The organism is Enterococcus sp. AZ191 (assembly GCF_051713845.1).
Taxonomy (GTDB): domain Bacteria; phylum Bacillota; class Bacilli; order Lactobacillales; family Enterococcaceae; genus Enterococcus_B; species Enterococcus_B durans.
Map to the genome: position 1 here is coordinate 565172 of NZ_JBIOQS010000001.1, position 57671 is coordinate 622842.

A 57671-nucleotide genomic window follows, 5' to 3' on the forward strand; every position below is an offset into this window, starting at 1 on the left:
AAATCTGGAATTTAGATCCCAAGCTGTTCAGGTATTGATGGCTAGCTATATTCAAACCGTTCTTTCCTATTTTGTCATTTCAGGAGGAATCGTTGCTAGCCTTGGTGTGATCCTTGGGCTATACAGTTTTGCACGATATAAGAAAAAAGAACGAGTTCCAAAGTAACTGAGAGAATAAATGTATTTTGTTCCAACAATAGAGCAATTATAGATAGTAGAACAAATCAACAAAATGAAAGAAGCGAGCATATTCTGGAGAGAATAGGTTCGCTTCTTTGCATAACAGTCCATAGAAATCAGGGGCTAAAAGTACGCTACTAGTTAAAAGATTCAAAAATGGGGGAGTTGAATCACTAGTTTTTCACGATTTAGAGAAACATCTTTCCTTGACCCAAATAGACGGTGTTCAAAGAGCACCCCCTCGGCCCCAGCTCAAAAAAATGCAAAATATGAGGAGCAATTTTTCATTTTTTCTTACTAGTGCTCGGGGCAAGACGCTCTTTTCACAACCTTAGTCAAACATTTTCTTTGCCGCACGCATAAGCGTTGGAATGTCTTTATCGTAACGTGGGGTTTTGACTAAACGGGACATTGGGATTCCGGCAAAGTGGAAGGCTGCTATTTCTCCGGAACGGACAGCGCTTTGTTCCGTAAAGATCATTTGATAAGGTTGTTCAACGAATTCACCAGTGAATGCTAAGTTTGTTGAATGTTGTGGAATGACTTTTGGACGGTCGCTTTTTGCTCGATTGTTGAATAAAGCAGACGCGTATGGCATATATACTGGGATATTGTTGACGACACTAGCAAAGATTTCTTTTTCTTTTGTGCGGATATTTTCTGGACCAGGATCGACTTTGGATAGTTGGCCGATCAATTCTTCCAACATTTCTTTCCCATTCATCTTGATATATTGTTTATCCACAAATTCTCCACGGCGTCTTGGGCATAAGAAGTATCCCCAAATGACAGTTTCATTTGGTTTTTGTGAAGTGAAATGTGGTTGATGATGCACAACGATCGACATATTGACGTCTTTTTGACCTAATGGTGTGATCGGTGTGGTAGAGATAAAGGAATTCAACGCATTTCCTGGAACTTGCGTAGTGATTCGAGTGATTTCGTTCAATAATAAATGATCTTTTGTTGTCAAAGTGAAGCTGACCCATTCACTTGCATCACGATCTGCGAAAAATTTATCGGGATTGCCTACATTATAAAAACGTTCGCTTGCTTTTTTCCATAAGCTAGAAGCTGCACCGTAATCCATATTTTCAACAGCGGGGGTTTCATAGTCCCCTAGTGTTGCGGAGTCAGTGATTGAACCGTTTGTGAAAAGAACAGCTGTATCACTATCAACTGCTACATATTCCTCTTCATCAGTAAGGGTATTGATCATTTTCAATCCTGTAACGGTAATTTCAACTTGCATAGGTGTTTCTTTGAATTCCCAATCGATTACGCGACGATTTAAAATGATTTGACATCCTTGAGCTTTTAAATAATTGATGAGTGGCAACATGATGCTTTCATATTGGTTATAACGAGTCCGGTTTACGCCGACCAGATGCTCGATTTGAGTAAATTCATAGATCATTTGGTGCATGTAGCGACGGAGTTCTTGAGCAGAGCTACAAGTACGGAAAGCAAATGTTGTTTCCCACATGAACCAGAAGTTTGTTTCAAAGAAATGGGGGTCATCTTTGAAATATTCTTCGATTGTCACATTGTCCAATTTTTCTTCTTCTGAATCAGGCATAGCGATCAATTTTGTTAATAACAAACGGTCTTTGTTATTGAAACCAAGTTTTCCGCCATCAATGATTCCTTTTCCCCCTTCCATCAAACGTGCTTTGTCAAATGTCCGATGTTTTGCATCAAAATCTCTAGTATCTTCTGCCGCAGTCATGCCTGGTTCCGTTGCAGAAGGAATGCGACTTAATAGATCCATCAGATCCACATAAGTTCGATAATTCAACATTCGTCCACCACGAGCGACATAACCTTTTTGATTTTCTAAGGGATGATTTTTATTCCAGTATTCATCTGTGACAGTATCTGTTGGAGCACCATCATTTGAACCATGATCATCTAAAGAATAAAATGTAATCTGATCACCATTCCATTTGCCTTCTTGAATCAAATAAACCGCAGCTGCCATATTGGCGATACCTGCGCCAATCATAATTGCTTTACTTTTTCTCATTGTGATTCCTCCAGTATTTTACAAGTGAATGGACTAACGACTTTCTTCGATTTGTTAGATTGATTCGTATTCATCGTATAGATGGCTGTCGTCTTCGAGCAATCCAGTTTTCTTTCCTAGATATACAGCACCTAATGCCAATAAACCTAATCCAACACCGATTTTGATCAATTTTTTGCTCATAAGAAAATCCTCCTTTAAATTTTTGTCACGTCTATCTAACTAAAAGGATAGTTTCTTTTGGAGAAATTGCCAAATGATAGGGTAAGAGAAATTAGGTGATTTTGACAGATTGTTCATTGTGTCTGAATTTAATAAAAAAGTGTGTAGAAGGAAAATCATTTTTTATGGGAAGAAAATCTATCAGGATAGGAGAGAGGATCAGTAAAGGAGAAGAGGTATATCGAAAGCATCAATTCGTTATTTATCTCAGGTGTTTTTTAAAATAAAAAGAAAGAGGGAAAAGAGATTAAAAAAACATAAGTTGTTTAATTCCAGTAAAGGTACGTGGTCTTTGATATTTCATCTAGTGAATGCAAAAAAACAAATATTATAAAATTTGTTTGTGTTATAGTATAAATATAAAATTATCTGAAAAGTCATGATTGGTGAACAAAATAAAAAAGCACCGAGAACAGTGCTTGCTTTCAAAGCTGGATACGGACAATGCCTTATTTTAACTTGCTATGTTGATTTGAATGCTACCAACAATTTTATTATACCAAAATTTAGAGCGGTTACAAGTGGTAGAACACAAAAGTTTACATAGAAATAAAAATATAGGAGCGGATTCTTCCAAGAATGGACAATCAGAATTTTTGCAGTTTTGATCAGAAATGAGAGGGTGAAGAGTGAATGGCAAAGGATTATACGATAGGATTAGACATTGGAACGAATTCAGTAGGTTGGGCGGTCATCACAGATGAGTATCGCTTGATGGCAAAGAAAATGTCTATCCATGGAAATACCGAGAAGAAAAAGGTGAAAAAGAATTTTTGGGGTGCACGTTTGTTTGACGAAGGGCAAACAGCTGAAGCTAGAAGAAGTAAACGGACAACACGCCGAAGATTGATGCGCAGAAGATACCGTATATTGGAATTGCAAAAAATCTTTGCAGAAGATATCTTGAAAATAGATACCAATTTTTTTGTACGATTGGACGAAAGCTTTTTGAATCCAGAGGACAAACAGTATACTCGTTTTCCGATCTTCCCCACAATGGCAGAAGAAAAATCGTATTATCAAACATACCCAACAATTTATCACTTGCGTCAGAAATTAGCTGATTCAACGGAAAAAGCAGACATCCGATTGGTGTATCTTGCTTTAGCACATATCATCAAATACCGTGGCCATTTTTTATTTGAAGGAGAATTGGATACAGAAAATACTTCTGTGGAAGAAACATTTAAAGACTTTCTTGAGATCTATAATGAAAAATTTGAACAAGCCAGTGCTTTCTACGAAGGTATTGCTGCGATTCTGACGGAAAAACTTTCTAAAACTAAAAAAGTAGAGAAAATTCTTCAGTACTATCCTACGGAAAAGACTAATGGATGCTTTGCTCAATTCTTAAAATTGATCGTGGGGAATCAAGGGAATTTCAAACAAGTTTTTGACTTGGATGAAGAGGCTAAAATCCAACTATCGAAAGAAAGTTATGAAGAAGAGATTGAAAGTCTCTTAGAAAAAAGTGACGAAGAATTTCGTGATGTATTTCTTCAGGCAAAAAAGGTATATGACGCTATTTTACTTTCAGACATCCTCTCAACGAAAAAACAGAACTCAAAAGCAAAATTATCATTGGGAATGATCGAGCGGTATGACAGCCATAAAAAAGACTTAGAAGAACTAAAACAGTTCGTGAAGGCCAACCTTCCTGAAAAAACAGCAATTTTTTTCAAAGACAGTTCAAAAAACGGTTACGCTGGCTATATTGATGGAAAAACAACGCAAGAGGACTTTTATAAATTTCTCAAAAAAGAATTGAATGGTGTCGCAGGTAGCGAGCGTTTCATGGAAAAAGTCGATCAGGAAAATTTTTTATTGAAACAACGAACGACCGCGAATGGTGTCATTCCTCATCAAGTACACTTAACCGAACTCAAGGCAATCATTGAACGACAAAAGCCATACTACCCGTTTTTAGAAGAAGCACGTGATAAAATGATCCATTTGCTGACTTTCCGCATTCCTTACTATGTAGGTCCTTTGGCACAAGGTGAAGAAACCAGTTCATTTGCGTGGTTGGAAAGAAAAACACCTGAGAAAGTAACGCCATGGAATGCAACAGAAGTGATTGATTACAGTGCTTCAGCAATGAAATTCATCCAACGAATGATCAATTATGATACGTACCTTCCAACAGAAAAAGTGTTGCCTAAACATAGTATACTTTACCAAAAATACACTATATTCAATGAGCTAACCAAGATAGCCTATAAGGATGAACGAGGGATAAAACACCAATTTTCAAGTAAAGAAAAACGTGAAATATTCAAAGAACTTTTTCAAAAACAACGAAAAGTAACGGTGAAGAAACTACAACAGTTTCTTTCTGCTAACTACAATATCGAAGATGCAGAAATTTTAGGGGTTGATAAAGCATTCAATTCCTCCTATGCGACATACCATGATTTTTTGGATCTAGCAAAACCCAATACAGAAAGAGTAGTAGAGTTGCTAGAACAGCCTGAAATGAACGCAATGTTCGAAGATATCGTGAAGATACTCACTATTTTTGAAGATCGTGAAATGATCCGAACACAACTGAAAAAATATCAGAGTGTCTTGGGGGACGGATTCTTTAAAAAATTAGTAAAGAAACATTACACTGGTTGGGGACGTTTGTCTGAACGATTGATCAATGGGATCAGAGACAAGAAAACGAATAAAACGATCCTTGATTATCTGATCGATGATGATGATTTTCCTTACAATCGTAATCGCAACTTTATGCAATTGATCAATGATGACAGTCTATCGTTCAAAGAAGAATTAGCAAACGAACTGGCTTTGGTAGGTAATCAGTCATTACTAGAAGTGGTCGAGGCGCTCCCAGGCAGCCCAGCAATCAAAAAAGGTATCTGGCAAACACTTAAGATCGTTGAAGAATTGATTGAAATCATTGGCTACACCCCCCAAAATATCGTAGTTGAGATGGCTCGAGAGAATCAAACAACGACTGGTGGAAGAAACCGATCAAAACCACGGTTGAGATCATTGGAAGAAGCATTAAAAAACTTTGATAGCCCTCTATTAAAAGAGCAACCCGTAGACAATCAGGCACTTCAAAAAGACCGTTTATATCTTTACTATTTGCAAAACGGTAAAGATATGTATACAGGAGAAGCCTTAGATATTGATCGACTTTCGGAATACGATATTGATCACATCGTTCCAAGAAGCTTTATCGTGGATAACTCGATCGATAATAAAGTATTGGTATCCTCTAAAGAAAATCGTCTGAAAATCGATAATGTTCCAGACGAAAAAGTTGTTATTCGCATGAGAAACTACTGGGAAAAACTATTTAGAGCCAACTTGATCAGCGAAAAAAAACTCACTTATTTGACTAAAATGGAGTTGACACTTGAAGACAAGGCACGATTTATTCAACGGCAATTAGTGGAAACGAGACAGATCACTAAGCATGTTGCTGCTATTTTGGATCAATACTTCAATCAATCAGAAGAAAGCAAGGATAAAGGTATTCGGATCATCACCTTAAAATCATCCTTAGTCAGTCAGTTTCGAAAAACTTTTGGCATCCATAAAGTGCGAGAAATCAACAACCATCACCATGCACATGATGCATATTTGAATGGGGTAGTAGCAATTGCGTTACTCAAAAAATATCCAAAACTTGAACCTGAATTTGTGTATGGAAATTATACTAAATTCAATTTGGCAACAGAAAATAAAGCAACGGCGAAAAAAGAATTTTATTCGAATATTCTAAGATTTTTTGAAAAAGAAGAATACTCTTATGATGAAAATGGCGAGATTTTCTGGGATAAAGCAAGACATATTCCGCAGATCAAAAAGGTCATCAGCTCACATCAAGTCAATATCGTCAAAAAAGTCGAAGTACAAACAGGTGGTTTTTACAAAGAAACGGTAAATCCGAAAGGAAAACCAGATAAACTGATCCAAAGGAAAAATGGCTGGGATGTTTCGAGATATGGTGGATTTGGCAGTCCAGTGGTGGCTTATGCAGTTGCGTTTATTTACGAAAAAGGAAAGGCACGCAAAAAAGCTAAAGCAATCGAAGGAATCACTATTATGGAGCAGTCCTTATTTGAACAAGACCCAATTGGCTTTTTAAGTAATAAAGGATACTCAAATGTTACCAAGTTTATCAAACTGCCCAAGTATACATTGTATGAATTAGAAAATGGACGGCGAAGAATGGTTGCTAGCCACAAGGAAACACAAAAAGCCAATTCATTTATTTTACCAGAAAAATTGGTGACATTGCTTTACCATGCCCAACACTACGATGAAATCGCCCATAAAGAAAGTTTTGACTATGTAAACGATCATCTCTCTGAATTTCGTGAGATCCTAGATCAGGTAATCGATTTTTCGAACAGATATACGATAGCTGCTAAAAATACAGAAAAAATCGTTGAATTATTTGAGCAAAACCAAGGGTCAACTGTTCAAAGTCTAGCGCAATATTTTGTCAATCTAATGCAGTTAAATGCGATGGGGGCTCCTGCAGATTTCAAGTTTTTTGATGTGATCATTCCGAGAAAACGTTATACGAGTTTAACAGAAATATGGGAATCAACGATTATCTATCAATCAATTACTGGACTACGAGAAACTAGGACAAGGATGGCGACTCTATGGGATGGCGAACAGTAATCATCAATACGCATTCGAAGTTGACCTATACGAACAATCATTTGATTTTTAAAACTGCGCAAAAGATTGAGAAGATCCATCTTTCGGAAATCGATATTTTAGTGTTAGAAACAACCGATATCACATTGACGACGATGTTGGTGAAACGCCTGATGGATGAAAAAATCTTAGTGATCTTCTGTGATGATAAACGACTACCAACGGCGAAACTACTGCCATTTTATGGAAGACATGACAGCAGTTTGCAATTGCCAAAGCAAATTCAATGGACGCCAGAGTTAAAAGGAACTGTTTGGACAGACATCATTGCGCAAAAAATCCAAAACCAGTATAACCTTTTGCAAGCAAATGGCTTTCATGAAAAAGCGGAAGCTTTATCAACTTTAAAAAATGGATTAGAAATATTTGATCCCACAAATCGAGAAGGCCATTCAGCGAGAATCTATTTTCAAACATTGTTTGGTACTAAGTTTTCGCGGGAGTCCGCTACTGAACTAACTGCTAGCTTAAACTATGGCTATACTCTACTAATGAGCCTATTTGCAAGGGAAATCGTTAAGAATGGTTGTATGACACAATTTGGCTTGAAGCATGCCAATCAGTTCAATGATTTTAATCTCGCAAGTGATTTGATGGAACCGTTTCGTCCTTTAGTGGATCAAATCGTATTTGCGTATCGAGAAAAAGAATTTCCGATTATCAAAAGAAGATTGTTTGATTTGTTCTCGGAAAAGTATCTGTATGGTAAGAAAGAAATGTTTTTGACCAACATCGTGGCTGATTATACTAACAAGGTAGTCAAGGTGTTAAACAATGATCTGAAAGGAGTTCCTCAATTTAGGATATGAGCTATCGCTATATGAGAATGATATTGATGTTTGACATGCCCACTGATACCAGTGACGACCGTAAAGCTTATCGAAGATTTAGAAAATTTTTATTAAGTGAAGGGTTTATTATGCACCAGTTCTCTGTATACAGTAAGTTGTTGCTGAATGATACTGCGAACAAAGCAATGTTGGGACGATTAAGAACCAATAATCCTAAAAAGGGATTGATCACGTTATTGACGGTTACGGAAAAACAATTTGCACGAATGGTTTATTTGAATGGTGTGAGGGAGGTTAGTACAGCTAATTCTGATCAGCGTGTGGTGTTTCTTGGGGAGGATGCAGATGATGAATCTTAATTTTCCAATACTGGATCAACCAGTAAAAATTGAAAAAGGCACATTCTTCGTTATTGAAGATGTAGCAGTATTTGCCAATCTCACTAAATGTCTTTATAGATATGAAGAAGGAGAGTTGAAATTATTCAACGACCAGTATCAAAAATTGAAAGCAACAGAAATAATGGTCGTGACGGATATTTTAGGATTTGATGTAAATTCAGTACCAGTTTTAAAATTGATCTATGCAGATCTGGAGCAACAGTTGAATGAAAAAGTTGAAGTAAAATCCATGATCGACAAATTGACCACTACGCTCAGCGAATTGATCGACTACGAGTTATTAGATCATGAATTGGATTTGGAAAGTGATGAAATCAGGGTATTGGAACTGTTTAAAGCGCTTGGTGTAAAAATTGAAACGCACAGTGATACCATCTTTGAGAAAATGTTGGAGATATTGCAAGTGTACAAATATCTCTCTAAAAAGAAATTACTAGTTTTCGTCAATACATGCGCTTATTTTACTTTAAAGGAGCTATTGGAGATACAAAATTACATCTCTTTGTACAACATGGATGTTTTATTTCTTGAACCACGTAAAATTGAGGGAGTCCCTCAAAGAGTTTTAGATAAAGACTATTTTTTGACATAAAAACTATGCTAAAATGAACTTAAGAACAAATGACTTAAAGCAGTCATTCAGTATTTAAGACGAAAGTTTTGCTATGGACGAGTAGTTCGGTGATAAATCACGTAGAAAAAATTTTCTGCGAGGTTTTAGAGCTATGTTGTTTTGAATGCTTCCAAAACGTCAAATATTGTTCAAGAATTGAGAGATATGTTTTAGAGCTATGTTGTTTTGAATGTCTAGAGGATGAAGAATAGATGACCGAGGGGTTGTTTATTCTTTTTTCATATAATTGGACGGCGATGCTTTCTGTTAGTAACATAAAGGAGAAGGGTGGTTGGGGATATGTTTGATTCAACGTTGATGGTTTGCTTGGATTGGCTGATGACGATTTTAAATCTTGCTTCGATCATTATTTTAGTGGTCGGTGTTTTTTTAGTATTAAAAACGTTGTTTGATTGGCGGACTTTGAAGAAAGATTATGGACAGCGAAATAGTCGAAATGCAGAGATTCGCAAATTGTTGGCTAGTTATATTTTATTAAGTTTAGAAGTTTTAGTGGTGGCAGATATCATTGAATCTGTCATCAAACCAACTTGGACAGATATTTTAAAACTTGCTTTGATTATTTTGATCCGTACGATTATTTCGTATTTCTTGAATTTAGAGATTGAGGAACAACAACGAGCGAAGGCGGGGATGAAAGATGAAAGCTGAGATGATCGATGGATTGGCTCCTTATTTGGAGTGGTTAGTACTACTGATCGATCTATTTGCGATCGGGCTTCTTTTATGGGGGGCGTGGTTGGCATTGAAAGATTTTATCTTTTTCTCATTGGATAAAAAAATGGCGAAAGATGAACGAATCTTTCAAAATAATGCGATCAAGAAGATGTTGGGTGGCTATATTCTTTTAAGTCTGGAAATCCTGATTTCAGCTGGGATCATTGAGTCGATCATCAAACCGACATTGCAGGATATCTTTCAATTGGCGGCATTGGTGGTTATCCGAACAGTCATTTCGTATTTCTTGAATAAAGAAATCGGTTCAGTAGAAACACAATAAGTAAGGGAAAAACTGTTCTCAATGACTCTAAATCCAATGGAGCAGTTGAAGTAAATACTTCGAAAAATAGACCAAACTTCACAAAAATCGATTGATTTTTGTGAAGTTCTTTTTTATGACTTGAGATATTGGGCAAGACTTGTTATTGAAATAAATAGGCAATAGCGGACATCTTAAACTAAGACTTGAAATTATCACTTTACAGCTAAGACGATCGCTTTTTCAATGGTTTCAACAGAAACAGGAATGATACCGGAAAAAGGGATAGCATCTGGTGTATAAAGTGTACGTTCACACAAGATCTTGGTATTTTCTTGTGTTGCGAGTGTTTTCAACTCTTCGGTAAGTTGATTATAGATCGTAGGTTCGACATGGAGGATACAGGTAGTTACTTTTTCCAAAGCTTCGCGATAAATCAAATAGCGAACATCTGAGTTAGTGACGATATAGATATGAAAGTGAGATTTATCGAGACGCAAAATACCACTCAACTCAATAATAAATGCATCCAAACTATTATTATTGATTCTTAGATCATAAGGTAATTGTACTTGCCATTGTTGAAATAAAGGGCGTACCTCTACCGATAACCGCTGTTGTTCCTTCGATAAAAGATAAAATTTTTCTGGCATAAATAGTTGATAGTTGTCCCAAGTAGAGCGCATCAAGCGGATCAATGCACGTTCGAATGCTTTATTCCCAAGAAATGGGTAATCGAAATGGGTTTCAAATCGGTGGATCAATTCTTTGATTTCCTGACTATCTTCAATAAAGACTTGATGTAATTGGCGGAAATCTTCTTCGATTGCTTCATAAGAATCAAAACCATAATCACATAAGTTGAATAACACTAAGACAAAATAGAATTCATCTGGTGCATAATGATTTTTGAGATTCGTTTTTTCCCATATCTCTTTTACATAGGCATAGATCGGGCGTTTTTGGATTTCTTCGATGAAATGAGCATTTGCTGATAAGGTACTAGTTTGCTGACTGATATAGCTAACTACTAACCCCGTACGTAGAATTTCCCGATTTTCTTTATCATAGATTCGGCCGCTTTTCGCTGTTATAGAGTTGATAAAGTTCTCGACTTCGTCCCAATAATCTGGTGGTAAAGCAGGTACTTTTAGGATGCCTGTTCGATAAGCGACATTCAGGATCAGTAATCTGCGTTCGATTTCTGTGAATTTAGGCGAATAATGTTCGATCTTGATTCCGCAATCGGAAAAATAGTCAAGAACTTGCTTTTTTAATGAATAGGCTTTGCTGACAGAAACAAATTCTACTTCTGTTAATTGGATATAGTCTGGCTCTTCTTCTAAATACAACTGGACTGTTTTTAGAAATAAAGAAGGGCGAGCTAGTTGCTGCATCAAATGGAATCGTGGAACATCTGGTGTGAAATATAAAGAATAATGATCTTTATCTCTTGTTGCATAGATCACATCTGGTGCTAATTCTTTTTTCAATGCTTTGATATCGTTCAATAAAGTTGTTTTGCAGACTCGTAATAATTTTGAGGTCGTATCCAAGTCGATTTCTTTCGTTGTGTAGAATTGGCCGCAAAGAAACAATTGACGTAAAATGTTTTTTTCTAAATAGGCTTCAATCATTAAGACTCCTCCACATTGTAAATAATTGAGCAAATGCATATTAATTATGCCATATTTCGAAGGTGAAAACATGAATATTTTTCTGAAATGTCTTTTTATTCGCTTTTTAACGGATTTTTTTGTTATAAAAAATGAAATAATAAAAAAATATAGAGGGAAAATGAATGTGAAAATCAAACAAATGCATAATAGGATAGATGGAGATGCGAATAAAATGATAAGAATGTCTTTTATTGTTCATTTTTAAAATGATTTGATTTTATTGTAGAAGTAATTGGTAACGTTTATAGGATTGGAACGTTCGGTTTTGCGAAAATAAAATTCAGAAAAATCTAACTTTATTTCTTTTTTTTGAAATCAGGCTGTTTTTTTACTTGTTATAAAAAAAATTATCTCATTTTTTGGGTCTATAGTCAGTTGTGTGATACAGATGCACGAAACATCTGCAGTTGCAACACGTTGGCCAACGAAAAAAATGGAGGTAATGAAACATGAAAGATATGGATATCAAAGCCGTCTTTATTGGCGACAAAGCAGAAAATGGTGCAGTTTACAAAATGTTATTGAACAAGATGGTCGATGAACATCTTGGATGGAGAGAAAACTACCTTCCTGGTGATCTTCCTGCAATCAGCGAGGAAGATAAATTGGCTCCACGATACATCGCCACCCGAGAACGAATGATGACAGTGTTGGATGAAGTTAGTGAACGGATGCGCGCTGGTTCGATTCCTTGGCATTCTGCCGGTCGTTATTGGGGGCAAATGAATGCAGAAACGTTGATGCCTTCGTTACTAGCTTATAATTATGCCATGCTTTGGAATCCTAATAACGTTGCCTTAGAATCCTCAATGGCTACCTCACAGATGGAAGCAGAGGTTGGTCAAGACTTTGCCGAATTATTCAATATGACAGATGGTTGGGGCCATATTACAGCGGATGGATCGATTGCCAATTTAGAAGGTCTTTGGTACGCACGTTGTATCAAATCAATTCCATTAGCCGTGAAAGAAGTCTTCCCAGAAAAAGTTAAGAATAAGACAGAATGGGAATTATTGAACCTTTCTGTTGAAGAAATACTCGAAATGATCGAAACATTTACAGATGAAGAGTTGGATGCAGTGAAAGCTGCGTCTTCTCGTAGCGGAAAACATATCCAAGAATTAGGTAAATGGCTAGTGCCACAAACCAAACATTATTCATGGATGAAGGCTCTAGATATTTGTGGAGTAGGACTAGATCAAATGATCGCTATCCCAGTACAAGAAGATTATCGCATGGATGTGGCGGTATTAGAAAAAACGATCCGCGAGTTAGCAGAACAAAAAATCCCTATTCTTGGTGTCGTAGCTGTTGTTGGAACGACAGAAGAAGGGCAAGTTGACAGCGTTGATAAAATCGTAGAATTACGTGAAAAATTACGAGGAGAAGGGATTTATTTCTATCTCCATGTCGATGCAGCGTATGGTGGTTATGCTCGTTCCTTATTCTTGAATGAAGCAGGTGAATTTGTTCCTTATGAATCATTGACTGAGTTCTTCGAGGAACATCAAGTATTTCATCATCAAGTGAAAATCGATAAAAGTGTTTATGATGGCTTTAAGGCAATTACTGAAGCGGACTCTGTGACGATCGATCCTCATAAAATGGGGTATGTTCCTTATGCAGCTGGCGGTATCGTCATCAAACATAAAAACATGCGGAACATCATTTCTTATTTTGCTCCTTATGTTTTTGAAAAATCAGTCAAAGCGCCCGATATGTTAGGCGCATATATTCTAGAAGGATCAAAAGCTGGAGCAACAGCCGCCGCAGTTTGGACAGCTCATCGGATCTTACCGTTGAATGTGACTGGATATGGGCAATTGATTGGTGCATCGATCGAAGCTGCGCAACGTTTCAGAGAATTCTTAGGTCAATTAAGCTTTACAGTCAAAGGGAAAACAATCGAAGTTCATCCATTGAATCATCCTGATTTCAACATGGTCGACTGGGTATTCAAAGTCCAAGATTGCACAGATTTGAAGAAAATCAACGGCTTGAATGAAAAAATGTTTGATGTCTCTTCTTATATGGATGGAGATGTGTATGATGAACGCTTTATTACTTCACATACGACCTTTACAAAAGCGGATTATGGTGATTCGCCAGTTAGATTTATTGAAAGCCTAGGACTCTCAAAAGAGGAATGGCAAAAAGAACAACAAGTGACTTTGTTGAGAGCCGCAATCATGACGCCGTATTTGAATGATGATAAGATTTTTAAATTTTATACAGATGCGATCACAAAAGCCATTGAAAAGAAATTGAACGAATTACTATAAAAAATCGAATCGTGAACAGTCTAGCAATGAATGAAAGACACTTCCCCAGCTTGTCCACAGGAGATCATAAAAGTAAGTATGCATAAGAAAAAACGTCAATATTTATTTTTCAAAATTGCACGTGTATTTTGACTGATGTAAAAAGCGTTCTTGTTGCTATGATCTCATTCCCCCTGTGGCATTCAGAAAGCTAGATGGTTTATTTATCTGTGATAGAAAGAAGGAAAAATAAAATGGCGGATTCAAAATCCAAACAAATTACCACGCTGACCTTTATTGGGATGACTTGTGCGCTTGTTGCTAGTGTCCGAAATATCCCAGATGTGGCTGCAACTGGCTGGACGATGTTGTTTTACATGCTTGTGGCGGTATTATTCTATGCGTTTCCGATTTCATTGATCTCTGGAGAGTTTGCCGGGATGTTTCCACAAAATGGTGGGCCAGAATTGTGGGTATCTAATTCCTTAGGAAGAAAATGGGGCTTTGTTGTTTCTTGGCTTCTATGGGTCCAAATGTTTCCTGGAATGGTGATGGTTGCTTCTGCTCTTGCGCCATTATTTGGAAATATCATCGACAACGTGCCACTTGGGTTGAATAGCAAGTTTACGTTAGTTGTGATCTTAGTTGTTTATTGGATCGTTACCTTATTGAATTTGAAATTCGATATGGCAAAGATCGGTGGAAAGATTGGTGTCTGGTTAGGACTATATATTCCTTTAGCGATGATGCTTCTATTAGGCATCATTACTTGGATCAAAGTGGGGATTTTACCACATGGCACATTAGGAAGTTTCTCATGGGAAAAATTGATTCCTGATGCGAAAACAGCTAGCTCATTTGTTTATTTTGCACCAATCATGTTTATTTTTACTGGGATCGAAATGTCTTCTGTTTATATTACTCGTCTTAAAAATCCAGTGAAAACTTATATTCGCGGGATTTTTGTTGCTTTGATTTTCTTGTTTTTGGTGAATACGCTAAATGCGCTAGTTGTAGCAAATGTGGTACCAAAAGGACAAATGGAATTAAACAATATTGCTCAATCTATCTCCATCTATTGTCAAATCTTGGGGTTACCACATATCATCGTGAATATTTTCAGTCTGCTTGTTTTTGTCGGAGTTGCTGTACAGTTGTCTGCTTGGGCTTCGGGACCTGCGAAAACAGTTACCGCAAGTGCCAGAAAAGGAGCTTACCCACCAAAATTCAACTTTTGGAAAACGAATCAATTTGATGTTTCAAAATCAGTGATTTTAACTCAATCAACAATTATTTCGATTTTTGCATTGTTTTATCTATTGATTCCTGGAGTCAATCAAGCTTTCTTGATGTTAGTCAATTCAACCACAGTTATCTATTGTATCGTCTATGTGATCATGGGGATCGCTATCTTGAAATTAAGACAGGCTCATCCTGAATACAAACGACCATTTAGAATTGGCAAAAAAGGAAGCAATAGCAATCTAGGAGCTTGGATCGTTGTCCTTATCTTGTTTGCAGCGATTGTATTTTCTGTGGGATTGACGATGAAAGTAGGCACATTGATCAACTTGATTGCAGTGACTGTGATCAGCCTTGTCTTATTTTTTGCACCTTTAGGTATCGAAAAAATCAGAAAACCATCATGGGAGCAAGAAGTAACTGACAAATTGAACAAAGAATAAAGAAAAGGTGAGTAAGATGGAACGAACAACAATGAAGAAAGCTTTAACGAATCGAAATATCCAAATGATTGCGCTAGGAGGTGCGATCGGTACAGGCTTATTTTTAGGTTCTGCTAAAGCAATCCGATTGGCTGGACCGGCTGTCTTACTCACTTATTTTATTTGTGGAATTGCTATTTATAGTTTGATGCACGCAATGGGTGATCTATTTTTAACAAATAGCGACTTTCAATCGATCGGGGATTTCATTCATTACTATCTGGGTGACCGTTGGGCTTTTTTAGTCAATTGGACGTATTGGTTATGTTGGATGGCAGCAGGGTTAACGGAATTAACGGCGATAGGATTGTATATTCGCTTTTGGTTTCCTGACAGTTCGCCATTGCTTAGCGGAATCCTTGTTCTTAGTGTGTTGGTCGTAGTCAATATTGTTGCTGTTCGCTGGTTTGGCGAATTAGAATCATTTTTTTCTACGATCAAGATTTTTGGGATCTTCCTATTTATTTTGTTGGGTATCGGCATCAGTATCTGGCATTTTCAGACACCTCATATTGGAGTCAAGGAGAATTTCGGGACGATTCATTCCTTTTTCCCATTTGGGCTGACAGGAATCGCTACTTCTTTTCCGATGGTATTATTTAGCTTTGCCGGTGTGGAGATGATTGGATTGACAGTAGGGGAAACAAGTGACCCACAAGAAAATTTGAAAAAAGCAATCAAATGTTTACCTGCACGCATTCTTTTTTTCTATATTGGAACGATCGTAGCGATTTTATTGGTTGTCCCTTGGCAAAATCTTGATTTAAAAGAAAGTCCATTGGTCACGATGCTTCAAATGGTCCATTGGAGTAAAGGCGCGGGAATGATCAATTTTATCATCTTGGTGGCTTCCTTATCCTCCATGAATAGTGCAATCTACAGTACAAGTCGTATCTTATATAATACGGCAAAAGAAAAAAATCTATCCAAATGGTTTTTATTTATTTCTTCCCGTAGTGTACCGCTACATGGCATTTTATTTACAGGTGGTATGTTCTTGCTAGGGTTGTGTCTACACTTTTTTGTTGCAGATAGTCGCATGTTATTTCAATTATTAGCTGGGATGACTACAGTTTGCTTTTTATTTGTTTGGTCTTCGATTCTTTGTGCCCATCTTAAATTGCCAATCAATCTGCTACAAAAAAATCGAGACAAAGTAACGTTTCTTTTCTTCCTTATGGTGGGATTGAGTCTGTTTTTTGAATCAGCTACCCGAATGATTCCATTGATTTCCCTTGGTTGGTTTATTGGCTTGAATCTGATGTATAGAAGACTCCACGTTAGCCATAAAAAAGAAATGAGCGTGGGACAAAAGTAAGAAACACTTTTGTCTCATTCTTTAAAAACGAATAAACGGTGGGAGCAGAAGCAACTCCTCTAAAATTATTTATTTCAGGGTTCTCTGAAATAATCGCCGTTCATCCATGGCTCTCCTACATATAATAAAAGTATCAAATCGAAACAGGAGGGATTGCCATGATGTGGTATAAAGAGACAGTTGACCAGGTAATGCAGACACTTCAGACAACCCAAGATGGATTAGGACAAGAAGAACGGACGAAACGCTTAGCGAAACATGGGTACAATCAAATCGAAGTCAAAAAGAAAGTTCATCCTTTAAGGAAATTTTTCAAGCACTTTACCGATTTGCTGATAATCATACTATTGATTGCGGCTCTTTTGAAATTTTTCACAGGCGATGTGATCGAAGGAAGCATCATTTTAGCTGTAGTCGTCGTGAATAGTTTTGTGGGCTACTGGCAGGAGCGTAAAGCAGAAGAATCACTAAATGGATTAAAAGAGATGATGGGGCAAGAAGCTGTGATCTTTACGGAAGGGATCAAAGAACTGGTTGAGGCCAAAGAGCTGATCATCGGAGACATTATCGCTTTAAAAGCTGGCGATGTCGTTCCTACAGATATTCGACTGATTGAGGTCCATGACTTCATGGTAGAAGAAGCTGCTTTGACAGGGGAATCGGAAGCTATTGAAAAAACGAGCGCAACGATCAAAAAGACGGTTGCTACTGGTGACCAAGTGAACATGGCATTTTCAGGAACATTAGTACAAACGGGGTCAGCAATTGGTGTAGTGGTTGAAACAGCCAACTCAACAGAAATCGGTAAGATCAACCAAGCATTACAAACGGTAGAACAGCAGACCACGCCACTCGTCAGGAAAATCCATCAGTTGAATAAGCAGATTTTTCGCGGAATCATTTTCTTGAGCCTATTCCTGATTTTTTTCACAACATTCCGCTACGGATTGGAATTGAATTTTCTCTTTTCTACGATCATTGCTTTAATCGTGTCAATGATTCCAGAAGGCTTACCAGCTGTGTTGACGATGATCCTTTCATTGGGTGTGAATGAAATGGCGAAAGAGCAAGCAATCATCAAAGGGTTACCATCAGTTGAAACTCTCGGCTCAATGACCGTGATTTGTTCGGATAAAACAGGAACCTTAACAAAGAACGAGATGAGTGTTGTAGAGACTTTGACAGATGAGAAAGAAAAAATGATTGCGATCATGAAAAATTGTCAGGAAGCACAAACAAAAGCAGATCAACGTGTAGCAGAGTTAAACGGGAATCCAACAGAGTTAGCGTTTTTGCGCTATGCTGAAAATGCAGAAGTTTCTTTGGAAAAGTTACACGGAAAACTGCCTTTTAGCTCCAGTTACAAGTACATGGCTACGATGCACGAACACCAAGATGGGAAAGTCATTTATGTAAAAGGAGCGCCAGAAGTATTACTGGCTAAAGCAGACTTAACGACTGAAAAGTTAAAAGAATGGCAAGAAAAAGCAAAGGCTTTAGCACAAAAAGGACAACGTGTACTTGGGTTTGCTTACAAGGTGGTCCCGAATGAGCAACCATTAACACATGAAGCGTTAGAGCAATTAACGTTTGTCGGGATCGCTGGTATCATTGATCCGCCTAAAGAAAGTGCAATCAAGGCTGTCAAGGAATGTCAAACTGCAGAGATTTCTGTCAAAATGATCACAGGTGATCACAAAGACACGGCAAAAACTATTGCAGAGCAGATCGGGTTGAAACATACCACTACTGTATTAGAAGGAATCGACTTGGATCAGTTATCGGCGGAAGAATTAGCAGAGAAAGTCCAAACAGTGGATGTCTTTGCCAGAACGACACCAGAGCATAAACTACGAATCGTTGAGGCGTTACAAAAGAATGAGGAAATCGTTGGGATGACAGGTGATGGAGTCAATGACGCTCCAGCTTTGAAGCGAGCAGATGTCGGGATTGCTATGGGGATAAAGGGTAGTGAAGTCAGTAAACAAGCAGCAGATATGGTTTTGGGAGATGATAATTTCCATACGATTGCCAAAGCAGTCAAAGAAGGACGGAGAATTTTAGATAATCTGCAAAAGACGATCAACTTCTTCTTACCAACAGCGTTAGCACAAGGATTGATCATTATCTGGGCATTGTTGGCTAACCAACCGCTACCGTTGACACCTGTACAAATTCTCTGGGTAAATATGGTCACGACGATCACGTTATCCTACGCATTAGGATTCGAACAGGCAGGGAAAGATACAATGACAAGACCACCTAGAGATCCAAAGCAAGGAATCCTCACGAGGTACAATGTTTTTCGAATCTTTTATGTCTCCTTGCTGATCATGATCCCAGCTTATTTTCTGGCAATGCGCTTTGAGGGACAAGCGTTACAGCAAACCATGCTTTTACAAAATATCGTCGGCGCGCAAGCAGTATATATGATCAATTGCCGAGAATTAGTAGATGCTTCCTTGAATAAAAGAATGCTGAAAAACAAAGCATTGTTCATTTCTTTAGGAATCCTTTTCATCCTACAGGCAGCGGTCGTTTACCTTCCCTTCATGCAACACTTGATTGGGACAACCAGTCTTTCACTACAACAGCAGCTACCAATCTTATTAAATATCATCATGTTATTTATAATCGTTGAGGTAGAGAAGGTAGTTAGTAAGAAAATAATCAAAAGGAGAGAATGAATTATCCACGGAAATGATTTTGTGGAGCATCTACCCTGACAAAGACTAATCCATTCTTATTGTCAGCGGAGCTGAACGGTCTTTTCACAACCTTTATCCGCGGTGTTCAAGAAGCAACTCCTCAGCAATAAGGCCTAGATTTTCAAAATATGAGAAGCTATTTTAAAAATCTAGTTCTTATTTGCTCGGAGCTAGGCGCTTCTTTCACAACCTTTATACATAACTTCTTTTTGTCTTCTTGTAGAGGCGGTCTAGTTCGTTTTTTGTTGGAATGGTTGAGAGGTAGATTACTTCTATTGGTGGTGCTTCTATTGGGATATTTGAGACGAATAAATCATTTTTATTGAATTTTATTTCTGCGAGTTGACTGTATTCTATCGGTTTTACTTGTACTCTTTTTCCAAAGGAGGCATTTAATTCCTGTTGCAAGAATGCTTTCCATGAGGGTTCTCCTTGAAAGAGAAAATAGACAATTATCTGATTTGGTTTGACGGCTAAGAGTGCTTGCTGTGTTAGTAAGGATAATAGATAGAAAAAATAGGTTTCATCATTGATTGGAAGAGCGGGTGTTTTTATTTTTTCAAGCAAACGTACTTTGTAAGGATACAAGTCGGTATAGTTAGTTTCATATTCTTCCACGAAATAATGATATTGTGACTGGAGTTGTTCCATAAGTAACGGTGATTCATGATATTTCAATAACATCAAAATCAAATTATGACTTAATTTTGTGTGCCGTAAAGAAGACAGGGATAAATGATTTGCAAGTTCCTGAACAAAATCTTGGATACTTGTTGAAAAAGGATAACTTGATAAAGTATCAGTGATTTTAGTTGTATAGTTGTTATTGTAATTCCAACTATCTAAAAAACAAGAAAAGGCAAAAACGGATTCTTCATTTTTTAAATAAACTTCTTCGGTTTCGTATAATGCCTGTAGATCAGAGAGATAAAGGAGAAATAATGGGTCGGTCGGTGAGAGGGTATATGTTGTCATTCGATTATTTGCTTTTATACGAATCGTATTGATGAAAAACCAACAGACACCAAAAATCTCTTCTGTTTCTACTGCTAAATCAGTCTGGTCGATCTGCTTTAAAAAACGAAAATAATGCGATTCATGTACAGAAAAATCTTCGAAAAAATAACTATTATGGGTGAATGGCAAAAGTAATCGATGATAAAAAAGACGAATGGTTTGTTCTTTGCCGGTGATTTCCGCCTTGTGACGTGTCAACTTGATCTGCAAATGGTAAGGGCTTAACGATAGGTTCAATTTTTTCACATGCCTTTTTAGCGTTTCATAAGACACCCCATTGTTATGTAGAAAAGAAGGGATTCTTACTTGTTTACTCACTAATAGTTCTTTTAAAAGTTGGACACTGATGGATTGCCGCAAGAAGGTTTCCCATAGATCATTGGCCAATAAATTTGGTTGATGGTTTAAGTGGATCCCAGCTTGATCACTATCGATCACCCAACCATCTGGAAGTTGAGTTCGGATCATTTGCAGATCGGAAAATACGGTTCTTTCTGTCGTGTCTGCTTCATTGGCTAGTTCATTGACTGTGATTTTTGGGTGGTTCAACAGCAATTCGAGTAGGGTGACCTGACGCTGGATGTCTTTTTCAGTAATAATTTTTTTCATCAAAGAATACATAAGGCTCTCCTTTTTCTTGTAAATAAGACATGGATTAATTGATTTTTTGTTTCTTTACTTTATAAAAAATAGCTTTTCTTAAGTATAAGGAAAAAAGAAAGGAAAGTAAAAAAACTAGTGATATCTTTTAACAATAAAGAAAAAAGAAATTTTCATCGCTTACTTTTTTGATTAGGATCTTTGTTATTTTAATAAAAATAAAGTTTCTATTATTTGGGAAAAATAGTTTTCACGGATTCTGGTAAATGATTTATTCTAGGTTAAGGGGGGAGAAAATGAAAAATATACCTATTACGCCAGATTTGCAACAATCTTTCAACTACATAAAAGCAAACAGTCTAATAAAAGAAAGACAAAAGAGTTCTAGCCATATCGAAAGGGTCATGTATGATCGAAAAAAAGGCAAAGTGGCTGATGAAAAAGAGAATGACGTGTGGAATCAGATGTCTAGTTTAAGTGAATGTACGTCTGATGCGGTGGCTAGTTTGGCAGTAGCAGTGGATCAGGCGCAGGAACGCGAATTACTGGCAGCTCAAGCTACTATAGAGATAACAAGGATGTGGAATGCTCTTTATTTTTCTCGTTGCTATCAGTTGGAGTGGTCAACCAAGTCCCAAGAATTAGAAGAAATAGAAAATAAAAGAAAAGCGAGACATGCTAGAAAGATGATTACTCAGAGAAAAGGTGTCTGTTTTTTCATCAATGAGCGATAGTCGGAAATCTACGAGTACGATCGACAAAACAAATCATAAAAACGAAGCGGCAAAGAATTTTTCTTGCTGCTTCGTTTTTTTAATTAATTTAAATAGAATTCCTTCAATGTTTTCGAAATCATTTTAGTCAAAGGATGATCTTTTGTGAAGGTCGTGGAAAGGTAAATCGTTCTACTGAGTGGTAAGTCTTCGATCTCTCTCAAAACAAATGGATCGTTCTCATCATAAGACCAAGAAATTTTGGGAAAGAAACTAATCGCTAATCCTTGTCTAAGAATGGAGCGAAGGGTAGCAGGATCATCAGTCGATGAACTGATCGTTAATTCAATATTTTTTGCTTCGAGAGCGACGTCTAATGTATGGCGAAAGGCATTATTTTTAGACAGCATCAGCATCGGTGTGCGGCGGATATCATCTAACTGCAAAGTTTCTTTTTTAGCTAATGGATGTGTTTTAGGGATCGCTACATAAACAGGTTCTTCCATGATCGGCACGTTTGTCATACCTGGTTTTATTTCCGAAGTGATATATAAAACTGGATCAGTGATATCTTCTGGTAACTGATGTTGCATGATTGTTAATTGGATCGTAGGATGTTTTTCTTGAAAAATTTTTACTAGATTCGGAATCGAGACCGAAGCGACTTCTAAGTAGAGAATAACGGAGGTGATGATCTTTTCATTCACAGAAGAAATCAATTTGATCCCTTCGTCTAAAGTGGCTAATGTCTTGACAGCGTAAGGGTAAAACTCTTCTGCGTAAATCGTTGGTTCGATATTACGCCCGCTGTGATAAAACAAAGGAACGCCTAGCTCACTTTCAAGGTGTTTGATTGCCCTACTTAAAGCTGGTTGGGAAATAAATAAATCTTTTGCTGCTTGTGTGACATTCTGTGTTTCAAAAACCTTTTTAAAATACTGTAAATGAAGTAATTTCATGCCCTACACCCGATTCATACCTTTTTGTTATGGATTTTTCTTTTTTTGGTATTTTTCATTATAGCAGAATTTTACTATGATAACAGAGGAAAAAGTAAGTGCCAAAGGAGGAACATTCATGAGTACAGGATTTTTATTTCCAGGACAGGGAAGTCAAACACTTGGGATGTTAAAAGATGTGCCAACTGAATACATTGACAGTATTGAAAATGTGACTGGATTTCGACTGGTAGATGAAGAAGCATCTTATCAGGATACGGTTTTTATCCAGTTAGCTTTGCTAACAAAAGCGGCTTATTACCTTGATGAAATGAAAGAACGAGGAATCAAGCCAGATCTTGTAGCAGGACATTCAATTGGAGCATTCAGTGCCGCAGTAGCTTGCGGAGCATTAAGCTTTGAAAATGCTGCCGAACTTGTTTATCACCGAGCAAATTTGATGAAAACTTCATACCCAAGCGGTTATGCGATGGGCGTTATCGTTGGATTAACAAGAAGTGAAGCGGAAAAAGTCGTTGCAGAAACATTTGATCCCAATGAACCAGTTTATCTTTCAAATGAGAATTGCCCATTGCAATATACGATTTCTGGCAGTATCACTGGCTTAGAAAAAACATTGGCCGCAGCGAAAGCACAGCAAGCGCGAACAGCGAAGTTATTGAAGGTCCCAGTTCCTTCCCATTGTGTATTGATGAATGATACCGTTGAAAAATTCAAGCCTTACATGGATACCGTTTCTGTTAAAGATGCCGACTGTTTATATTTGAAAAATATCGATGGACGAGCAACGAAAGATGCAGAAGAGATCCGGAAAGATTTACTTGAAAACCTGGCTTTTTCTGTTCAATGGAACCAAATGATGGGGATTGCACATGAGCTAGGAATGGATTTGACGATTGAATTTCCACCCGGTAATACTTTAACAAAGTTGATTCACGCAAGATTTGGTGTAGATCAAGGGATACGAACTCTTAATTTAGATCAACATGGCGTTGATGACACCACGTTTCTATATCAAAAATGGAGATGAATATTATGGAAAAACCAACACGTAATTGGGCTTCAAAGCGTGAAAAAAAAGCGCGACGATTAGCTAGCATCAGTCATTTACTAAAAGGTAAATATGTTGGAACTGATAAGATCGTTGAAGTACTAGAATCATTGATCACACCTGGTGATAAAGTTGTCTTAGAAGGAGACAACCAAAAACAAGCAAGTTTCCTATCAGAAAGTTTAGAAAAAGTAGATGCAGAAAAAGTGAATGACCTTCACTTGATCATGTCTAGTATTTCAAGACCGGAACATTTGAATGTTTTTGAAAAAGGAATCGCAAGTAAAATTGATTTTTCTTATGCAGGCGCACAAAGTCTACGCGTTGCACAAATGATCGAAGATGGCACGATGAAATTAGGAGATATCCATACGTACTTGGAACTTTATGGACGTTTATTCATTGATTTGATTCCAAATGTCGTATTAGTTGCTGCTGACAAAGCAGATAAAGACGGAAATCTATATACAGGTTTCAATACAGAGGAAACACCAACAATCGTTGAAGCTGCGGCTTTTAAAGACGGAATCGTTATCGTTCAAGTAAATGAAGTCGTTGATAAATTGCCACGCGTTGATATTCCTGGTGATTGGATTGATGTTGTTGTTAAAGCAGATCAACCTTATCAATTAGAAGCATTATTTACTCGTGATCCTCAAAATATCACTGAATTACAAATTTTGATGGCAATGATGGCAATCAAAGGAATTTATGCTGAACATGGCGTACAATCATTGAACCATGGGATTGGTTTCAATACAGCAGCAATTGAACTATTGTTGCCAACTTACGGCGAATCTCTTGGATTAAAAGGGAAAATTGCTAAAAACTGGGTATTGAATCCACATCCAACAATTATTCCAGCAATCGAATCTGGTTGGGTTGAAAGTATCCACAGCTTCGGTGGTGAAGTAGGCATGGAAAAATATATCGCTGCTCGTCCAGATGTGTTCTTCGTTGGTAAAGATGGCTCAATGCGTAGTAACCGTACGTTGTCTCAAGCATCTGGTCAATATGCGATCGATATGTTTATTGGATCAACGCTTCAATTAGACTATGATGGAAATTCATCTACTGTTACGAAAGGTCGTTTATCTGGTTTCGGTGGTGCGCCAAACATGGGACATAACCCTGGCGGACGTCGTCACTCTACACCAGCATGGCAATCATTACGCGACAATAATGATCCATTAGGCAAAGGTCAAAAATTGGTTGTTCAAATGGTTGAAACATTTGGCTCAAATAAAAAACCTGTCTTTGTAGAAGAATTAGATGCTTTAGCTGTTCAAAAACAAGCAGGACTAGCAAATGCACCAGTCATGATCTATAGCGAAGATACAACACATATCGTCACTGAAGAAGGTATTGCTTACCTTTATAAAGCAAAAACAAAAGAAGAACGTCAAGCAGCCATTGCAGCTGTCGGCGGCGTTACTCCACTGGGTATGACAAGTACAAAAGAATCATTGGATCGATTACGTACAGCTGGAATCGTTAAATTACCAGAAGATCTAGGGATCAAACGAAGCGATGCAAAACGTTCATTGTTAGCTGCACAAACAGTTGATGATTTGATCGAATGGTCAGATGGCTTGTATGAACCTCCAATGAAATTCAGAACTTGGTCATAGAAAGTACGGGTCGTACTATTTTTGTGACAGTGTTTCAACAACTTTTAATTTTGACTTGTCTTATAGTTGAAAAAATATGCTAGTACATTCATAAAAGAGTATTGCTACGCGTTTCGCTTCCGAAAGAAAGTGCAAAAAGAAATGTTTGATTTTTGTACTTTCTTCTATAGAAGCAATAGAAAGAATCAAATAAAATACGGATGAAAAGGGGAGAGATTCATGGAACAATTATCCTATACGTACCCAACGAATCAACCAATTAATAAAAAAATCCATGTAGGTGTAGTTGGATCAGGAGACTTAGAAATCTTGATGTTCCCAACAACAAAACAAGAATCAACAATCAAAATTTGTACAGGTAGTGACGGTTTTGGTGAAGTTTGGGCAAATGTCCTAACTCGATTTTTTGATCGTTATCCAATTTCAGCAGATATCGTCATCAATGACTTTGGCGCAACGCCAGGTGTTGTCTATTTACGATTGACGCAAGCAATGGAGGAACTGTCTGATGAAAAATAGTTTTGTAGAATTAAATGCTAGAGACCGTGTCAACGCATTGTTAGACAATGGTCATGAATTGATCGATCCTTTTGATCAATTGATCGCACCAAGCTTATTAGCACAAGGAATCGTACCTGAAAGTGATGACGGAATCGTCGTAAGCCGAGGAACGATTGCTGGAAAACAAGCATTAGTCATTGCAATGGAAGGTAAATTCCAAGGTGGTGGTGTCGGTGAAGTTTCTGGTGCAAAAATCGTTTCTGCATTGGAACATGCTTTAGAAGAAAACAAAAAAGGAAATGAAATCTTTCCAATCATCGTTTTAGATACCGGTGGTGTTCGTTTACAAGAAGCAAACTACGGTTTATTATCTATTTCTGAAATTGGAAATATGATTATTGCATTAAAAGAATATATTCCAGTTATTGGACTTGTTCCTGGTCGCGTTGGTTCATTTGGTGGGATGTCAATCACTTCTGCACTAATGAGCTACTTGATTGCAACGAAAAAAGCAAGAGTTGGTTTGAATGGACCAGAAGTTATTGAACAAGAAGCTGGCGTACGTGAATTCGATTCAAGTGATAAAAATTTGATTTGGAACACATTAGGTTCACGCCAACGTGTTGAATCAAAAATCATCGATGAATTGGTTACAGATAGTGTTGAATCAATCAAAGAAGCAGTAGTAGCTGCAATCAATGAACGTAAAGATACACATCGCAGTGAAAGCTCAGAATTCTATCTTTCTTTATTGGATTCACTTGATCTTTCAAAACCAATGACTATCGCTGAATACAACGAAGCAATTGTGAAACATCAAGCAACACCAGTTGAATTACCAACTGTTTCAGAAGGCGACAAACCAGCAGCTACAAGTGTTGGTTACGAATGGTTTGAAGCATTGACTGATATGAAAAATCCTACTTCATCTGTTGGTACAGTTTACTATGGTGAATCAGATAAATTTGCAGAAGATGCAATTGTTACATCAATCGTTCCTGATCCAAAAAATCCAATGTACCGTGTCCGCAATGGTGAAGTTGGATTGGTTGAAGGCTTCCGCATGGGACAAATCTTGAACCATGTTTATGAAGAAGATAAAGGTAAAGTTATCAAACGTCCAATCGTCATCGTTATTGATGTTCCTAGTCAAGCGTATGGCTATAATGAGGAATTGATCGGTATCCATGTTGCTCTTGCAAACAGTGCTGCTGCATATGCAAAATTACGTCAAGCTGGTCATCCAGTTATCGGTTTGATTGCTGGTAACGCAATTTCTGGTGCATTCTTAGCACACGGATTACAATCAAGTCGCTTGATTGCTTTAAACAGTAAAGAAATCACTGTTCAAGCAATGTCTAAAGCAAGTGCTGCCCGTGTAACAAAACGGACGATTGCAGAAATCGAAGCTGCGGCAGATAAAGTTCCTGCTATTGCTTATGATATCAACAATTATACAAAATTAGGAGCGATCCATTGCTTCCTAGAAGATATCACTGATCAACAAGCTTCAGAAAAGAATGTCAATGAAGTTATCAAAGCAATCAATGCTGCTATCAGTGACGTACGTGAAAAAAACGATACGATGCTAACAGCTCGTTATACAAATGAAACAGCTAAAAAAATGGGACGTGTCGAAACAAACAAAGTACGTGCCAAAATGGCTGAAGAATGGGATGCTTAAAAAATGATCAACGCACATGATATTGTTTGTTTTGATAAACAAGTAATTGAAAATAATGATTTGCCTGACTGGGTAACTCTTTCAGATCATGTTTTTGCGACAGTCCGCCGAGCAATGACCGACTATTCTGAAACCTTACCGATCGGCTTGCGTGGAACTGCCAGAAATCAGCGGTTTGCATTAGAAATACCTACTCGAATGGTTCAAAAAGTAATACATCCGTGGGAAATCACAGACCGGGAATCATTTCGTCAAACAGACATTGCCCAATTCCCTGTTTATCAGCAATTTCATGCTGTAAGAGAAATTTTATCAGGAACAAAGTGGGGAGTCGGAGGAAGTTTAGGTTTTGAACTGACAACGGATATACCGGCAGTAAAAGAAACAAGTGATTTTGATCTTTTACTTTATGTGGATACTCCAACTGGATTGCCACTGAAGGCGATCCAGTCACACCCTGATTTTTTTGAGCAATTCGATACCCAAGTGATCACAACTCAAGGTGGTTTTTCCTTAAAAGAATATTTGAGAAATCCAGAGAAAAAAATTCTTTTGAAAACAACAGAAGGTCCAAAATTAACCAAAGAAATTTGGTAATAAATTTGAAGTGAGAGAAAGAGATGTTTGAAAATAAGAAAATCAAAATCAATGTAAGCGATTTCCAAAAAGTGTCTGCTGTAACTGCCGTAATGATGCAAACTATTTTATCATTTGCATTAGCGAATGCACACAATGAAACGACAGCTGCTTTTATTGGAACATTTTACGTGATGGTTAAATATACTGCTCCGATGTTTATTTTTGCAATTGTTTATAATATGGTAAAAACTAGTCAACATATATCTTACGGGGAATTTTTAAAAGAAAAATTCTTTGAATTATTTGTTCCGTACGTATTATGGACAACTGCGTATCTATGGTTATTCCCAGCTGTACAACAACAAACACCGTATACAAATGTTGGTAGCTTCTTATTGAAATATGTGACTGGTGACGGAGCGCCACATTTATGGTATACCGTGATGATGTTACAGATCCAATTGTTTATGCCGTTTTTTGTTTGGTTAGGCTATAAATTCTTTGCGAATAAAAAGCATGTTTGGCCAACAATGATCGTTTCAACAGCCATCTACGTTGTTTGGTATTTATTCTATCAATCACAAGTATTGAATGGACCATACCATCAAAGTTTATATCTACTTGATCGATTTGTACTAAGTTTTATTATCTATGGCATCTATGGCGTAGCTGCTTTCATGTATCACAAGGAAGTGTTTAATGTATTGAATCGAGTTCGTTACTTGTTCTTGCCTATAGGTTTAGTCGTTGCGCTATTTTCTGTTCGTTCATTATTAGAACATCCAGGAGATTTGAGTTTTGCTAACGCTCCTTACTTGAATACGATTCAAAGTTTGTATAGCTTAGTTATTATTTTTGCCGTCTTCATGTGCGCTTCAAAAATGATCATCAATGATTCACCTAAATTACCACTTTTCAAATGGTTATCTGTATACGCATATCGTACGTATTTAGCGAATGTCTTTGTATTCCAAGTATTGTTACTATTCTTTAAAGATAGTTTCTTACGATTACCTTCTGGAATAATGATCCTTGTGGCATATTTAGCTACAGCTAGCTGTGCATTTGCTTTAAGTTGGATCTTACACCTTATCTGGTCTAACGTGAAGAAAATATTTAGTAAGTAAAAAATGAAAGGAGTTTTTGTCATGAGAGAAAAACAAAGGGAAATGGTGGCGGCGCAGATTGCTTATTCTGTGGAGAAAGCATTGATAGCAGAAGTGGAATTGAGCCCTAAGCCTGGTTTAGTGGATGCCCACAGTACGGGTGCCCATCATGATATGGATCTGTCTTTGTTTCTTCGCTTAGCTAAGTCATTGACTCCTTTTTTTGAACAAATGGCTATTGTATCGTGGAACCATCCAATCGACCAAGAATTACGTGAGAAAATTGCAGAAATTGGCCGACAGGCAGAAAAAGCGATGTTTAAAGCAACCAATGGCGTGAATACGCATAAAGGGACTATTTGGGTCATGGGGCTCTTAAGCAGTGTCATTTCTCAGAAAATCAGTGGTAATGAATCTTTAGACTATCCCGAATTATTTGAAACTGTGGGGAAATTAGCTGCTTTTCCAGACTCTAAATTTCAAACGAAACAAAAAAGTCATGGACTTGTCGTTAAGAAAAAATATGGTGTCAATGGTGCATACGAAGAAGCTGTCTTAGGCTATCCTAATTTGGCACATGCATTGACCTCCTATGAGTCTTTTTCGACAGATTCAAAAGAGCAAAAGCAGTTGCATATGTTATTAGTCTTGATGAGTACGATTGAAGATACCTGTGTGTTGCATCGTAGCGATGAAACGACATTGTTCAAGATGCAAAAACTGGCTTATGATGCTAGTAAACGTCTGCTACCGAATCCTAGTTTTTCTGAACTTCTTCGTTTTTGCCAAAAGAAACAAATTTCACCTGGCGGCAGTGCAGATCTGCTGGCAGCTGGTATATTTTTGGTAGAAGTGAAGAGTTGGGAAAAAAAAAGCCAAGGAAACGATCGTGTTCTCGTTCAACATTAGTAAAACATACAAGCATCCAGTTTGTTATAAAAATAACCCCAAAAAGTTAGGGGAATGAAGTGCGCCCCAAAAGTTAGACCAACAATGTAGCGCACTCATAAAACTGGATCATTGGGAGCTAAGCAGGATTGCTTAGCTTTTTTTGGACTACTATTCTAGCAACAGAGAACTCGGCTATCGCTTCTGAAGTTGCAGGTACTTTTGATGTTGTAGCTCCTTTAACTGTAGGGACACCTACAGCACTTGTAGTACAAAATAAATTAGTGAATGAAATTGATCAAGTTTATACTAGTCTGATTAAACTAGATAAAACAAAAGATCAATTTTATATTGTTGAAGAACAATTAAATTTAGATAATTATAGTGTTGAAGAGGAACAAGGATTTTATATCGTAAGAGATAATTTAAATGCTCGAGTAATCAAACATACTGATATGACAGGGAAGAACATTTGGCTTCAACTGTTAATGAAATGACTGAGGTATTAAATGGAATTGTACCTACACAAGTTTTTTTATCGATAATGGATTACCGTAACGCCAACTTTTCTGAAGTTAGAAAAGTCCAGAATAGTAGAACGATTTATGGGACCATCAGTAACCATTCAGCAATTAGAACTTATAAATTCAACAGACTAATTATTCAATAAGTTAAAATACGATAAAGTACCGATGAGATGGGGTTCTCGGGCGCTTTATCGTATTTTTTTTGTCTTATTCTTGTTTCGATTATGATATACTAGTAAAGTAGAAAAGTGAAAAGATGGTGGCTAATCTCTTGAAAAAGGGGTGATGCCTATGGTTCATCGCTTTATCCCTAGAAGGGAGTAAGCAAGTGTCAACTTTTGAAGCAATTCAACTGATGATCGCTTTTGCGACATTGGTTTTGCTGATTAGTGACCATAAGGACAAAAAATAACCATCTAACACTTTAGCAGGCGTAGATGGTTAAACCATTAAAACAAAAGCTACCGTCTTTTTAACGGTTCTACATGGGGGCTATGTTCGCGCATAGCTCCTTTTCTTTATATTAGCTTAGATTGTTGATTCTTACAAGTACAATGTACACATAGGATTAAAATTATTTTGGAAGTTTAGATTATTGAACAAAGATGATTGGTCGCCCGGAATAGTTATGTATCAAAGAATTAACAGTTAGAACTAATTGTTCGAGATGATCGATTGATTGGTCTTCTTGGTGGCAGATGCCATTTTGAAGATCGATGATCAGTAATGCATCAGCAAGCATGTGTACTTCCCCCTAAATTGTTGAACGCTGTCGTTTTGTGAAGAGAATGGATCACAGAACAATAAATTAGATACATTGTAATACATGTTGACGTGCAAAGAAACAAAGGATATGATTTTTATACTATTTTAGTTAAAAGAGGATAATGATGAAAAAGATAATCGGTCTAGTTGTGAGTTTAGGATGTTTCTTCGTTTTATTTGCTATGCCAACCACTTGTTTTGCAGTTGCTGGTGGACATGGCGGTGGTAGTTTTGGTAGTAGCGGTGGCGGTTTTAGTCGTGGAGGATTTTCGATTGGTAATAGATCAAGTTCTCGTGGCTATATGAACACAGGAGGAAGATATTATAGCGATTATGAAACAAGTAACTATCCTATGGGTCGTGGAATGTGGATCGCACCGCTTGCGATCATCGGTTCTTATGGTTTCAGGAGCTATAAACGGAATAAAGCCGAACGCAAGCGTAAAGATGTTCTATTTGCTGCTATGCCAGGAACCAAACAACAAAAAAAAGAGTTATGTGCAACAGTAGAAAATATCTTTCTGACCATTCAAAATGCTTGGGATCATGAAACTCTCGAGAAAGTGAGAAACTGCTATACACAACGTCTATTTGAGGAACACCAACGGGTACTGCAGGAAAATGAAGCGGATGGGGTCAAGAATCATACTAAAAAGGTAAGTATCCAATCCTTAGAAAATTATCGGAAAATCCACGAAGATAGCTTCTCAATCCGTATTGATTTTAGTTGTTTCGATTACACGATCAATCGGGGAGATAGACGGGTTATTTTAGGCAGCCGTAGGAGACAACAGCAATTTTCTCAAATATGGTACTTTGATTATGATCAGAAAGCAAATATCTGGAGAGCAGACTTTGTTCAACCAATTTACACAGATTAAACGATCCATAGACGATAGCTCATAAATCATGTGGATAAGTGAAGTAATGGAAAAATTAAAATTGTGCTACGTTCAAGTGGACGGATTTGTCAGTTGGTCCAAACATCCTTATACTTGAGAAAAGGATATCGATAAAGGAGAAACGAGATGCAGACCAGATTTGATCAGTACAGAAGACTATTGACGATTGCAGAAGCAGGTTTACTTTATGGAAAAGATGTATTTGATAAAGAAAGATATGAAGAGCTGCGGACAATAGCTCTTGAATTATTGAGTGGGATTGGTACAGAAACTTCAGCTGAACTAGTTCGTTTAACAGAGCAAAACGAAGGATATCCCACACCGAAAATCGATGTTCGAGCCTACATCAAGCAGGAGGATAAAGTTCTCTTGATCGAAGATAAGCGGACAAAGGAATGGGCACTGCCGGGGGGATTTGCAGAAGTTGGGCTTTCGCCTAAAGAAAATATCGAAAAAGAAGTTGAAGAAGAAACGGGGCTCATCGTGACAGCAGATAAACTACTTGCTTTATTCGATACGAATGTAAGAAAAGATGTTCCGCAACTTTTTCAATATTATAAGCTTGTTTTTTCTTGTACTATCCTGGCCGGCTCATTTGTGGAAAATAGTGAAACATCAAATAGTGCTTTTTTTGCTTTAGATGAGTTGCCACCTTTATCGATCAAGCGAACGACGAAGGAACAATTGGCAATTTTAGCCAACGGACCGTTACCTTATTTTGACTAAAAAAAGTATTGACAAGTAAAATAAGAGAGCGTATTATTATCGAAAATAAGTGTCTTACAAAAGAGAAGTAACAGGATTGATCTTTTCAGAGAGCTGATGGGGCTGCGAATCAGTAAGTGGATCATGTGAAATGGACTTTTGGACTGAAGTGTTGAATTAAGTAGGGACTTCCGGGTACTCCCGTTATAGAGAAAGACCGTTGTTAGACGGTCGATAGAGATATGCTTTTTTAGTGTATGATTGAGGTGGCACCGTGGAATTTCCGCCCTCAAGTTGGACTTCGTCTGACTTGGGGGCTTTTTTGTATTTTAGATAAAAAAATCAATGACAAGAGAAGTAGCTAAGAAAAGAAAAATCACAGAAAATTTCCGATGATGAGAAGGAAGTATTTTTTGCTTAGTGAATGGACTTGTCCGAGCATCCTTGAACCAAAGTAGGGGATGACGGGAACTCCCGTTACAGAGAAAGACCATTATTAGATGGTTGATAGAGATATGCTTTTTTAGCATATGATTGAGGTGGCACCGTGGTACATCCGCCCTCAAGTTGGACTTCGTCTGACTTGGGGGCTTTTTTGTTTACATAAAAGGAAGGAAGAGAAAAAAATGAGAAAAACGAAGAAAATCAATGGCGATTGTTTAACGCCAATCAATTTGTATTATCGCCTGCGAGATGAAAAAAGTTGTTTATTGGAAAGTATCCCCAGAGAAAAAGAAAATGGCAGATATTCAGTCATTGCATTTAATCCAGCACATCACGTCACATATGCAGAAGGAGAGTTTTCGTTTGATGAAACGACGTACCGCTGTAAGGACCCGCTGAAAGAACTTGAAAAATATGTGTTGGTTGAAGAAGAACTACATGAAGAGCTTCCATTTCAAGGTGGGGCGATTGGCTATGTAGGCTATGACATTGCGGCATGTTACGAGGAGATCGGAACGATTCCAGAAGATGAATTGGGCTTACCAGACATGCAATTTTATCTCTACGAATCATTCGTGATCTATGATCATCAACAGCAAGAAATAACTATCGTTGCGAGCAATAGCTACAGCCATGAAACGGAAGAAGTGTTAGCACAACGATTAGAAACTATCGAGCAAAAAATCAGAACAATGAATGAAGCAGAAGGAAGTGAGCTACCTTCGTTGTCCTTACAATTTAAGAGTAATTTTTCACAAGAAAAATTTGAACAGATCGTTACAGAAGCAAAACAAAAAATCAGAGAGGGTGATTTATTCCAAGTGGTTCCTTCACAACGATTAAGCGTAGATTTTACGATTGATCCTTTTGATTACTATCGTCAATTACGAGTGACCAGCCCTTCTTCTTATCTTTATTTTTTACCATTCCCTCAAGCAACGATTATCGGGAGTTCCCCTGAAAGTTTAGTTCGAGTCAAAGGGGAGGTCGTGACAACGAACCCGATTGCCGGCACTCGAAAACGTGGGGCAAGTAAAGAGCTGGATGATCAGTTAGCAAAAGAACTGATAAGCGATCCGAAAGAAATTGCAGAACACCAGATGTTAGTCGATCTAGGGCGCAATGATCTGGGGAAAATCGCACAACATGGTTCTGTAACTGTTCCTCTTTTCATGACAGTTGAACGTTACCGCTTTGTCATTCATATCGTTTCACTTGTGCAAGCCCGATTGAAAACTGGCTTTTCTGCGATGGATGCGCTGAAAGCAACTTTACCGGCAGGAACGGTCAGCGGGGCACCTAAGATTCGCGCAATGACTCGCATTTACGAGTGGGAGCCAGTGAAACGCTCGATTTATGCAGGCGCAGTTGGCTACTTTTCGCAAGACAACCAAGCAGATTTTGCCATTGCTATTCGTACGATGGTAGTGAAAGGCAAAAAAGCGTACGTGCAAGCAGGTGCGGGGATTGTTTATGATTCTGATCCGACAAGCGAGTATTTTGAAACATTACAAAAAGCGAAAGGACTATTGGAGGTAAGAAAATGATTTTATTAGTCGATAATTATGATTCTTTTACGTATAACTTGGTTCATTTACTTCCAGATACGGAGATCATCGTCTTACGAAATGACGACCAACGACTGTTGGAAGTCGCTCGCAAAGCAGATGGCATCATTCTTTCACCGGGACCTGGAAAACCAGCAGAAGCAGGTGATCTAGAAAAATTGATCCGATTGTTCTATCAAACGAAACCAATTTTAGGGATATGTCTGGAGCATCAAGCCATTGGTGAAGTATTTGGTGCAAAGATCGTATCTGCACCCACAATCATGCATGGGAAGCAATCGGTGATCAACCACAAGAAAATCATGCGTTATCATTCATTGATTGTGTCAAAAGAACATTTCCCGGAAGTACTGTGTATCACCGCAGAAGTGGATGGCTACATCATGGCAATGAAACATCGGGAATACCCGATATATGGACTGCAATTCCATCCAGAATCTATCGGTACTGAAAATGGGGAAGACTATTTAACGGAATTTTTACAGAAAGTAGGGATTACTGATGCAACAACTATTTGAACGTATCTATCAGCAAAAAGATTTATCACAAGCAGAAATGGAACAATTAGCGACTGCGATGTTTGATCAAGAAGTGACCGCAAACCAGATCAGCGGTGTGTTGATCGGGTTGAAGGTAAAAGGGGCAAGTACAGAAGAATTGACAGGCTTGGCTCATGTGATGCAAAAGCGGGCGATTCCAATGGAAAAAGCACCAACTGGGGTAATGGATAATTGTGGTACTGGTGGCGATCATTCAGAAAGTTTCAATATCAGTACGACAGCGGCATTTGTTCTTGCAGGTGGGGGAATCCCTATGGCAAAACATGGCAATCGCAGTATCTCAAGCCGCTCTGGAAGTGCAGATGTGTTGGAAGCCTTAGGCGTTACCATCACCAACAGCAAAGAACAAATTGATCATCTTTTAAAAAACGTTGGGATTGCTTTTCTCTTTGCCCCTGCAATGCATCCTGCAATGAGAGCAGTCATGAGTGTGCGTAAAGAATTAGCTACACCCACGATCTTTAACTTGATTGGTCCATTGATCAATCCTTATCCATTAGAGTATCAACTGATGGGGACCTATGCAGGAGATTCACTAGCATCAACTGCTGAAACATTAGGAAAGTTAGGGAGAAAACAGGCACTAGTTCTTCATGGCTATCAGGGAATGGACGAAGCCAATTTGGGCGGCAAGACCCATTGTGCTTTTTATCAGTTAGGAAAAGTCAGCGAATTTTCATTTTCACCAGAAGAAGTGGGCTTGGAGTCACTGCCATTGACTGCCATTACCGGAGGCGATGTTCAAAAAAATAAAGAGATTCTATTATCGGTATTAAAAGGTGAGAAAACACCATATTACGAAACGATTCTCCTAAATGCGGGATTAGGTTTTCTAGCAGGTGCTAAAGTTCAGTCAATTAGAGAAGGCATCAAGGAAGCAGAACAAGTGATTCAATCAGGTGCAGCATTTGATACATTACAAAATTTATTAAAAGAATAGTAGGTGAGCGGATGGATTTTTTAGAGAAAATCTTAAAAGAAAAAGCAAATGAAGTGAACAACTTAACGCCGGTCGAAAAACGAGTAGAGAAACAGCGGCCTTCCTTTTATCAAACGATAAAAGGAAATCCTAAAAAAGTACATATCATTGGAGAAATCAAACGAGCTTCTCCTTCTAAAGGCCTGATCAATGGAACGGTTGATATTTTGCAACAGGCGAAAACATATGAAAAAGCTGGTGTCAGTGCCATCTCTGTATTGACCGATCCTGTCTTTTTCAATGGAACGATCCATGATTTGACAGCAGTTGCTCAAGTAGTTGATGTACCGGTGTTATGTAAGGATTTCATTATTGATGAACAGCAGATCATACGAGCAAAACAAGCAGGTGCAAGTCTGATTTTACTGATTGTTGCGGCTTTGCCCAAGATAAGATTGAAGGAATTGCATGAGTATGCGACTGAGTTAGGCTTAGAAGTCTTAGTGGAAACTCACGATGCCAAGGAATTAGCAACTGCGAAAGAAATCGGCGCTACGATCATTGGGGTCAATAATCGCAACTTAAAGACCTTCCAAGTCAGCTTACAGACCAGTATTGATTTGAGTCAGCTAGAAGGTCGATGTATTTATATCAGTGAGTCTGGCTTTAAAACAGCACAGGATGTTGAGAAAATCAGTCAAAATTATCAAGGGATCTTGGTAGGTGAAACGCTGATGAGAGCAGGAAACGTGGAAGAAAAAGTAAAGGAATTGTAGGTGTCGAGAAGATGACTGAGATCAAGATTTGTGGATTGACGACAAAAACGGCGATCGATACAGCAATTCAATCTGGGGCCTTTTATCTCGGATTTGTTTTCGCAGAGAGTCCAAGAAAAATCACTCCCGAAAACGTTCGTACACTTACACAAGATCTTCCTGAAAAAGTAAAAAAAGTCGGGGTGTTTGTTTCACCTACAAAAGATTTCGTCGAAGAGATTGTTAAGATCGCGCAACTTGATTTCGTTCAGATCCATGGAGAAAAAAAGTTTCAGCAGTTGGATGTTCCGATTATTCGAGCAAAAAGTGTGACTAAAAACGTGTCATTGGCAGTAGCGACTGGTGAAGATTTTCTTTTACTGGATGCTCCACCTGCTAAATATATGGGCGGGAATGGTCAGCGTTTTGATTGGTCAGCTGTCGCAGTACAGCAGTTAGAAAAAGAAAAGTTGTGGTTAGCTGGCGGTTTGACAGCTGAAAATGTGGAAGAAGCCATTGCTTATTTCCATCCGAAAGTAGTGGATGTATCAAGTGGTGTCGAGACAGATGGGAAAAAGGATCTAGCAAAAATCAGCGCATTTTGTGAAGCAGTGAGAATTGCTGATAACAGCTGAAACGTACAGGATACGTTGAAAGCAACGCGATAAAAAGGCATGACACAAAATCGTCTATCAGTAAAAAAGGAGGAAACAACATGTACCAACAACCGAATGAACAAGGATTTTATGGGGAATTTGGTGGACAATTCGTCCCAGAAACCTTGATGTACGCAGTCAAAGAATTGACAGAAACTTATGAAGAAACAAAAACAGATGAGGAATTCCAGAAAGAATTTGCCTACTATTTAAAGCAATATGTAGGACGTGAGAATCCACTTTATTTTGCACAACGATTAACAGAACATCTTGGTGGTGCGAAGATATATTTGAAACGGGAAGACTTGAATCATACAGGAGCCCATAAAATCAACAATGCATTAGGTCAAGTACTGTTAGCCAAACGAATGGGTAAAAAGAAAGTTGTAGCAGAAACAGGAGCAGGGCAACATGGAGTCGCTACGGCTACTGCGGCTGCTTTGTTCGGGATGGAATGTACGATCTTTATGGGAGAAATAGATATCAAACGCCAAGAACTGAATGTCTTTCGGATGGAGTTATTAGGTGCGAAGGTAGTTAGTGTGACTTCTGGCAGTAAGACACTCAAAGATGCAGTCAACGAGGCATTACGCTATTGGGTCGAACATGTAGAAGATACACATTACGTCATGGGATCAGTCCTAGGCCCGCATCCGTTTCCTGAAATTGTGCGGGATTACCAAAGCGTGATTGGAACTGAAGCACGTCGCCAGATTTTAGAAGCAGAAGGCCGGTTACCTGATGTGGCGATTGCATGTGTTGGTGGGGGAAGCAATTCAATGGGATTGTTTTATCCTTTCCTCAATGATCCAGTACGATTGATTGGTGTTGAAGCTTCAGGGCATGGCTTGGATACCAGTGAACATGCTGCATCGATCAATAAAGGAAGTGTTGGCGTGCTGCATGGAGCGAAGATGCACTTGCTTCAAGATGATGATGGGCAAGTCATTGAAGCATTTTCTATTTCTGCAGGTCTGGATTACCCAGGAATCGGGCCAGAACATTCTTATTTATATACTAGTGGACGTGCAGAATATGCAGCAATCACCGATCGTGAAGCTGTTGAGGCATTCCATCTTTTGTCTGAAAAAGAGGGGGTCATTCCAGCATTGGAAAGTTCCCATGCGTTAGCTCATGTCATGAATTTAGCACCAACTATGGCTAAAGATGAATTGATCGTCGTTTGCTTATCAGGTCGTGGGGACAAAGATGTGCAACAAATCAAAGAAATGGAGGAACAAGCATGAAACCTTTAACCCTTTATTTGGAAAATCAAACAACAAAACCTTTATTCATTCCTTATATCATGGCTGGCGCACAGGGCCTAGAACATTTACCAGAAGAAATCGAGATGTTAGCAAAAAGCGGAGCAACTGCAATTGAGTTAGGGATCCCTTTTTCCGATCCAGTAGCAGATGGTCCCACTATTCAAGAAGCTGGTTTGAATGCCTTCAAACATCAGGTAACACTAAAGAAAATCATTGCAGTATTACAAGATTATCGCTCACCAGTCCCTTTGATTTTAATGGGATATAGTAATTCATTCTTTCATTACGGTGTGAAGAAACTTGTAGATGATTTAAAAGATTGTCATGTCCAAGGGTTCATCATTCCGGATCTCCCTTATGAGCACTGTGACTTGGTTTTGCCTGATCTAGGCGACATTGCACTGATCCAATTGGTTTCTTTGACTAGTCCGAGTGAACGAATCGACACTTTAGTAAAAGAAGCAGAAGGCTTTATCTATGCGGTAACGATCAACGGAACAACTGGAGTCAATAAAACCTATCAGCAAAATCTGACAGAGCATCTAAAAGAAATCAAACAAAAAAGTGCGATTCCTGTTTTAGCAGGTTTTGGCATTTCAAAAGCAGAACATGTCCGGCGATTTGCGCAGTGTTGCGATGGAGTAGTAGTAGGATCTAAGATTGTCCATTCCTTACAAGTAGATGGATTGACCAAAACACAAGAATTGATTGGGGAACTCTTGCGTTAAAAGAGCAATATTCACAATAGTTGGGGCTATTGAGGAAGCAACTCGTTAAATAATCAAAAAGATGTTCAGGTATAATGAAAGTGGAGGAAAGAGGTCGAAACAAAAGTCGTTTAGGTATGAGAAATTGGATAAAAGAGGCCGGGACAGAAGTGTTTAACTCCGAGAAATAAGAAGAAATTAACGAAAATTGCTGTTTAAATTTTTGTGGATTTCGGCTTATTTAAGAAGGAGTTGCTTCTGCTCCCACCGTTTATTTGTTTTTAAAGAATGAGACAAAAGTGTTTCTTACTTTTGTCTCACGCTTTTTTTTGAAATTTCCGAAAGACCTGACTTTTAGACGCCGTTTATTCGAGAGTCTGTAGTAAACCTACTTTTTAGATTTGTCCCACATGCTTTTTCCACATAATCAGGATTGACCGTTCTTTTTTGGTTAAAAATTGTTGCATTTGCAACTAAAAAGTGTAAAATAATACTAACATTTAACCAAAGGAGGACAAGATGGACGACATCATTAGAGAAATCGGGATGATTTCTCGAGCCTTAGATTCGATCAGCAATATTGAATTCAAAGAAATCGAATTAACAAGAGGTCAATACCTTTATTTGGTACGTATTTGTGAACATCCTGGAATCATCCAAGAAAAATTAGCAGAAATGATCAAAGTCGATCGAACGACGACGGCACGAGCAATCAAACGGTTGGAAGAAAAAGGAATGGTTCAAAGTGCGGCAGATCAGATAAATAAAAAAATCAAGAAACTCTATCCGACAGATAAAGGTAAAAAAATCTATCCATTTATCATTCGTGAGCATCATTATTCCAATCAGGTAGCAGTTGAAGGATTGACACCAGAAGAAGTTGAACAATTACAGAAGCTGTTAAAAAAAGTTCGACAAAATGTGAGTGAGGATTGGAATTTTGTAAAAAAGGGCAACAAAAGAATTTATTGAAAGGAAAAGGCAAGTGGAGAAAATCGAAATCAAGAAAATGACTGCTTCAGATGCGGAACTTCTTCAAACAATCAGTATTGAAACCTATCGAGATACGTTTGGCGAATATAACAGTGAGGAACTGATGCGCATTTATTTAGATGAGGCATATGAGATCAATAAATTGATGAAAGAACTGCAAAATGAACAATCAGAATTTTACTGGGCAATGGTTGATGGCGAGATCGCAGGTTATTTGAAACTGAATGTTGACCAAGCACAATCAGAAAAAATGGGGAATCATTTTTTAGAAATTGAGCGGATCTATGTACGCAGTGCATTTAAAGCAAATGGAATTGGCTCAAAACTTATGGAACTTGCTATCCAACGAGCGCAAGAACAACAAAAAGAAGCAATTTGGTTAGGCGTATGGGAACACAATCACCCAGCCCTGCGCTTTTACAAGAAACATGGTTTTTCGCATCATAGCGAACATATTTTTTATATGGGTGATGACGCTCAAACAGATTATATTTTTGTCAAAAAAATCAATGGAGGAGAAATGAATGAATAAAGTAATTGTAGACTCAACTTTTTGGGAAGTTTTCCCTGAAGCAACGATCGAAGTCTTAACTGTTGAAGGTATCGATAATCATGTCCAAGAAGACCAAGAAGAAACCTATCATCATTTATTGAATCAGGCAGCAAAAGAAGTAAGAACGTATCTAACAGAAGAACCCTTCAGTCAAAATGAAGTGATTGCACAGTGGCGCCAAGCTTTTGCGCAATTCAAAACAAAAAAAGGGGCACGCTCTTCTATTGAAGCATTATTGAAAAGGGCCAATCAAGAACGTGAATTTTACCCAATCAATCCTTTGGTAGATATTTACAATAGTATCTCACTAAAATATGGTGTGCCATGTGGTGGGGAAGATATTGCGAAAATCCAAGGAGATCTGCATTTAGGAAAGGCAAAAGGTGGAGAAAACTTCTTACCTCTAGGAGCAGACGAAGATGCGCCAGCGTTGCCAGAAGAAATCATCTACTATGATGAAGAAGGTGCTATTTGCCGTTGCTTCAATTGGCGAGAAGCACAGCGGACAATGCTTACCGAAGAAACTGCGCATGCTGTATTGGTCATCGAATCAATCAATCCAGAACAAGCAAAACGTGGGAACGAAGCAATCCTTGAATTAAAGAAAATGATCGATCAAACATTCCATGTGACAAGCAATCATTACACTTTAACAAAAAATCAAACAGAAGTAACAATCAATTAAAAAAATAAGCCTCACCAATAAGAACTCTCTACCATGTGCTTGAAAGTGTTCTCGCATTGGTAGAGGTTTTTTTCGTAGAATCCGCTTTCGTGATATAATAGAAGCAATTATTTTCCCTATACAAAAGGAAATAAAAGGAGGACATAAAATGATCGGTAAAACTCGTGTGATGCTCTATGCAGAAGATGTTGAAAAAATCAGTCAGTTTTTTATCGAAAAACTAGGAGCGACAGTCAGCGAAACAGTTGAATTACCAGAAGAGTTCCACAGTGTGATAGTAGCGATCTCTTCTGAATTTGAATTAGGTATTTTCCCTAAAGTTTTTGTGCAACGCTTTTCACCAGAAGTATTAGGTACGTCTCCATCAATACTATTTTTTACCGATCGATTTGAGGAAATCTATGAACAAATGGAAAATCCTGGTGAAATCACGGACAACAACGGTGTTTTGACATTTAATTTTTCCGATCTGGAAGGAAACTATTTTGTGATTGGCCAGATGGAAAGAAAGGAAGAAGAAAATGAGTCTAACTGAAAAAATGGAAGTGTACTTAAAAGAGCGGCGGGGAGAAAAAAGTGAAAAGTTAAGAAAGAAAAATAGTGAATCTGGCAAAGATTGTACAAAAGGCTGGGGCAATATGGTCAATACTGGCTTTGGTGGATTGAATTCAATGAATCATGCACATGATACGGTAACAAGTTGGCAACATGAAATTGACAATAAGGCGTTTATTGCAGAAGAACAGCGACGAATTGCTCGCGAAAACACGAAAAAATAAGAGCATACGAAAAGAATTTAAGTTTTGAATAAAAAGCTAATGTTCACGCTAAAAGTCTTAATGGTAAAAATAAAGGATTAATGTTCGGATTTTGCTTAAAATCCGAATTTTTTATTTACTTATGTTATTATTTAGTATATGATTAACCTCGTTGTTTTATTAATAAAACTAATTTTTAAAGGACTTTTTTATAAATGTTCGGCTTTTAGGGGGATGGAAGATGAAGGAAAAAATACTTTCCTACTTCGAGATTGAAAAACTAGGTACAACAGTTAAAAGAGAGGTACTTGCTGGTTTCACGACGTTTATTTCAATGGCGTATATTTTATTTGTGAATCCAACCGTTTTAGGTGCTTCTGGTATGGATGAGGGAGCAGTATTTACTGCTACTGCTTTGGCGAGTGCAATCGGCTGTATTTTGATGGGTGTTTTAGCACGTTACCCAATTGGAACGGCGCCAGCTTTAGGAATCAATGCCTTTTTTGCTTATTCTGTTTGTTTAGGAATGGGTATTCCTTGGGAAACAGCTTTAGCAGGAGTTTTTGTTGCTTCATTGATCTTTATTTTGATCACGATCTTTAAATTGCGTGAAATGATCATCGACGCAATACCTGCAGACTTGAAATATGCTATTTCAGGTGGGATTGGTTTGTTTATTGCTTTTCTTGGTTTAAGTGAAGGTGGCATCATCGTTTCGAATAAATCGACTTTAGTTGGACTAGGTTCCTTAAGTGTAGGAACGACATGGCTTACTATCTTTGGACTAGCGATCACAGCGATTTTGCTTGTTCGTCGTGTTCCTGGAGGTATTTTTATTGGGATGGCAGCAACGACATTTTTAGGCTTGATCACTGGATTGATTCCAATGCCGTCTCAAATCGTTTCAGCTGCACCAAGTTTGAAACCAACATTCTTGGTTGCCCTAAAACATGTAGGGGATATCAATTCTCTACAAATGTGGGTGGTCGTGTTAACTTTCTTACTGGTCACTTTCTTTGATACGGCAGGTACATTAGTTGGTCTTGCCAATCAAGCTGGTTTCATGAAAGACAATAAAATGCCACGTGTTGGAAAAGCATTAGCTTCTGACTCAACAGCAATGCTTGCAGGTTCTTTATTAGGAACATCACCAGTTGGTGCGTTTGTTGAATCATCAGCAGGAATCGCAGTCGGTGGTCGCTCAGGGATCACAGCTGTGACAACAGGGATCTTCTTCTTGTTAGGATTGTTCTTCTCACCACTATTATCTGTCGTTACTTCTCAAGTGACAGCACCAGCGTTGATCATGGTCGGTGTCTTGATGGCACAATCATTACGACAAATCGAATGGGGCAAATTAGAGATCGCTATTCCTTCATTCTTGATTTTGATTGGTATGCCGTTGACTTATAGTATCTCAGACGGGATCGCATTAGGATTCATTTTCTATCCAATCACAATGCTTGCTGCAAAACGCGGAAAAGAAGTTTCACCAATCATGTACCTATTATTCTTCGTCTTCATCGGTTTTATGTGGATATTGAACGTGTAATAAAGAATATAGAAAAAATGGGACAGAGGTGTTACGAAGATGTTGCTTTCTGAACCATTTATGTTTGAAAAGGCTGAGACAAAAGTGTTTCTTACTTTTGTCTCACGCTTTTTTTTTTGAAATTTCCGAAAAACTGACTTTTGGACGCCGTTTAGTCGCGAGACTGTAGCAAGCATGATTTTTAGATTTGCCCCACGTTTTTTTTACAGTTCGTCAACTAATCGATAGCTATTCTTCCGTGGGAACTATGGATTAGTAAAAAACTTCTTGTCTTTTTCTATAAGAGAGGTTGATCGAAAAAACTTGTTATCGGTAACAAGTAATGTCCATTCAAAAAGAAATCGCATACCAGCAACATTTAATTGAGTTTAGCAAAAAAAGCGAAGAAAATCGGTATTTACTCCTTTTTATGAAAGCGTTACAATTCTTGGGAGAAGGACATTTTTTTGATAGTGGAGGAAAATATGGAGAAAAAATGGTGGCATCAATCAGTTGTTTATCAGGTCTATCCGCGTAGTTTCCAGGATACGAATGGTGATGGAATCGGTGATTTACAAGGCGTGATTTCAAGATTAGATTATTTGAGTTATTTGGGCATCGATACGATCTGGCTCTCCCCGGTTTACGAATCGCCTAATGATGACAACGGATATGATATTAGTGATTACCAAGCAATCATGGCAGAGTTCGGAACAATGGCTGATATGGAACAATTAATCAGTGAGGCAAAAAAACGGGGAATCAAGATCATTATGGATCTAGTTGTTAACCATACTTCAGATGAGCATATCTGGTTTGTCGAAGCACGGAAAAATAAAGACAATCCTTATAGAGACTATTACATTTGGAGAGATCCATTAAACGGTGATGTTCCTAACCAATTGCGTTCGATATTCAGTGGGTCTGCTTGGCAGTTAGATGAAGCAACTGGTCAGTATTATTTACACCTTTATAGTAAAAAACAACCTGATCTAAATTGGGAGAATGAAAAAGTGCGGCAAGAGATCCATCAAATGATGAATTTTTGGATCGAAAAAGGCATTGGTGGTTTTCGCATGGACGTAATCGATACGATCGGTAAACTACCTGATCAGGGGATAACCAATAATGGGCCTAAGCTACATGAGTATCTGCAAGAAATGAATCAGGCAACGTTTGGCGACAAAGATTTGATGACAGTAGGCGAAACATGGGGAGCAACAACGGAGATTGCCAAGCTATACTCTGACCCTAAGCGCAATGAACTGTCGATGATCTTCCAATTTGAACATGTCGGGTTGGACCAACAAAAAGGAAAAGATAAATGGGATCTTCAACCGTTAAGTATCTCTGAATTAAAAAAAGTACTCTCTAAATGGCAAACCTCTTTAGGGGAAGAAGGTTGGAATAGTCTGTTTTGGAACAACCACGATCTGCCACGAATCATTTCTCGGTGGGGGAATGATCAAGAATACCGTGAAGAAAGTGGGAAAATGTTTGCTATTCTACTGCATATGATGAGGGGAACTCCTTATATTTATCAGGGGGAAGAAATCGGGATGACGAATTATCCCGTCAGTGACATCAGTGAAGTAGAAGATATCGAAAGTATCAATATGTATCATGAACGCCTAGCAGCAGGTTATTCAAAAGAAGAAATCCTACGTTCTATTAATGCAAAAGGACGCGATAATGCACGTACACCGATGCAGTGGGACAATAGCGAAAATGCTGGTTTTACAACTGGGACCCCTTGGTTGCACGTCAACCCGAATCATCAAGAAATCAATGTAGAAAATGCGTTGAAAAATAAAGAGTCTATTTTCTATACGTATAAAAAATTGATTGATTTACGCAAGGAGAATGACAGTATCGTCTGGGGTGAGTACCAATTAGTATACGATACGCCAGAAGAAGTATTTGCCTATCTTCGTTTGGCTGCTAACGAGAAGTGGCTAGTTGTAGGCAATATATCAGACAAAACACAAAAATTTACAGTGCCTAACGGTGATTTTTCGTTAGTAGTCACAAATTACCCACAAGAAACTGTTCCTAAAGGCGAAATAGTATTACGTCCTTATGAAGCTTTTGTCTTACATGCGGATAATAAATAAGCTTGATTGTTCAATTTTTGGAGAGAACAAGTAGTAGCTGGGTATTTTGTATCTGTTTACTGGTATTTCTAATGATAACTAGATAACTGAAAATCAATAAAAAGCTGGAACTTACCTATGTATTAGGTATGTTCCAGTTTTTTTAGTCTAATGCTTAGAGCAAAATGAAGCTTACACAACCTTATCTACGGTGTTCAAAGACCAACTCCTTGAAATAAGTCTGGATTTTTCAAAACGTGGAGAGCTGTTTCGAAAAAACCATTCTTATTGTCAGCGGAGCTGAACGGTCTTTTCACAACCTTTTGACAAATAACTTAAATCATACTATGATATGTACGCTGATATTAGGGGGGAGAAAGAATGGGAAAACCAATTGAACAAGCATTAAATGAATGTCTGTTTTTTAGTGTGAAAAAATTAGATCGCATGTTGAACAAAATGGCGGATGAGGCGTTCAAAAAGACTGGTCTAGCACCGACATATGGATTCATCTTGTTGATTTTGAAAGAAAAAGATGGACTGCCACAAAAGGATATTGCACAAATGCTCTATTCTGCGCCGTCTACGATTGCTCGCTTTGTTGAAAAATTAGAATATAAAGGGTATATCAAAACAGTGAGCGACGGACGATTGTCTCTTGTTTATTTGACGGATGAAGGTCGGGAATTCATCAAAGAAATCGACAGTAGCTGGGAAGAACTTCATCAGGCATACAATGCTGTGTTAGGTACAGAAGTAAGTGGTCAGTTATCACAAGATTTAAATGCTGCTACAGATAAACTGCAAAAAAAATAAAAAATTTTTTACGCATAATAATTGTATGCACAACTAATTGTGTGCTTTAATAAATAGAAACATTATAATGGAGGAATCAATATGACAAATTTTAATGAAACAATGACATTCCCTTCTGGTGCGACACTTAAAAATCGTTTGATATTGGCACCAATGACTACACAACTAAGCTTTTACAATGGTGTGATCACAGAAGATGAAATCAAGTATTATGCTGAACGTTCAAATGGATTAGGAGCAGTGATCACTGGTGCAGCGAATGTCCAAGATCTAGGAAAAGGCTGGCCTGGAGAATTAAGTATTGCCCATGATGAAATGATTCCTCGTTTGAGTGAGTTAGCGCAAGCAATCCAAGCGAAGGGTGCTAAAGCAATCATCCAAATTTTCCATGGCGGTCGGATGACGAAGCGTGCGACTTTGTCTGGTGAACAAATCGTTTCAGCAAGTGCAATTCCTGCAGAAAGACCCGACGCAGAAACACCACGTGCTTTAAGTGAAGATGAAATCAATGAAACTATCATCGCTTTCGGTGAAGCAACTAGAAGAGCAATTGAAGCAGGTTTTGATGGAGTTGAATTGCACGGAGCGAATACTTATTTGATCCAACAATTTTTTTCTCCACATTCTAACCGTCGTGAAGATCAATGGGGCGGAAGTATAGAGAATCGCTATCGTTTTATTGATAAATTACTTAAAAGTGTATTCCAAGCAGTCGAAAAATATGCGAAGAAACCATTCATCGTGGGTTACCGTTTTTCACCAGAAGAATTTGAAACACCTGGTATCCGTTTGGAAGATACGATCTGGTTGTTGGAACGTTTACGTGAAACAAAACTAGATTATCTCCATGTTTCATTAAATACCTATGATCGAGTTGCTCATTCTGAAAAATATGCAGATAAAACGATTCTTGAATACGTCCATGAAACATTACAAGGAAAGATTCCATTAGTTGGGGTAGGTAATATCCGTAATCGTCAAGATGTGGAAACGGTTCTAGCAAATGCTGAATTGGTCGCAATTGGCCAACAGATGATCGTTGACCCAGATTGGGCAGTAAAAATGGTGGAAGAACGTGATGTTGAGTTTGTGACGAAGCCGTTTGAAGAAGCATATCAAGAGCTTTATCTACCTAGTCCATTGTATAATTTCTTGAATATGCGTTATCAACCATCTAAATAGATAGGAAGAAGGAATAACAATGAAAGTACTGATTGTTTTAACGAATACTGAAAAATATTCAGGTATCGATCGCCCAACTGGTTTGTGGTTAAGCGAATTGACTCATTTCTATGATGTGTTAGTCAAAAATAATATTTCAGCTGATTTTGTTAGTCCTAATGGTGGCTACGTCCCCGTTGAACCACAAAGTATCTCAAATATGGATGCAATCGATTGGACCTATTATCAAGATGAAGATTTTCGTAATCGTGCTTTGGGAAAAACACTTCGTCCAACTGAAATAAATGTGGATGATTATTCTGCAATTTATTATGCAGGTGGACACGGCACAATGTGGGATTTCCCAGGTTCAGTTGATTTAGGGAAGATTGGTTCTGCTATTTATCAAAATAATGGGATCGTTTCTGCAGTTTGCCATGGTGTAGTTGGCTTATTACCGATCACAGATGCTGAAGGTCAAACTATCTTAGCAGGACGTACTGTGACAGGGTTTAGTAATGAAGAAGAAGCGGCAAATGGTACAACAACGGAAGTTCCATTTTTAACTGAAGATGCCTTAAAAGAAAAAGGTGCAAACTACCAAGCTGGAGCAGCTTTTACAGATGTTGTGCATGTGGATGGTCGCTTATTGACAGGGCAAAATCCGCAATCTGCTCATAGTTTAGGGCTTAAAGTCGTTGAAACACTGGCAAGTAGATAGAGAGGTTTATTGATGGAATATAAAACATTAAACAATGGCTTGACCATTCCAATCTTAGGATTTGGCGTCTATCAAATCTGGGACCAAGAGGAATGTGAAAAAGCAGTTCTTGAAGCACTGAAAATAGGCTATCGGTTAATTGATACAGCTGCTGTTTACTATAATGAAGAAACAGTTGGCCGGGCAATCAAGAAAAGTGGGATTCCTCGAGAAGAAATCATCTTGACTTCTAAGTTGTGGGTGACGGATGCAACTTATGAGGGAGCATACAAAGCATATGAGCGTTCCTTGGAAAAATTAGACATCGACTATCTAGACATTTTTTTGATCCATCAACCGTATAACGATTATTATAGTGCTTGGCGTGCGATGGAAGAACTGTATGAAGCGAAGAAAGTCAAAGCAATCGGAGTCTCCAATTTTTCTACAGGACGATTGACTGACTTGATTTTAAACAATCAGGTGAAACCCGTAATCGATCAAATCGAACAGCATCCGTATAAACAGAGACAGTTGCAAAGAGAAACAGCACATCATTTTGATGTTGCAGTGGAAGCTTGGAGTCCGTTCAATCAAGGGAAAGAAGGAATCTTTGAAGACGAATTGTTGCAGCAATTCGCACATAAATATCAAAAAAGTGTGCCTCAAATCATTTTAAGATGGCAAACACAAATTGGTGTAATCACGATTCCCAAATCAGTTCATCCAGAACGGATGAAAGAAAATTTTACGATTTTTGATTTTCAATTGACGGAAGAAGAAATCGCAGCGATTACTCAGCTAGATAAGGTACCACAGTCAACTGGACCACGAGAACATCGTGAATTAGTTGAAAAGTTGCATCTAATCAATCCAAACAAGCAGTAAAATATCCATCAATAAAAACAAACGAAAATAAAGCGAGTGTATGGCAAAAATTTTGCCATACACTCGCTTTATTTCATTTGTTTTTTTACGATTATTCTTGATAAGCTAGCTTCTTATTCTGCTCGTAAAGCAATCGCAGCATCTTTCTTAGCAGCCATTCGTGCTGGAACGTGTCCACCTAACATCGTCAAGATAGTCGAAACTACAATTAAGATGATTGCGTGAACAGGGTTAAGTTGTGCAACATTTTTTAAATCAGTCATGTTGTATAGGATGCTGTTGATTGGGAATGTAGCCAACCAGGCAATCAAAACACCTAATATTCCTGATGAGATACCCAAGATACATGTTTCGGCGTCGAAGACACGTGTGATATCTTTTTTGCGGGCACCTAATGCTTTTAGCACACCGATTTCTTTTGTACGTTCAATAACAGAAGTGTAAGTAATGATACTGATCATGATCATACTTGTGACTAAGGAAATACCAGCAAAGGCAACTAATACATAGGTAATCGCATCCATTAAGCCACCAGTCAATTCAGTCATTGTGCCAGCTAGATCAGAATAAATGATTTTATCTTCTTCTGATTTTCCTTTGTTGTAATCAGCTAAATAATCAAGGATCTGTTCTTTGTCACCAAAATTATTTGGATAGATCATGATACTTGATGGAATACTGTCGCCACCTAAATAGCTAATCAACGATTGTTTCGTTGTTTCGTCTACTTTTTCAGTAGTCAATACATTGGTGTCACTTTCTTTTTGTGCTTTGACGATATCAGAATCTTTGTTTTCATTTACGATTTGTGTCGTTAATTGATCACTATAAGCAATCCCTGGAGAAAGCAAATTCATTGTAGAAGAAGATTTGACACGTAAAATACCAGAAATTTTTACTTCATCGGTTGAATTAGCATACATCGCATCATAGTCAGTATTGGGAATGAAATTACCAGTTGGTAGTTTTGTATAGTAATTGTTGTTATTTACAATTTTAAATGTCGTACCAACGATTTTATCAAAATCTAATTTTTGACCATCCTTGACATCAAACCCAAGATTTTTCAAGGCATTGATATTCGTATTGTTGTTCCCATCAACGATCAAAACAACATCTGTGGCAGAAGAAGGATAGCTTCCATCCAGCAGAGAATAGTTTGCTTGTAAAAAGTTTTCTTTTTGATTATCCAGTTGTGTAGGGAAGGTCGATACACCGACACCTGTCATTGCAGACATCGTACTTGTCAGTGATAATGATTCAGAATCAGGGTTTTGGTTTGAGAAGCTGACTGGTTGGACTTTCCCATCTACTTGACGAAGCATGTTGATACCAGTTGCTCGTGTGAAACCAATATTGTTACTTAGATCAGAATCGATATTTGTTACATAGTCCACGTAAGTTTGATCGATTTTATTCGTATGTTGTGCTTTGTCTTCATCACTGATTTTGGCAGTGATCGTGTCTGTTTTTGGATAACTTGCTTTACTTGCGCCTAATCCAGTAGCATCATTTGTCTGGCTAGTTGTCACTTTAGAGATCGTGATCGGGAATTTAGCCATTGTCTCAGATTGTGTTTTATCGATTTGTTTTTGGAAACCTGAGGATAAAGCAAGAACGATAGCAATTCCGATGATCCCGATACTTGATGCGAATGAAGTTAAAAATGTCCGTCCTTTTTTGGTCCGAATATTGTTGAAAGAAAGTTTCAACGCTGTCCAAAAGCTCATTTTTGTGCGACGTAGATTGAATTGATCATCTTTTGGTCGTTCAATATGTGGGTTTGAATCGGATAAGATCTTCCCGTCAGAAAATTCGATGATACGGTCAGCATATTGATGGGCTAATTCAGGGTTATGGGTAACCATAATAACTAATTTTTCATTCGATAGTTCTTCGATTAATTCCATGATCTGGATACTTGTTTCAGTATCTAAAGCTCCAGTTGGTTCATCACAGAGCAAGATATCTGGATCATTGGCAAGTGCGCGTGCGATAGCGACCCGTTGCATTTGACCACCAGATAGTTGGTTTGTTTTTTTATGCATGTGGGCACTCAAACCAACCCGTTGCAATGCATTTTCCGCTTTCTTTCGTTTTTCTTCTTTTGATACACCACTAAGAGTCATACCAAGTTCGACATTTTCGATGATCCCTAAGTGACCGATCAAATTATAGCTTTGGAACACGAAACCAATCGAATTATTGCGGTAAGCATCCCAGTCACTATCTTTGAAGTCTTTTGTTGATTTTCCATTGATGACCATATCACCTGAATCGTAATTATCTAGTCCACCAATGACATTCAGCATCGTCGTTTTACCTGAGCCACTTGGTCCCAGGATAGCAACGAATTCTTTTTTTCTAAAGGCAACAGATACGCCATCTAATGCTTTAGTAGTTGTTTCGCCGACTTTATAATATTTTTTTATATCTTTTAGTTGTAGCATATTCGCCCTTCTTTCCTTTTGAAATATTCGGTATACTAACAAGTATATCAGAACAACGAACGTATTATACTCAATGAATATTAACTGAATGTGAACAATCAGAAAAAAATAAGAAATTTTTCAAGATAGAGGGAAAAATATGAACCGAATACTAGTAGTAGAAGATGATGGAAATTTGCAATTGCTTTATCGATCAGTGTTAGAACGAGCTGGATTTTCAGTGATTACGGCAACAAATGGAGAAGAAGCACTTCAACGATTGGAAAATTACCAGATCGAGTTGATCATCACTGACATCATGATGCCTGGAATGGATGGGTATGAATTACTAGAACATCTAAGAGAAAGCAGGATCGAAGTGCCAGTCTTGATGATTACTGCGAAAGCAGACTTTGAAGATAAAAAACGCGGCTTTCATTTAGGCACCGATGATTATATGACGAAACCTGTAGATGTCAATGAGATGGTCCTACGCGTAGAAGCACTGTTGAGAAGAGCAAAAATCAATCACAGTAGTCAACTCGTTATTGGAAAAACAACACTAGATAAAGAGACCTATGAAGTGAGGATAGCAGAACAAGCAACAGTATTACCGCAAAAAGAATTTCTGCTTCTTTATAAGTTATTGGCTTATACTAATAAAATTTTTACTCGCCAACAATTGATGGATGATATTTGGGGGCTAGATACAAACACAGAAGAACGGACGATCGATGTACATATCAAGCGTCTACGATCGCGATTTGATCATATAGACGATTTTCGGATTCTAACTGTTCGTGGTCTAGGATATAAGGCGGTGATCGGAAGGTGAAAAAGAAACTTTATTCGCAGTTATGGATCTATTTTGCTAGCATCGTCTTTGTGTCGATATTGGTAACCTTGCTCTGTTTCCTAGGCTTTATTTTTCTGTTATCCCATCAATCGATTTCTCCATCTGAACGCCCGACGTTATATCCGTTAGTTATTTTTGCTGGATTCAGTATGATCGTGGGTACAGGGATCTCGATTTTTGTTGGACGAAGGATCTTGATGCCAATCAGTGAACTGCGAACAAACATGAGCAAAGTCGCTACTGGCGATTTTTCGATCCAGATGAACGAACAGCCGAAAGTGGAAGAAGTGCAACAACTGTATAAAGATTTCAATGTGATGGTTCAAGAATTAAGTAGTATTGAGACTTTGAGAAATGATTTTGTTTCTAGTGTTTCCCATGAGTTCAAGACACCACTGGCAACGATCCAAGGCTATGTCCAATTGCTACAAGCAACGAATATTTCAGAAGAAGATAAACAAGTTTTTTTACAGCGGATCATTGAAAGCATCAATCAGCTTTCGCAACTCACTGAAAATGTATTAAAGCTGAATAAATTAGAAAATCAGCGGATACAATTAGAGAAAAAAACATTTCGACTAGATGAACAAATACGAGAAGTCATTGTATTCTTACAGCCAAAATGGGAAAACTTAAGATTGAATATCGAACTTGATTCCATTCACTATTTTGGAAATGAAGAGTTTTTATATCAAGTTTGGTTGAATATTATGGACAACGCAATCAAATACAATCAAACCAATGGTCAAATCGATATCAAACTGACTCAAAATGCGACAGATGTGTATTTTGAAGTGACGGACTCTGGAATTGGAATGACCGAAGAAACACAAAAGCGGATGTTTGAAAAATTTTATCAAGGAGATACAAGCCGGCAAATGGCTGGTAATGGATTAGGATTATCTCTAGTAAAGAAAATCTTGGAATTGCATCATGGAACGATTCGCTACAGTAGTATTCCAGAAGTTGGAACGACGGTAGTGATCCAGCTGAAAAAAGAATAGGCCATTTATCGATCTCACAGAATAAGCCTTCAAACAAGGAACATAAAGTGATGTTTATTTGTTTAAAGGCCGTTTTATTTGTTTGGAGTAGTGCTTTTTTCCTTCTTATCGTTTGATGAAAAACATGAGAAGCTGTTTCGAAAAATTCCTTCTTATTGTTGGCGGAGCTGAACAGTCTTTTCACAACCTTACTCACGGTGTTCAAAAAGCTGACCTTCGGCAATAAGTCAAAGCGCTCTTTTCACAACCTTTTTTACATATTCCCAGAATTTATCTGAAGCTAGTGTGTGCTCGCCAGTTTTACGGGTGAAGGCTAGATGACTTTCTTTAGTTGGCGTGATAGGAACGATCACTGTATTTTCTTTCAGGAGGTTTTGAACGGTTTTTCCCATGACGATTGAGATACCCATATCGTTGGCAACCATATTGATGATCAAATCGATTCGGGAACCTTTGTAGGAGATCTTAGGTTCAAATCCTGCTTCTTCACAAAGATCTAAAACGGGTTGATAAAGATTTGTGCTTGGACCAAGAACGAGAAAATCTTCATCTTTCAATTCTTTTAAATCAAGGCTTTCTCTGTTGGCGAATGGATGACTTTTTGGTAACACAGCAACAAAGGAATCTTTTTCAGTAGGGAGCCTTTCAATATTTTTTGAGGGTTCATCAAAAATCCGTACAAAATGGATGGTATCACTATGTTCGTTCAACTCTTCATCGGTCATTTCAATACTTTCTACTTCTTTCAACTGGATCGTAAATTCTGGATACAGTTTCAGAAATTCAGTGATTTTAGTGAAGCCTTCATAGTTGATCATTGTAGGGATCGTCAGGATATGGATGGCGAGATTTTTTTCTTGAGTATACGTTGCCAATACTTCTTGCATTGCGTGGTATTGTTCAACTACATTTTTTACATAAGGAATCAGTAAGTTTCCCACTTCTGTTAATTCGATTTTTCGGTGGACACGCTCAAATAATTTGACGTTTAATTCTTTTTCAAGTGAAAGGATTTGTTTTGAGATGTTTCCTTGAGTGGTAAATTGTCGTTCAGCAGTTTTAGTGAAATTCATTGTTTCTACTAGATCGAGAAAAATTTCAAATTTGCGGATATCCATAACTATGTTCCCTATCTATTCCAATTGAGAATACTTTAACATGAAATTTGAATTGGTGTAAGTAAGACTCTCTGTTAAAATCTTTTTTGCAAAGGGAAATCTATTTTACTAAAAATTTTCAAAAAATATTTCATACAAGAAGATGAGAGGAGTTTTTTAGCATGCCAACAGGAGTGTTGATTAATGCAGGTTCTGTATTGTTTGGCGGATTGATCGGGGGGCTGGCGGGTAATAAATTAAGTGAAAATTTCAAAGCACAGTTGACGATGGTTTTCGGTGTCTGTTCAATGGGAATGGGGATCTATTCGATTGCGCCGATGAAAAATATGCCCGCAGTTATTTTCGCCTTGGTTATCGGTACAGCGATTGGACTGATCATCCATTTAGGACACGGAATCAATAAAGGGGCAGCCCTAATGCAAAAACCAATTTCTAAGATTTTCCCTAGCGAAAGATTAGGGATGTCCCACGAAGAATTTATCACTACGTTAGTAACTGTTATTGTTTTGTTCTGTGCTAGTGGAACAGGCATTTATGGTAGTTTAGATTCTGGGATGACTGGAGATAGCACGATTTTGATCTCAAAATCTGTGTTGGATTTTTTTACAGCAGCTATTTTTGCATGTAATCTCGGTTATGTTGTTTCGGTAGTGGCGATTCCGCAATTTATTATTTTTTATATTTTATTCTTATTGGCTAAATTCATTTATCCGTTGACAACACCTGATATGATTTTAGATTTTAAAGCATGTGGAGGATTCTTGATGGTAGCGACAGGTTTCCGAATGATCAATGTCAAGATGTTCCCAGTTGCAGATATGATACCGGCGATGATCGTGATCATGCCGTTGAGTTGGGTCTGGACAAACCTGATTATGCCAATGCTATAAGAAGATATATTTGAATGTTTGGTTAATGGAACGAACGATTGATTTAAAAAAGTATAAAATATGTAAGTGCGCTTACATATTTTATACTTTTTTTGTTGCAACTAATATTATATATGGTATAGTATTGGAGAAAAGATATTATTGTAATCTATAGAAGAAGGTGAAGGAATGCACATCCAAGTTCCGACGATATTGCTTGATGGGACAGTATTAGCTGCTTTAAGCAAAGAAGACATGTATGGTTATGCATTGACCAAAATCGTACAAGAAAGTTTATCTGTAAGTGAATCTACTATGTATCCAGTATTACGCAGATTGAAAAAAGAAGGTTTTTTAGAAACATATGATGAACCGTTTGAAGGAAGAAATCGCCGTTATTATCGATTGACTTCATTAGGGCATAATCAATTAGAGGATATAATTGATGAATGGATCGTGTTTCGAGACTCTCTAAATCGACTATTGGAGGATAATAAGCATGAATGAATATTTAGATGAAGTATTTAATGAACTTCAAGAACTCCCTGAGGATGACCGTTTCGATCTAATCCAATATTATGAAGAATATTTTTTAGATTCTGGTAAAACGATGGAGAAGATCCTTGAAGAATATGGCACCCCTAAACAGTTTGCACTGAAATTAAAAATCAATTATTTCTCTGAATTGGATGATTCCAATGGAGGAAAAGTCAATACGAAAAGCTCAAAACGACAAGTACGTTTGATTTGGATGGTCATCATCGGGTTATGTGCTTCACCGTTATTGATTCCTCTAGCAATTGGTTTTATTGCAGTTATTTTCGGATTGATGCTGGCTTTGCTAATGCTCATCGTAGCAATCTATGTTGGGTGTATCTCTATTCTAGGTGTAGGATTGTTTGCGATCATTTCGGGTATTGGTGTTTTAGGACAATCTGTGACTAGCGGAATATTCTATGTTGGAATGGGCTTGTTTGCGACGGGAAGTGTAGTATTCTTTGTTCCAATACTATTAAAATTAACAAAACTATTGTTCCAGATGATGATGAATTTTGTGAAATGGGTAGGAAGACGATTTGTCACAAACAGAACGATCCATC

54 protein-coding genes and 2 other annotated features (2 of these 56 running past the window's edge) are annotated in these 57671 nt (G+C 37.8%); of the genes, 46 read left to right on the forward strand and 8 right to left on the reverse strand.

Going from position 1 to position 57671, the window contains the following annotated elements; translation table 11 throughout:
* Positions 1-166 carry the end of a hypothetical protein gene (locus tag IGI47_RS02775; protein WP_438783251.1) on the forward strand. It extends 686 nt beyond the left edge of the window, so only the last 166 of its 852 coding nucleotides appear in the window; its start codon lies beyond the left edge, outside the window; it ends in the stop codon at positions 164-166.
* Positions 167-511: 345 nt separating this feature from the next.
* Here IGI47_RS02775 and IGI47_RS02780 read toward each other — a convergent pair whose 3' ends face one another.
* Together IGI47_RS02780 and IGI47_RS02785 are read right to left on the reverse strand one after the other, a co-directional pair.
* Complete coding sequence (locus IGI47_RS02780; RefSeq protein WP_438783252.1) at positions 512-2206, reverse strand: oleate hydratase; 1695 nt, start codon at positions 2204-2206, stop codon at positions 512-514.
* 54 nt (positions 2207-2260) lie between these two features.
* Positions 2261-2389, reverse strand: a complete 129-nt coding sequence (locus tag IGI47_RS02785; RefSeq protein ID WP_005877894.1) for a hypothetical protein — start codon at positions 2387-2389, stop codon at positions 2261-2263.
* A 672-nt stretch (positions 2390-3061) separates the two neighbouring features.
* On the opposite strand from IGI47_RS02785, the gene cas9 reads away from it, so the two are divergent.
* From cas9 to IGI47_RS02815, 6 genes are all read left to right on the forward strand, one after another.
* Complete coding sequence (gene cas9, locus IGI47_RS02790; protein ID WP_438783253.1) at positions 3062-7078, forward strand: type II CRISPR RNA-guided endonuclease Cas9; 4017 nt, start codon at positions 3062-3064, stop codon at positions 7076-7078.
* Positions 7060-7926, forward strand: coding sequence for a type II CRISPR-associated endonuclease Cas1 (gene cas1, locus IGI47_RS02795; RefSeq protein WP_438783254.1), 867 nt, complete (start codon positions 7060-7062; stop codon positions 7924-7926). Before cas9 ends, cas1 begins: the two co-directional genes overlap by 19 nt.
* Positions 7923-8267 (forward strand): CRISPR-associated endonuclease Cas2, encoded by a 345-nt coding sequence (cas2, locus tag IGI47_RS02800; RefSeq protein ID WP_311930869.1) that lies wholly within the window; start codon positions 7923-7925, stop codon positions 8265-8267. Before cas1 ends, cas2 begins: the two co-directional genes overlap by 4 nt.
* The gene (csn2, locus tag IGI47_RS02805; protein WP_438783255.1) at positions 8257-8901 is read left to right on the forward strand and encodes a type II-A CRISPR-associated protein Csn2; all 645 of its coding nucleotides are present in this window, start codon (positions 8257-8259) and stop codon (positions 8899-8901) included. Before cas2 ends, csn2 begins: the two co-directional genes overlap by 11 nt.
* A gap of 321 nt (positions 8902-9222) precedes the next feature.
* The gene (locus IGI47_RS02810; RefSeq protein ID WP_311930867.1) at positions 9223-9594 is read left to right on the forward strand and encodes a DUF1622 domain-containing protein; all 372 of its coding nucleotides are present in this window, start codon (positions 9223-9225) and stop codon (positions 9592-9594) included.
* The gene (locus tag IGI47_RS02815; protein WP_311930866.1) at positions 9584-9943 is read left to right on the forward strand and encodes a DUF1622 domain-containing protein; all 360 of its coding nucleotides are present in this window, start codon (positions 9584-9586) and stop codon (positions 9941-9943) included. Before IGI47_RS02810 ends, IGI47_RS02815 begins: the two co-directional genes overlap by 11 nt.
* Positions 9944-10137: 194 nt before the next feature.
* Here the strand turns inward: IGI47_RS02815 and IGI47_RS02820 are convergent, their stop codons facing one another.
* Positions 10138-11559 (reverse strand): DNA-binding protein, encoded by a 1422-nt coding sequence (locus IGI47_RS02820; RefSeq protein ID WP_311930865.1) that lies wholly within the window; start codon positions 11557-11559, stop codon positions 10138-10140.
* 491 nt (positions 11560-12050) lie between these two features.
* Here IGI47_RS02820 and tdc point away from each other — a divergent pair, with 491 nt between their 5' ends.
* The 4 genes from tdc (at position 12051) to IGI47_RS02840 (ending at position 19591) form a co-directional block, all read left to right on the forward strand.
* Positions 12051-13883: a tyrosine decarboxylase gene (gene tdc / locus IGI47_RS02825; RefSeq protein ID WP_438783257.1), complete on the forward strand. Its 1833-nt coding sequence runs from the start codon at positions 12051-12053 to the stop codon at positions 13881-13883.
* Positions 13884-14116: 233 nt separating this feature from the next.
* Positions 14117-15547 (forward strand): amino acid permease, encoded by a 1431-nt coding sequence (locus IGI47_RS02830; RefSeq protein WP_438783258.1) that lies wholly within the window; start codon positions 14117-14119, stop codon positions 15545-15547.
* A 16-nt stretch (positions 15548-15563) separates the two neighbouring features.
* Positions 15564-16904 carry an amino acid permease gene (locus IGI47_RS02835; RefSeq protein WP_438783259.1) on the forward strand — a complete coding sequence of 447 codons (1341 nt, stop codon included), beginning with the start codon at positions 15564-15566 and terminating at the stop codon, positions 16902-16904.
* A gap of 158 nt (positions 16905-17062) precedes the next feature.
* Positions 17063-19591, forward strand: a complete 2529-nt coding sequence (locus tag IGI47_RS02840) for an HAD-IC family P-type ATPase (protein ID WP_438783261.1) — start codon at positions 17063-17065, stop codon at positions 19589-19591.
* 213 nt (positions 19592-19804) lie between these two features.
* Here the strand turns inward: IGI47_RS02840 and IGI47_RS02845 are convergent, their stop codons facing one another.
* Positions 19805-21250 (reverse strand): helix-turn-helix domain-containing protein, encoded by a 1446-nt coding sequence (locus IGI47_RS02845; RefSeq protein WP_438783262.1) that lies wholly within the window; start codon positions 21248-21250, stop codon positions 19805-19807.
* Positions 21251-21525: 275 nt separating this feature from the next.
* Between IGI47_RS02845 and IGI47_RS02850 the strand changes: the two genes are divergently transcribed.
* A complete protein-coding gene (locus tag IGI47_RS02850) occupies positions 21526-21963 on the forward strand; it encodes a hypothetical protein (protein ID WP_311930859.1) in 438 nt (145 codons plus the stop codon).
* Positions 21964-22046: 83 nt separating this feature from the next.
* Here IGI47_RS02850 and IGI47_RS02855 read toward each other — a convergent pair whose 3' ends face one another.
* Positions 22047-22901 carry a LysR family transcriptional regulator gene (locus IGI47_RS02855; RefSeq protein WP_081134175.1) on the reverse strand — a complete coding sequence of 285 codons (855 nt, stop codon included), beginning with the start codon at positions 22899-22901 and terminating at the stop codon, positions 22047-22049.
* Positions 22902-23019: 118 nt separating this feature from the next.
* Here IGI47_RS02855 and IGI47_RS02860 point away from each other — a divergent pair, with 118 nt between their 5' ends.
* The 9 genes from IGI47_RS02860 (at position 23020) to IGI47_RS02900 (ending at position 31280) form a co-directional block, all read left to right on the forward strand.
* Positions 23020-23931, forward strand: a complete 912-nt coding sequence (locus tag IGI47_RS02860; protein WP_438783264.1) for an ACP S-malonyltransferase — start codon at positions 23020-23022, stop codon at positions 23929-23931.
* Positions 23932-23936: 5 nt separating this feature from the next.
* A complete protein-coding gene (gene mdcA, locus IGI47_RS02865) occupies positions 23937-25583 on the forward strand; it encodes a malonate decarboxylase subunit alpha (RefSeq protein ID WP_438783266.1) in 1647 nt (548 codons plus the stop codon).
* A gap of 219 nt (positions 25584-25802) precedes the next feature.
* Complete coding sequence (locus IGI47_RS02870) at positions 25803-26102, forward strand: malonate decarboxylase subunit delta (RefSeq protein ID WP_005880530.1); 300 nt, start codon at positions 25803-25805, stop codon at positions 26100-26102.
* Positions 26092-27768, forward strand: a complete 1677-nt coding sequence (mdcD, locus tag IGI47_RS02875; protein ID WP_438783268.1) for a biotin-independent malonate decarboxylase subunit beta — start codon at positions 26092-26094, stop codon at positions 27766-27768. The genes IGI47_RS02870 and mdcD overlap by 11 nt, the downstream gene beginning before the upstream one ends.
* Before the next feature lie 3 nt (positions 27769-27771).
* Positions 27772-28365 (forward strand): malonate decarboxylase holo-ACP synthase, encoded by a 594-nt coding sequence (locus IGI47_RS02880; RefSeq protein WP_438783269.1) that lies wholly within the window; start codon positions 27772-27774, stop codon positions 28363-28365.
* A gap of 23 nt (positions 28366-28388) precedes the next feature.
* A complete protein-coding gene (locus tag IGI47_RS02885; RefSeq protein ID WP_438783270.1) occupies positions 28389-29474 on the forward strand; it encodes an acyltransferase family protein in 1086 nt (361 codons plus the stop codon).
* Between the two features lie 21 nt (positions 29475-29495).
* On the forward strand, positions 29496-30362 hold the full coding sequence (locus IGI47_RS02890) for a triphosphoribosyl-dephospho-CoA synthase MdcB (RefSeq protein WP_438783271.1): 867 nt from the start codon (positions 29496-29498) through the stop codon (positions 30360-30362).
* Positions 30363-30490: 128 nt separating this feature from the next.
* Positions 30491-30838, forward strand: a complete 348-nt coding sequence (locus tag IGI47_RS02895; RefSeq protein ID WP_311930852.1) for a hypothetical protein — start codon at positions 30491-30493, stop codon at positions 30836-30838.
* A 358-nt stretch (positions 30839-31196) separates the two neighbouring features.
* Entirely contained in the window at positions 31197-31280 is an 84-nt protein-coding gene (locus IGI47_RS02900; RefSeq protein WP_227259831.1) for a putative holin-like toxin, read from the forward strand.
* A gap of 180 nt (positions 31281-31460) precedes the next feature.
* Here the strand turns inward: IGI47_RS02900 and IGI47_RS02905 are convergent, their stop codons facing one another.
* Complete coding sequence (locus IGI47_RS02905) at positions 31461-31610, reverse strand: isochorismatase (protein ID WP_311930851.1); 150 nt, start codon at positions 31608-31610, stop codon at positions 31461-31463.
* Positions 31611-31758: 148 nt separating this feature from the next.
* Here IGI47_RS02905 and IGI47_RS02910 point away from each other — a divergent pair, with 148 nt between their 5' ends.
* The 20 genes from IGI47_RS02910 (at position 31759) to IGI47_RS03005 (ending at position 50295) form a co-directional block, all read left to right on the forward strand.
* Positions 31759-32514 (forward strand): TIM44-like domain-containing protein, encoded by a 756-nt coding sequence (locus IGI47_RS02910; protein WP_438783273.1) that lies wholly within the window; start codon positions 31759-31761, stop codon positions 32512-32514.
* Between the two features lie 147 nt (positions 32515-32661).
* The gene (locus IGI47_RS02915; protein WP_311930849.1) at positions 32662-33261 is read left to right on the forward strand and encodes an NUDIX hydrolase; all 600 of its coding nucleotides are present in this window, start codon (positions 32662-32664) and stop codon (positions 33259-33261) included.
* Positions 33262-33306: 45 nt separating this feature from the next.
* Positions 33307-33534 (forward strand) — a binding site (T-box leader).
* A gap of 42 nt (positions 33535-33576) precedes the next feature.
* Positions 33577-33807: a binding site (T-box leader), on the forward strand.
* A 59-nt stretch (positions 33808-33866) separates the two neighbouring features.
* Positions 33867-35231: an anthranilate synthase component I gene (gene trpE / locus IGI47_RS02920; protein WP_438783275.1), complete on the forward strand. Its 1365-nt coding sequence runs from the start codon at positions 33867-33869 to the stop codon at positions 35229-35231.
* Positions 35228-35770 carry an anthranilate synthase component II gene (locus IGI47_RS02925; protein WP_438783277.1) on the forward strand — a complete coding sequence of 181 codons (543 nt, stop codon included), beginning with the start codon at positions 35228-35230 and terminating at the stop codon, positions 35768-35770. The genes trpE and IGI47_RS02925 overlap by 4 nt, the downstream gene beginning before the upstream one ends.
* Complete coding sequence (gene trpD / locus IGI47_RS02930) at positions 35754-36752, forward strand: anthranilate phosphoribosyltransferase (protein ID WP_438783279.1); 999 nt, start codon at positions 35754-35756, stop codon at positions 36750-36752. The genes IGI47_RS02925 and trpD overlap by 17 nt, the downstream gene beginning before the upstream one ends.
* 11 nt (positions 36753-36763) lie before the next feature.
* Positions 36764-37507, forward strand: a complete 744-nt coding sequence (gene trpC, locus IGI47_RS02935) for an indole-3-glycerol phosphate synthase TrpC (protein WP_438783280.1) — start codon at positions 36764-36766, stop codon at positions 37505-37507.
* A gap of 11 nt (positions 37508-37518) precedes the next feature.
* Entirely contained in the window at positions 37519-38121 is a 603-nt protein-coding gene (locus tag IGI47_RS02940) for a phosphoribosylanthranilate isomerase (protein ID WP_438783282.1), read from the forward strand.
* Positions 38122-38201: 80 nt separating this feature from the next.
* On the forward strand, positions 38202-39389 hold the full coding sequence (trpB, locus tag IGI47_RS02945; protein WP_311930843.1) for a tryptophan synthase subunit beta: 1188 nt from the start codon (positions 38202-38204) through the stop codon (positions 39387-39389).
* Positions 39386-40138 carry a tryptophan synthase subunit alpha gene (trpA, locus tag IGI47_RS02950; RefSeq protein WP_311930842.1) on the forward strand — a complete coding sequence of 251 codons (753 nt, stop codon included), beginning with the start codon at positions 39386-39388 and terminating at the stop codon, positions 40136-40138. The genes trpB and trpA overlap by 4 nt, the downstream gene beginning before the upstream one ends.
* A 498-nt stretch (positions 40139-40636) precedes the next feature.
* On the forward strand, positions 40637-41089 hold the full coding sequence (locus IGI47_RS02955) for a MarR family winged helix-turn-helix transcriptional regulator (RefSeq protein ID WP_311930841.1): 453 nt from the start codon (positions 40637-40639) through the stop codon (positions 41087-41089).
* Between the two features lie 13 nt (positions 41090-41102).
* Positions 41103-41642: a GNAT family N-acetyltransferase gene (locus IGI47_RS02960; protein ID WP_311930840.1), complete on the forward strand. Its 540-nt coding sequence runs from the start codon at positions 41103-41105 to the stop codon at positions 41640-41642.
* Entirely contained in the window at positions 41635-42348 is a 714-nt protein-coding gene (locus IGI47_RS02965) for a B3/B4 domain-containing protein (protein WP_438783284.1), read from the forward strand. Before IGI47_RS02960 ends, IGI47_RS02965 begins: the two co-directional genes overlap by 8 nt.
* Positions 42349-42496: 148 nt before the next feature.
* Positions 42497-42883, forward strand: coding sequence for a glyoxalase (locus tag IGI47_RS02970; protein ID WP_438783285.1), 387 nt, complete (start codon positions 42497-42499; stop codon positions 42881-42883).
* Complete coding sequence (locus tag IGI47_RS02975) at positions 42870-43127, forward strand: hypothetical protein (RefSeq protein WP_438783287.1); 258 nt, start codon at positions 42870-42872, stop codon at positions 43125-43127. Before IGI47_RS02970 ends, IGI47_RS02975 begins: the two co-directional genes overlap by 14 nt.
* A gap of 220 nt (positions 43128-43347) precedes the next feature.
* Complete coding sequence (locus IGI47_RS02980; protein WP_311930836.1) at positions 43348-44658, forward strand: NCS2 family permease; 1311 nt, start codon at positions 43348-43350, stop codon at positions 44656-44658.
* A 464-nt stretch (positions 44659-45122) separates the two neighbouring features.
* Complete coding sequence (locus IGI47_RS02985; protein WP_311930835.1) at positions 45123-46751, forward strand: glycoside hydrolase family 13 protein; 1629 nt, start codon at positions 45123-45125, stop codon at positions 46749-46751.
* Between the two features lie 360 nt (positions 46752-47111).
* The gene (locus tag IGI47_RS02990) at positions 47112-47546 is read left to right on the forward strand and encodes a MarR family winged helix-turn-helix transcriptional regulator (protein ID WP_005880476.1); all 435 of its coding nucleotides are present in this window, start codon (positions 47112-47114) and stop codon (positions 47544-47546) included.
* Positions 47547-47627: 81 nt separating this feature from the next.
* On the forward strand, positions 47628-48728 hold the full coding sequence (locus tag IGI47_RS02995; protein WP_438783289.1) for an NADH-dependent flavin oxidoreductase: 1101 nt from the start codon (positions 47628-47630) through the stop codon (positions 48726-48728).
* Between the two features lie 19 nt (positions 48729-48747).
* The gene (locus IGI47_RS03000) at positions 48748-49428 is read left to right on the forward strand and encodes a type 1 glutamine amidotransferase domain-containing protein (RefSeq protein WP_311930833.1); all 681 of its coding nucleotides are present in this window, start codon (positions 48748-48750) and stop codon (positions 49426-49428) included.
* Positions 49429-49440: 12 nt separating this feature from the next.
* Positions 49441-50295, forward strand: coding sequence for an aldo/keto reductase (locus IGI47_RS03005; RefSeq protein ID WP_438783290.1), 855 nt, complete (start codon positions 49441-49443; stop codon positions 50293-50295).
* A gap of 113 nt (positions 50296-50408) precedes the next feature.
* On the opposite strand, the gene IGI47_RS03010 is transcribed toward IGI47_RS03005, so the two are convergent.
* On the reverse strand, positions 50409-52745 hold the full coding sequence (locus IGI47_RS03010) for an ABC transporter ATP-binding protein/permease (RefSeq protein ID WP_438783291.1): 2337 nt from the start codon (positions 52743-52745) through the stop codon (positions 50409-50411).
* A 139-nt stretch (positions 52746-52884) separates the two neighbouring features.
* Here IGI47_RS03010 and IGI47_RS03015 point away from each other — a divergent pair, with 139 nt between their 5' ends.
* Both IGI47_RS03015 and IGI47_RS03020 read left to right on the forward strand, forming a co-directional pair.
* The gene (locus IGI47_RS03015; protein WP_438783292.1) at positions 52885-53559 is read left to right on the forward strand and encodes a response regulator transcription factor; all 675 of its coding nucleotides are present in this window, start codon (positions 52885-52887) and stop codon (positions 53557-53559) included.
* On the forward strand, positions 53556-54584 hold the full coding sequence (locus IGI47_RS03020) for a HAMP domain-containing sensor histidine kinase (RefSeq protein WP_311930829.1): 1029 nt from the start codon (positions 53556-53558) through the stop codon (positions 54582-54584). The genes IGI47_RS03015 and IGI47_RS03020 overlap by 4 nt, the downstream gene beginning before the upstream one ends.
* Positions 54585-54811: 227 nt before the next feature.
* Here the strand turns inward: IGI47_RS03020 and IGI47_RS03025 are convergent, their stop codons facing one another.
* Positions 54812-55702, reverse strand: a complete 891-nt coding sequence (locus IGI47_RS03025; protein WP_311930828.1) for a LysR family transcriptional regulator — start codon at positions 55700-55702, stop codon at positions 54812-54814.
* Between the two features lie 161 nt (positions 55703-55863).
* Here IGI47_RS03025 and IGI47_RS03030 point away from each other — a divergent pair, with 161 nt between their 5' ends.
* The 3 genes from IGI47_RS03030 to IGI47_RS03040 form a co-directional block, all read left to right on the forward strand.
* Positions 55864-56592, forward strand: coding sequence for a DUF554 domain-containing protein (locus IGI47_RS03030; protein WP_311930827.1), 729 nt, complete (start codon positions 55864-55866; stop codon positions 56590-56592).
* Between the two features lie 168 nt (positions 56593-56760).
* Positions 56761-57078 carry a PadR family transcriptional regulator gene (locus IGI47_RS03035; protein WP_005877447.1) on the forward strand — a complete coding sequence of 106 codons (318 nt, stop codon included), beginning with the start codon at positions 56761-56763 and terminating at the stop codon, positions 57076-57078.
* Positions 57071-57671: the 5' portion of a DUF1700 domain-containing protein gene (locus IGI47_RS03040; protein ID WP_311930826.1), read on the forward strand. The gene runs 14 nt beyond the window's last position; the window shows 601 of its 615 coding nt (coding positions 1-601); the start codon lies at positions 57071-57073; the stop codon falls past the right edge of the window. The genes IGI47_RS03035 and IGI47_RS03040 overlap by 8 nt, the downstream gene beginning before the upstream one ends.

Excerpts from the sequence above, each read along its gene's own strand:
- IGI47_RS02780 (WP_438783252.1), bottom strand. The coding sequence starts at position 2,206 with ATGAGAAAAAGTAAAGCAATTATGATTGGCGCAGGTATCGCCAATATG.
- IGI47_RS02785 (WP_005877894.1), bottom strand. The coding sequence starts at position 2,389 with ATGAGCAAAAAATTGATCAAAATCGGTGTTGGATTAGGTTTATTGGCA.
- cas9 (WP_438783253.1), top strand. The coding sequence starts at position 3,062 with ATGGCAAAGGATTATACGATAGGATTAGACATTGGAACGAATTCAGTA.
- cas1 (WP_438783254.1), top strand. The coding sequence starts at position 7,060 with ATGGGATGGCGAACAGTAATCATCAATACGCATTCGAAGTTGACCTAT.
- cas2 (WP_311930869.1), top strand. The coding sequence starts at position 7,923 with ATGAGCTATCGCTATATGAGAATGATATTGATGTTTGACATGCCCACT.
- csn2 (WP_438783255.1), top strand. The coding sequence starts at position 8,257 with ATGAATCTTAATTTTCCAATACTGGATCAACCAGTAAAAATTGAAAAA.
- IGI47_RS02810 (WP_311930867.1), top strand. The coding sequence starts at position 9,223 with ATGTTTGATTCAACGTTGATGGTTTGCTTGGATTGGCTGATGACGATT.
- IGI47_RS02815 (WP_311930866.1), top strand. The coding sequence starts at position 9,584 with ATGAAAGCTGAGATGATCGATGGATTGGCTCCTTATTTGGAGTGGTTA.
- IGI47_RS02820 (WP_311930865.1), bottom strand. The coding sequence starts at position 11,559 with ATGATTGAAGCCTATTTAGAAAAAAACATTTTACGTCAATTGTTTCTT.
- tdc (WP_438783257.1), top strand. The coding sequence starts at position 12,051 with ATGAAAGATATGGATATCAAAGCCGTCTTTATTGGCGACAAAGCAGAA.
- IGI47_RS02830 (WP_438783258.1), top strand. The coding sequence starts at position 14,117 with ATGGCGGATTCAAAATCCAAACAAATTACCACGCTGACCTTTATTGGG.
- IGI47_RS02835 (WP_438783259.1), top strand. The coding sequence starts at position 15,564 with ATGGAACGAACAACAATGAAGAAAGCTTTAACGAATCGAAATATCCAA.
- IGI47_RS02840 (WP_438783261.1), top strand. The coding sequence starts at position 17,063 with ATGATGTGGTATAAAGAGACAGTTGACCAGGTAATGCAGACACTTCAG.
- IGI47_RS02845 (WP_438783262.1), bottom strand. The coding sequence starts at position 21,250 with ATGTATTCTTTGATGAAAAAAATTATTACTGAAAAAGACATCCAGCGT.
- IGI47_RS02850 (WP_311930859.1), top strand. The coding sequence starts at position 21,526 with ATGAAAAATATACCTATTACGCCAGATTTGCAACAATCTTTCAACTAC.
- IGI47_RS02855 (WP_081134175.1), bottom strand. The coding sequence starts at position 22,901 with ATGAAATTACTTCATTTACAGTATTTTAAAAAGGTTTTTGAAACACAG.
- IGI47_RS02860 (WP_438783264.1), top strand. The coding sequence starts at position 23,020 with ATGAGTACAGGATTTTTATTTCCAGGACAGGGAAGTCAAACACTTGGG.
- mdcA (WP_438783266.1), top strand. The coding sequence starts at position 23,937 with ATGGAAAAACCAACACGTAATTGGGCTTCAAAGCGTGAAAAAAAAGCG.
- IGI47_RS02870 (WP_005880530.1), top strand. The coding sequence starts at position 25,803 with ATGGAACAATTATCCTATACGTACCCAACGAATCAACCAATTAATAAA.
- mdcD (WP_438783268.1), top strand. The coding sequence starts at position 26,092 with ATGAAAAATAGTTTTGTAGAATTAAATGCTAGAGACCGTGTCAACGCA.
- IGI47_RS02880 (WP_438783269.1), top strand. The coding sequence starts at position 27,772 with ATGATCAACGCACATGATATTGTTTGTTTTGATAAACAAGTAATTGAA.
- IGI47_RS02885 (WP_438783270.1), top strand. The coding sequence starts at position 28,389 with ATGTTTGAAAATAAGAAAATCAAAATCAATGTAAGCGATTTCCAAAAA.
- IGI47_RS02890 (WP_438783271.1), top strand. The coding sequence starts at position 29,496 with ATGAGAGAAAAACAAAGGGAAATGGTGGCGGCGCAGATTGCTTATTCT.
- IGI47_RS02905 (WP_311930851.1), bottom strand. The coding sequence starts at position 31,610 with ATGCTTGCTGATGCATTACTGATCATCGATCTTCAAAATGGCATCTGC.
- IGI47_RS02910 (WP_438783273.1), top strand. The coding sequence starts at position 31,759 with ATGAAAAAGATAATCGGTCTAGTTGTGAGTTTAGGATGTTTCTTCGTT.
- IGI47_RS02915 (WP_311930849.1), top strand. The coding sequence starts at position 32,662 with ATGCAGACCAGATTTGATCAGTACAGAAGACTATTGACGATTGCAGAA.
- trpE (WP_438783275.1), top strand. The coding sequence starts at position 33,867 with ATGAGAAAAACGAAGAAAATCAATGGCGATTGTTTAACGCCAATCAAT.
- IGI47_RS02925 (WP_438783277.1), top strand. The coding sequence starts at position 35,228 with ATGATTTTATTAGTCGATAATTATGATTCTTTTACGTATAACTTGGTT.
- trpD (WP_438783279.1), top strand. The coding sequence starts at position 35,754 with ATGCAACAACTATTTGAACGTATCTATCAGCAAAAAGATTTATCACAA.
- trpC (WP_438783280.1), top strand. The coding sequence starts at position 36,764 with ATGGATTTTTTAGAGAAAATCTTAAAAGAAAAAGCAAATGAAGTGAAC.
- IGI47_RS02940 (WP_438783282.1), top strand. The coding sequence starts at position 37,519 with ATGACTGAGATCAAGATTTGTGGATTGACGACAAAAACGGCGATCGAT.
- trpB (WP_311930843.1), top strand. The coding sequence starts at position 38,202 with ATGTACCAACAACCGAATGAACAAGGATTTTATGGGGAATTTGGTGGA.
- trpA (WP_311930842.1), top strand. The coding sequence starts at position 39,386 with ATGAAACCTTTAACCCTTTATTTGGAAAATCAAACAACAAAACCTTTA.
- IGI47_RS02955 (WP_311930841.1), top strand. The coding sequence starts at position 40,637 with ATGGACGACATCATTAGAGAAATCGGGATGATTTCTCGAGCCTTAGAT.
- IGI47_RS02965 (WP_438783284.1), top strand. The coding sequence starts at position 41,635 with ATGAATAAAGTAATTGTAGACTCAACTTTTTGGGAAGTTTTCCCTGAA.
- IGI47_RS02970 (WP_438783285.1), top strand. The coding sequence starts at position 42,497 with ATGATCGGTAAAACTCGTGTGATGCTCTATGCAGAAGATGTTGAAAAA.
- IGI47_RS02975 (WP_438783287.1), top strand. The coding sequence starts at position 42,870 with ATGAGTCTAACTGAAAAAATGGAAGTGTACTTAAAAGAGCGGCGGGGA.
- IGI47_RS02980 (WP_311930836.1), top strand. The coding sequence starts at position 43,348 with ATGAAGGAAAAAATACTTTCCTACTTCGAGATTGAAAAACTAGGTACA.
- IGI47_RS02985 (WP_311930835.1), top strand. The coding sequence starts at position 45,123 with ATGGAGAAAAAATGGTGGCATCAATCAGTTGTTTATCAGGTCTATCCG.
- IGI47_RS02990 (WP_005880476.1), top strand. The coding sequence starts at position 47,112 with ATGGGAAAACCAATTGAACAAGCATTAAATGAATGTCTGTTTTTTAGT.
- IGI47_RS02995 (WP_438783289.1), top strand. The coding sequence starts at position 47,628 with ATGACAAATTTTAATGAAACAATGACATTCCCTTCTGGTGCGACACTT.
- IGI47_RS03000 (WP_311930833.1), top strand. The coding sequence starts at position 48,748 with ATGAAAGTACTGATTGTTTTAACGAATACTGAAAAATATTCAGGTATC.
- IGI47_RS03005 (WP_438783290.1), top strand. The coding sequence starts at position 49,441 with ATGGAATATAAAACATTAAACAATGGCTTGACCATTCCAATCTTAGGA.
- IGI47_RS03010 (WP_438783291.1), bottom strand. The coding sequence starts at position 52,745 with ATGCTACAACTAAAAGATATAAAAAAATATTATAAAGTCGGCGAAACA.
- IGI47_RS03015 (WP_438783292.1), top strand. The coding sequence starts at position 52,885 with ATGAACCGAATACTAGTAGTAGAAGATGATGGAAATTTGCAATTGCTT.
- IGI47_RS03025 (WP_311930828.1), bottom strand. The coding sequence starts at position 55,702 with ATGGATATCCGCAAATTTGAAATTTTTCTCGATCTAGTAGAAACAATG.
- IGI47_RS03030 (WP_311930827.1), top strand. The coding sequence starts at position 55,864 with ATGCCAACAGGAGTGTTGATTAATGCAGGTTCTGTATTGTTTGGCGGA.
- IGI47_RS03035 (WP_005877447.1), top strand. The coding sequence starts at position 56,761 with ATGCACATCCAAGTTCCGACGATATTGCTTGATGGGACAGTATTAGCT.